49 protein-coding genes and 1 riboswitch (1 of these 50 running past the window's edge) are annotated in these 57,077 nt (G+C 72.0%); of the genes, 27 read left to right on the forward strand and 22 right to left on the reverse strand.

The annotated features are described in order from the left end of the window. Positions 1–260: 260 nt before the first annotated feature. The 4 genes from ACVWWH_RS08605 to ACVWWH_RS08620 form a co-directional block, all read right to left on the reverse strand. A complete protein-coding gene (locus tag ACVWWH_RS08605; protein WP_066496841.1) occupies positions 261–1,091 on the reverse strand; it encodes an ABC transporter permease in 831 nt (276 codons plus the stop codon). Continuing rightward, complete coding sequence (locus ACVWWH_RS08610) at positions 1,088–1,939, reverse strand: ABC transporter permease (protein ID WP_457316281.1); 852 nt, start codon at positions 1,937–1,939, stop codon at positions 1,088–1,090. The genes ACVWWH_RS08605 and ACVWWH_RS08610 overlap by 4 nt, the downstream gene beginning before the upstream one ends. Continuing rightward, complete coding sequence (locus tag ACVWWH_RS08615) at positions 1,932–2,870, reverse strand: ABC transporter ATP-binding protein (RefSeq protein ID WP_457316282.1); 939 nt, start codon at positions 2,868–2,870, stop codon at positions 1,932–1,934. The genes ACVWWH_RS08610 and ACVWWH_RS08615 overlap by 8 nt, the downstream gene beginning before the upstream one ends. A gap of 83 nt (positions 2,871–2,953) precedes the next feature. Further along, positions 2,954–3,958, reverse strand: coding sequence for a LysR substrate-binding domain-containing protein (locus ACVWWH_RS08620; protein WP_457316283.1), 1,005 nt, complete (start codon positions 3,956–3,958; stop codon positions 2,954–2,956). A 196-nt stretch (positions 3,959–4,154) separates the two neighbouring features. Between ACVWWH_RS08620 and ACVWWH_RS08625 the strand changes: the two genes are divergently transcribed. Next, entirely contained in the window at positions 4,155–5,540 is a 1,386-nt protein-coding gene (locus ACVWWH_RS08625; protein ID WP_457316284.1) for an MFS transporter, read from the forward strand. Between the two features lie 217 nt (positions 5,541–5,757). Here the strand turns inward: ACVWWH_RS08625 and ACVWWH_RS08630 are convergent, their stop codons facing one another. From ACVWWH_RS08630 to glyA, 5 genes are all read right to left on the reverse strand, one after another. Beyond that, entirely contained in the window at positions 5,758–6,096 is a 339-nt protein-coding gene (locus ACVWWH_RS08630; RefSeq protein ID WP_447421493.1) for an SHOCT domain-containing protein, read from the reverse strand. A 158-nt stretch (positions 6,097–6,254) separates the two neighbouring features. Continuing rightward, positions 6,255–6,923: a response regulator gene (locus ACVWWH_RS08635; RefSeq protein ID WP_457316285.1), complete on the reverse strand. Its 669-nt coding sequence runs from the start codon at positions 6,921–6,923 to the stop codon at positions 6,255–6,257. Continuing rightward, complete coding sequence (locus tag ACVWWH_RS08640; RefSeq protein ID WP_457316286.1) at positions 6,920–8,062, reverse strand: sensor histidine kinase; 1,143 nt, start codon at positions 8,060–8,062, stop codon at positions 6,920–6,922. Before ACVWWH_RS08640 ends, ACVWWH_RS08635 begins: the two co-directional genes overlap by 4 nt. A 198-nt stretch (positions 8,063–8,260) precedes the next feature. After that, on the reverse strand, positions 8,261–9,166 hold the full coding sequence (locus tag ACVWWH_RS08645; protein WP_457316287.1) for a bifunctional methylenetetrahydrofolate dehydrogenase/methenyltetrahydrofolate cyclohydrolase: 906 nt from the start codon (positions 9,164–9,166) through the stop codon (positions 8,261–8,263). A gap of 8 nt (positions 9,167–9,174) precedes the next feature. Next, positions 9,175–10,467, reverse strand: coding sequence for a serine hydroxymethyltransferase (glyA, locus tag ACVWWH_RS08650; RefSeq protein ID WP_066496828.1), 1,293 nt, complete (start codon positions 10,465–10,467; stop codon positions 9,175–9,177). A 103-nt stretch (positions 10,468–10,570) separates the two neighbouring features. Further along, positions 10,571–10,657: riboswitch (ZMP/ZTP riboswitch) on the reverse strand. A 70-nt stretch (positions 10,658–10,727) separates the two neighbouring features. On the opposite strand from glyA, the gene ACVWWH_RS08655 reads away from it, so the two are divergent. Together ACVWWH_RS08655 and purU are read left to right on the forward strand one after the other, a co-directional pair. Then, a complete protein-coding gene (locus ACVWWH_RS08655; protein ID WP_457316288.1) occupies positions 10,728–11,840 on the forward strand; it encodes an NAD(P)-binding domain-containing protein in 1,113 nt (370 codons plus the stop codon). A gap of 54 nt (positions 11,841–11,894) precedes the next feature. Further along, positions 11,895–12,743: a formyltetrahydrofolate deformylase gene (gene purU, locus ACVWWH_RS08660; protein ID WP_447421488.1), complete on the forward strand. Its 849-nt coding sequence runs from the start codon at positions 11,895–11,897 to the stop codon at positions 12,741–12,743. Between the two features lie 59 nt (positions 12,744–12,802). Here the strand turns inward: purU and ACVWWH_RS08665 are convergent, their stop codons facing one another. Further along, a complete protein-coding gene (locus ACVWWH_RS08665) occupies positions 12,803–13,324 on the reverse strand; it encodes a gamma carbonic anhydrase family protein (RefSeq protein ID WP_457316289.1) in 522 nt (173 codons plus the stop codon). 95 nt (positions 13,325–13,419) lie between these two features. Between ACVWWH_RS08665 and ACVWWH_RS08670 the strand changes: the two genes are divergently transcribed. The 4 genes from ACVWWH_RS08670 to ACVWWH_RS08685 all read left to right on the forward strand — a co-directional run bounded on the left by ACVWWH_RS08670 (position 13,420) and on the right by ACVWWH_RS08685 (position 18,837). Further along, positions 13,420–14,613: an ROK family transcriptional regulator gene (locus ACVWWH_RS08670; RefSeq protein ID WP_066496823.1), complete on the forward strand. Its 1,194-nt coding sequence runs from the start codon at positions 13,420–13,422 to the stop codon at positions 14,611–14,613. Positions 14,614–14,769: 156 nt separating this feature from the next. Further along, on the forward strand, positions 14,770–16,314 hold the full coding sequence (mmsA, locus tag ACVWWH_RS08675) for a multiple monosaccharide ABC transporter ATP-binding protein (protein ID WP_066496819.1): 1,545 nt from the start codon (positions 14,770–14,772) through the stop codon (positions 16,312–16,314). A gap of 17 nt (positions 16,315–16,331) precedes the next feature. After that, positions 16,332–17,624, forward strand: a complete 1,293-nt coding sequence (gene mmsB / locus ACVWWH_RS08680) for a multiple monosaccharide ABC transporter permease (RefSeq protein ID WP_457316290.1) — start codon at positions 16,332–16,334, stop codon at positions 17,622–17,624. Between the two features lie 112 nt (positions 17,625–17,736). Further along, the gene (locus ACVWWH_RS08685; RefSeq protein ID WP_066496817.1) at positions 17,737–18,837 is read left to right on the forward strand and encodes a substrate-binding domain-containing protein; all 1,101 of its coding nucleotides are present in this window, start codon (positions 17,737–17,739) and stop codon (positions 18,835–18,837) included. A gap of 13 nt (positions 18,838–18,850) precedes the next feature. On the opposite strand, the gene ACVWWH_RS08690 is transcribed toward ACVWWH_RS08685, so the two are convergent. Next, the gene (locus ACVWWH_RS08690) at positions 18,851–20,731 is read right to left on the reverse strand and encodes a heavy metal translocating P-type ATPase (RefSeq protein ID WP_457316291.1); all 1,881 of its coding nucleotides are present in this window, start codon (positions 20,729–20,731) and stop codon (positions 18,851–18,853) included. Positions 20,732–20,841: 110 nt separating this feature from the next. Here ACVWWH_RS08690 and ACVWWH_RS08695 point away from each other — a divergent pair, with 110 nt between their 5' ends. The 3 genes from ACVWWH_RS08695 to ACVWWH_RS08705 all read left to right on the forward strand — a co-directional run bounded on the left by ACVWWH_RS08695 (position 20,842) and on the right by ACVWWH_RS08705 (position 24,223). Further along, entirely contained in the window at positions 20,842–21,915 is a 1,074-nt protein-coding gene (locus tag ACVWWH_RS08695) for a Gfo/Idh/MocA family protein (protein ID WP_457316292.1), read from the forward strand. A 100-nt stretch (positions 21,916–22,015) separates the two neighbouring features. Next, complete coding sequence (locus ACVWWH_RS08700) at positions 22,016–22,984, forward strand: hypothetical protein (protein ID WP_457316293.1); 969 nt, start codon at positions 22,016–22,018, stop codon at positions 22,982–22,984. An 81-nt stretch (positions 22,985–23,065) separates the two neighbouring features. Next, entirely contained in the window at positions 23,066–24,223 is a 1,158-nt protein-coding gene (locus ACVWWH_RS08705) for a hypothetical protein (protein WP_457316294.1), read from the forward strand. Between the two features lie 179 nt (positions 24,224–24,402). Here ACVWWH_RS08705 and ACVWWH_RS08710 read toward each other — a convergent pair whose 3' ends face one another. Both ACVWWH_RS08710 and ACVWWH_RS08715 read right to left on the reverse strand, forming a co-directional pair. Beyond that, positions 24,403–24,849 carry a DoxX family protein gene (locus ACVWWH_RS08710; protein WP_066496808.1) on the reverse strand — a complete coding sequence of 149 codons (447 nt, stop codon included), beginning with the start codon at positions 24,847–24,849 and terminating at the stop codon, positions 24,403–24,405. Positions 24,850–25,095: 246 nt separating this feature from the next. Then, positions 25,096–27,318 carry an NADP-dependent isocitrate dehydrogenase gene (locus ACVWWH_RS08715; protein ID WP_457316295.1) on the reverse strand — a complete coding sequence of 741 codons (2,223 nt, stop codon included), beginning with the start codon at positions 27,316–27,318 and terminating at the stop codon, positions 25,096–25,098. Between the two features lie 241 nt (positions 27,319–27,559). On the opposite strand from ACVWWH_RS08715, the gene ACVWWH_RS08720 reads away from it, so the two are divergent. Next, a complete protein-coding gene (locus ACVWWH_RS08720) occupies positions 27,560–27,814 on the forward strand; it encodes a hypothetical protein (RefSeq protein WP_457316296.1) in 255 nt (84 codons plus the stop codon). A 169-nt stretch (positions 27,815–27,983) separates the two neighbouring features. On the opposite strand, the gene purH is transcribed toward ACVWWH_RS08720, so the two are convergent. Then, complete coding sequence (gene purH, locus ACVWWH_RS08725; protein ID WP_457316297.1) at positions 27,984–29,657, reverse strand: bifunctional phosphoribosylaminoimidazolecarboxamide formyltransferase/IMP cyclohydrolase; 1,674 nt, start codon at positions 29,655–29,657, stop codon at positions 27,984–27,986. A 156-nt stretch (positions 29,658–29,813) separates the two neighbouring features. Here purH and ACVWWH_RS08730 point away from each other — a divergent pair, with 156 nt between their 5' ends. The 4 genes from ACVWWH_RS08730 (at position 29,814) to ACVWWH_RS08745 (ending at position 32,619) form a co-directional block, all read left to right on the forward strand. Next, positions 29,814–30,962, forward strand: a complete 1,149-nt coding sequence (locus ACVWWH_RS08730; protein ID WP_457316298.1) for a zinc-dependent alcohol dehydrogenase — start codon at positions 29,814–29,816, stop codon at positions 30,960–30,962. Positions 30,963–30,974: 12 nt separating this feature from the next. Continuing rightward, positions 30,975–31,547 (forward strand): hypothetical protein, encoded by a 573-nt coding sequence (locus tag ACVWWH_RS08735; protein ID WP_457316299.1) that lies wholly within the window; start codon positions 30,975–30,977, stop codon positions 31,545–31,547. Positions 31,548–31,584: 37 nt separating this feature from the next. Then, positions 31,585–32,070, forward strand: a complete 486-nt coding sequence (locus tag ACVWWH_RS08740; protein WP_457316300.1) for a DoxX family membrane protein — start codon at positions 31,585–31,587, stop codon at positions 32,068–32,070. 75 nt (positions 32,071–32,145) lie between these two features. After that, positions 32,146–32,619: an SRPBCC family protein gene (locus tag ACVWWH_RS08745; protein ID WP_066496796.1), complete on the forward strand. Its 474-nt coding sequence runs from the start codon at positions 32,146–32,148 to the stop codon at positions 32,617–32,619. Positions 32,620–32,743: 124 nt separating this feature from the next. On the opposite strand, the gene purN is transcribed toward ACVWWH_RS08745, so the two are convergent. Continuing rightward, positions 32,744–33,325 carry a phosphoribosylglycinamide formyltransferase gene (gene purN, locus ACVWWH_RS08750; protein WP_447421469.1) on the reverse strand — a complete coding sequence of 194 codons (582 nt, stop codon included), beginning with the start codon at positions 33,323–33,325 and terminating at the stop codon, positions 32,744–32,746. A 61-nt stretch (positions 33,326–33,386) separates the two neighbouring features. Here purN and ACVWWH_RS08755 point away from each other — a divergent pair, with 61 nt between their 5' ends. Then, positions 33,387–33,770 (forward strand): hypothetical protein, encoded by a 384-nt coding sequence (locus tag ACVWWH_RS08755; protein WP_447421468.1) that lies wholly within the window; start codon positions 33,387–33,389, stop codon positions 33,768–33,770. A gap of 2 nt (positions 33,771–33,772) precedes the next feature. Here the strand turns inward: ACVWWH_RS08755 and ACVWWH_RS08760 are convergent, their stop codons facing one another. Together ACVWWH_RS08760 and ACVWWH_RS08765 are read right to left on the reverse strand one after the other, a co-directional pair. After that, complete coding sequence (locus tag ACVWWH_RS08760) at positions 33,773–35,083, reverse strand: cell division protein PerM (protein WP_457316301.1); 1,311 nt, start codon at positions 35,081–35,083, stop codon at positions 33,773–33,775. Between the two features lie 69 nt (positions 35,084–35,152). Then, positions 35,153–36,319 (reverse strand): NADH:flavin oxidoreductase, encoded by a 1,167-nt coding sequence (locus ACVWWH_RS08765; protein ID WP_457316302.1) that lies wholly within the window; start codon positions 36,317–36,319, stop codon positions 35,153–35,155. A gap of 154 nt (positions 36,320–36,473) precedes the next feature. Here ACVWWH_RS08765 and ACVWWH_RS08770 point away from each other — a divergent pair, with 154 nt between their 5' ends. The 8 genes from ACVWWH_RS08770 (at position 36,474) to ACVWWH_RS08805 (ending at position 48,086) form a co-directional block, all read left to right on the forward strand. Beyond that, the gene (locus ACVWWH_RS08770; protein ID WP_457316303.1) at positions 36,474–37,631 is read left to right on the forward strand and encodes a glycosyltransferase family 4 protein; all 1,158 of its coding nucleotides are present in this window, start codon (positions 36,474–36,476) and stop codon (positions 37,629–37,631) included. 46 nt (positions 37,632–37,677) lie between these two features. Further along, positions 37,678–39,012, forward strand: a complete 1,335-nt coding sequence (locus tag ACVWWH_RS08775; RefSeq protein ID WP_457316428.1) for a UDP-glucose dehydrogenase family protein — start codon at positions 37,678–37,680, stop codon at positions 39,010–39,012. A 112-nt stretch (positions 39,013–39,124) separates the two neighbouring features. Next, a complete protein-coding gene (locus ACVWWH_RS08780; RefSeq protein WP_457316304.1) occupies positions 39,125–39,766 on the forward strand; it encodes a DUF6318 family protein in 642 nt (213 codons plus the stop codon). A gap of 263 nt (positions 39,767–40,029) precedes the next feature. Then, entirely contained in the window at positions 40,030–40,650 is a 621-nt protein-coding gene (locus ACVWWH_RS08785) for a hypothetical protein (protein ID WP_457316305.1), read from the forward strand. A gap of 61 nt (positions 40,651–40,711) precedes the next feature. After that, a complete protein-coding gene (locus tag ACVWWH_RS08790) occupies positions 40,712–44,095 on the forward strand; it encodes a DEAD/DEAH box helicase (RefSeq protein WP_457316306.1) in 3,384 nt (1,127 codons plus the stop codon). 303 nt (positions 44,096–44,398) lie between these two features. After that, positions 44,399–45,046 (forward strand): transglycosylase family protein, encoded by a 648-nt coding sequence (locus tag ACVWWH_RS08795; protein ID WP_457316307.1) that lies wholly within the window; start codon positions 44,399–44,401, stop codon positions 45,044–45,046. Positions 45,047–45,407: 361 nt separating this feature from the next. Beyond that, complete coding sequence (fdhA, locus tag ACVWWH_RS08800) at positions 45,408–46,622, forward strand: formaldehyde dehydrogenase, glutathione-independent (protein ID WP_457316308.1); 1,215 nt, start codon at positions 45,408–45,410, stop codon at positions 46,620–46,622. A 135-nt stretch (positions 46,623–46,757) separates the two neighbouring features. Continuing rightward, a complete protein-coding gene (locus tag ACVWWH_RS08805) occupies positions 46,758–48,086 on the forward strand; it encodes an FAD-dependent oxidoreductase (RefSeq protein WP_457316309.1) in 1,329 nt (442 codons plus the stop codon). A 6-nt stretch (positions 48,087–48,092) separates the two neighbouring features. Here ACVWWH_RS08805 and ACVWWH_RS08810 read toward each other — a convergent pair whose 3' ends face one another. The 5 genes from ACVWWH_RS08810 to ACVWWH_RS08830 form a co-directional block, all read right to left on the reverse strand. Continuing rightward, the gene (locus ACVWWH_RS08810) at positions 48,093–50,894 is read right to left on the reverse strand and encodes a hypothetical protein (protein WP_457316310.1); all 2,802 of its coding nucleotides are present in this window, start codon (positions 50,892–50,894) and stop codon (positions 48,093–48,095) included. A gap of 1 nt (position 50,895) precedes the next feature. Further along, complete coding sequence (locus tag ACVWWH_RS08815) at positions 50,896–51,675, reverse strand: C1 family peptidase (RefSeq protein ID WP_457316311.1); 780 nt, start codon at positions 51,673–51,675, stop codon at positions 50,896–50,898. 16 nt (positions 51,676–51,691) lie between these two features. Beyond that, on the reverse strand, positions 51,692–52,069 hold the full coding sequence (locus ACVWWH_RS08820) for a hypothetical protein (protein ID WP_066496774.1): 378 nt from the start codon (positions 52,067–52,069) through the stop codon (positions 51,692–51,694). 83 nt (positions 52,070–52,152) lie between these two features. Next, entirely contained in the window at positions 52,153–53,748 is a 1,596-nt protein-coding gene (locus ACVWWH_RS08825; protein WP_457316312.1) for a hypothetical protein, read from the reverse strand. A gap of 301 nt (positions 53,749–54,049) precedes the next feature. Then, complete coding sequence (locus ACVWWH_RS08830; RefSeq protein ID WP_457316313.1) at positions 54,050–54,811, reverse strand: IclR family transcriptional regulator; 762 nt, start codon at positions 54,809–54,811, stop codon at positions 54,050–54,052. Between the two features lie 161 nt (positions 54,812–54,972). Between ACVWWH_RS08830 and ACVWWH_RS08835 the strand changes: the two genes are divergently transcribed. The 3 genes in view from ACVWWH_RS08835 to ACVWWH_RS08845 are tightly spaced (at most 1 nt apart) and all read left to right on the forward strand, a layout consistent with a single transcriptional unit that may run on beyond the window. Beyond that, positions 54,973–56,295, forward strand: coding sequence for an MFS transporter (locus ACVWWH_RS08835; protein ID WP_457316314.1), 1,323 nt, complete (start codon positions 54,973–54,975; stop codon positions 56,293–56,295). A 1-nt stretch (position 56,296) separates the two neighbouring features. After that, entirely contained in the window at positions 56,297–57,061 is a 765-nt protein-coding gene (locus ACVWWH_RS08840; RefSeq protein WP_457316315.1) for a fumarylacetoacetate hydrolase family protein, read from the forward strand. Then, on the forward strand, positions 57,058–57,077 hold the 5' end (the start) of the coding sequence (locus ACVWWH_RS08845) for a sugar kinase (RefSeq protein WP_457316316.1). 943 nt of this gene lie beyond the right edge of the window; 20 of the gene's 963 nt are visible here — the first part of the coding sequence; the start codon lies at positions 57,058–57,060; its stop codon lies off the right edge, out of view. The genes ACVWWH_RS08840 and ACVWWH_RS08845 overlap by 4 nt, the downstream gene beginning before the upstream one ends.

Genomic DNA, 57,077 nt, shown 5'->3' on the forward strand with positions numbered 1-57,077 from the left:
ATCAGAGGCCCGAAGTGTCCACGGACTCGTGAGACACACTGTCCACACTCACCTGAGACAGAAGTGTCCATTCAGTCCCGAGACTTCACAGTCGCGCTTTCCCCGTCTCGGGTACGCAGGCGGCGGGGACGACGGCAGGTGCCCGGCCCGCGCGGGTCGGGCACCCGCCGTCGTGCGTACCCGAAAGCCCGAAAGGGCGACGAGATGCGTACCCGAAACGGGGCTCGAGGGCGGGTCGGGCGGAAGGATGCCCCCGGCCGTCAGCGCAGGAACAGGGACCGGAGCCGGCCGGTCGTGAAGGCGACCCCCACCAGGATCATGACCGCGTAGTAGAGCAGGTGCACACCCGTGGCGGAGCTGAACGCCCCGATGCTGATCTGCCGCATGAGCTCCACGCCGTGCCAGAGCGGAAAGGCCTGCACGATCCACTGCACCGGCACCGGATAGACCGACAGCGGGTAGAACGTCGCGGAGAACAGGAACATGGGCAGCATGACGAACGTGATCATGTCCATCTGCTGGAACGTCTTCATGTAGCTCGTGACGGCCATCCCGAAGGACGCGAACCCGAAGGCGACCATCACCGACGCCGGCACGAGCAGGAGCGCCCACGGGGTGGTGATGAGGCCCATGACGCCCATGACGCCGGTGAAGCCCAGCGCGTAGAGGAAGCCGCGGAACAGGGCCATGAAGATCTCGCCCATCGCGATGTCGAGCGGGCCGAGGGACGTGTAGAGCATGCCCTGGTAGAGCTTGCCGAAGTGCATCTTGAAGAACACGTTCCACGTGGAGTCGTAGATGGCCCCGTTCATGGCGGAGACCGCCAGGAGTGCGGGCGCGATGTACGCCGCATAGGAGATGGGCGCGCCGCCGGGCCCGGTGACGGTTCCCACCAGGCTGCCGAGCCCGATCCCCATCGAGAGCAGGTAGAACACCGGCTCGAAGAATCCGGAGACGAGGATGATCCAGTTCTGGCTCTTGATGACCCGGAACCCGCGCTCGATCACGGCGCGCGCGTTGCCCGCGTACAGGGCCCCGAGGGGACGGCCGCCCTCCGTGATCGCGTAGTCCTCGTCCGTCAGGGCGCTCACTTGCCCATCCTCTTCGCGTAGTTCCTCCGCGCCCACCAGATGCCCACGGCACCGAGCGCGCCCAGGTACAGCACGTGCACCGCCACGAGCCAGCCCGGCTCGCTCAGGCCGTAGGAGGCCATCCGGCCGAGCTCGTTCCCGTGCCACAGCGGCGAGATCCAGCCGATCCACTGCATGCCCACCGGCATGGTCGCGAGCGGGTAGAACGTGCCGGAGAACAGGAACAGGGGCATGACGATGAAGCGCTGGATCATCGAGAACTGGAAGTTCTCCGATTCGATGTGTGCCGAGTAGGCCATGAGCGGCGCGCCGAAGGCCATCCCGGCGAAGACCCCGATCGGCACGAGCAGCCACGCCCACGGACCCGGGGCGGCGCCGAACGCGAGCATGATGAGGAAGAACACGAGGCACTGAAGTGTCAGGCGCACCCCCACGGCCATGATGTGGCCCGCGGCCAGCTGGCCCGGCACGAGCGGCGTGACGTGCGGGCCGTAGTAGAACCGGCGCCACTTGAACCCATCCATGACGGGGAACATCATCTCGTTGGCGCTGGTCATGACGGCGCTCGAGACGAGCAGGGCCGGGGCGGCGAACGGGAGGTACCCCACGCCGCCGAACGCGCCATGCGCCCCGCCGGCGCTCCTGTCCACGATGGAGGCGAGCCCCACCCCCATCGAGAACAGGTACAGCAGCGGATTCCCGACGCTCGTGACGACGATCGTGACGAGGTAGGCCCGCATCGAGCGGAGCACGTGCTCGGCGAAGTAGAACGAGCCCCAGCGGCGCGCCTTGGCCGCCGAGACCTCCGGGGCGTGCGCCGCGAGCCGGGTCCGTGCGGCATCAGTCAATGAGCGACCGTCCCGTCAGGCGCAGGAAGACGTCCTCGAGCGAGGCCCGCCGCACGAGCGAGGTGAGGGGGTGCAGCCCGCGGGCCCGGATGAGCTCGAGCGCCCGCTCGCCGTCCGCGGCGTAGACGAGCACGCGGTCCGGCAGCGCCTCGACGCGGTCGCCGACGCCCTCGAGCTGGCCGACGACGGCGGCATTCCGCTCCGCGCCGAAGCGCACCTCGAGCACCTCCCGGCTCGAGTGCTCACGGATGAGCGCGGCGGGCGAGCCCTCGGCCATGATGCGGCCCTTGTCCACGACGATGAGCCTGTCGCACAGCTGCTCGGCCTCGTCCATGTAGTGCGTGGTCAGCACGAGCGTGACGCCCTGCTCCTTGAGGCGGAACAGGCGGTCCCACAGGACGTGGCGCGCCTGCGGGTCGAGGCCGGTGGTGGGCTCGTCGAGGAGCAGGATCTTGGGCTCGTTGACCAGGGAGCGGGCGATGGTAAGGCGGCGCTTCATGCCGCCGGAGAGCGAATCGACCTTCGCGCCCGCCTTGTCCTCGAGCTGGGCGAAGGCGAGGAGCTCGTCGGCGCGCTGGCGCAGGTAGTCCATCGGGAGCCCGAAGTAGCGTCCGTAGACGATGAGGTTGTCCCGGACCCGCAGCTCCTCGTCGAGGTTGTCCTGCTGCGGCACGACGCCGAGGTGTGCGCGGACCTCCGGCCCCTGGCGCTCGGGGTCGAGGCCCATGATCTCGAGCTTGCCGCCGGTGCGCTGGGTGACGCCGCCGATCATGCGCATGGTGGTCGACTTCCCGGCCCCGTTGGGCCCGAGGAGGCCGAAGGACTCGCCGGCAGGGACCTCGAAGCTGACGCCGTCGACGGCGCGGAACTCGCCGTAGGCCTTCACGAGCTGCTCGGCGCGGATGACGGTCCGCCTGCCTGCCTCACTCACGGCTGACCCCCCGGCAGTTGCAAAGGCGGAATGTGACACAGGTCGCAGCCTAGTACGGTCCCCCACGTTCCGCAACGAATCTTTCACAACAACGGGGGCGCCCCCTCGGGCGGCGGCGCCGGCTCCCCCGCGGCGGGCGGGCCGGCAGCGCGAGCCGGGGACGCGCCGTCGTGCGCCTCGGGGCGCCCGTATGAGCCGAGCTTCTCGACGGCGTAGTCCAGGAGCGCGGTGGCGCGCGGGGTGAGGGCCATGTCCTCGGGCCAGATGGCCACGACGTGGGTGCGGGTCGCGGGCGGGTCCAGGGGCCGGACCGCCACCGGAAGGCCCTCGACGCTTGCGGGCTGGACGTTGGGGCGCGACATAAGCAGCCCGTAGCCCACCCCGCGGCCCACGAGCGCCTCCACGAGGATGATCTGCGGCACCCTCGCAGCGATGGTGGGCGCCAGCCCGCGGGCAGCGAAGGCCTGGACGGTGTTGACGGTGCTGGGGCTCGCCTCGTAGTGGATCAGCGGCTCGTCGGCGAGGTCTGCGAGGTCGACGGCGTCCCGGGAGGCCAGGGGGTGGTCGGGGTGCAGGTGCGCCTGGAGCTCGGTCGCGTAGATCTCGCGCCGGCTGTAGCCCACGGGCAGGAACATGTCGTACATGATGGCGAGGTCGAGGCGGCCGGAGTCGAGCGCCGGGAGCAGGTCGTCGTTGGTGCCGACCGTGATCTCGAGGTCCACCCCCGGATGCCGGCGCGGGAAGCCATCCAGGAGGGCGGGGACGATGCTGGTGGCGAAGCTCGCGAAGCATCCCAGCTTCACCGGCCCGCGCAGCTCGTCGCCCCGCCGCGCATCGAGGACGAGCTCGCGGGTGTCCGCGAGGATGCGGCGGGCCTGCACCGCGAAGTGCTGCCCCGCCGGCGTGAGCGCGAGGCCCCGGGCCTTGCGGCGCACGCACAGCTGCTCCCCCACGGTCTTCTCGAGGCTCGTGATGGCCTGGGAGAGCGCCGATTCCGAGATGTGCAGGGAGACCGCGGCCGCGCTGAGCGTGTCGTGGTCGGGCAGGGCGGCGAAGAGCTCGAGCTGTCGCAGCGTCACATCCGCCATGGGGCTCCTATATAAGTTCACTCGAAGTGTTTTGGCGATTATCTGAAGTTTACATTCGGAAGTGGTGTCGGCCACTATGGTCACACCGCCACCTCCGAGCCCGAGCCCGAACGGGCCAGGGCCATCACCGTTCCCCCGCGGCCCCGGCCGCACCATGAGGCATCAGCGACGATGCCGGCCAGCAAGGACACCAGCCATGACGCACACCGGCACCGGCGCCGTCTCCGCCGCAGCGAACCAGCGACGCGTCGCGTTCGCGACGATCATCGGCACCACCATCGAGTGGTACGACTTCTTCATCTACGCCACCGGCGCGGCCCTCGTCTTCGCCGAGCTGTTCTTCAAGCCCGCCGGCGCGAACATCGCCACGCTGCTCTCGTTCGCGACCGTCGGCATCTCGTTCCTCTTCCGCCCGCTCGGGGCGTTCCTCGCCGGGCACTTCGGCGATGTGATCGGCCGCCGGGCGATGCTCGTGATCACCCTCATCCTCATGGGCGCGTCCACGACCCTCATCGGTGTGCTGCCCACGTTCTCGCAGGCTGGCATGGCTGCCCCGGTCCTGCTGCTGCTCCTGCGCATCCTCCAGGGCGTCTCGGCCGGCGGCGAATGGGGCGGCGCGGTGCTCATGGCTGTCGAGCACGCGCCGGCGAAACGGCGCGGCCTCGCGGGCGCGTTCCCGCAGCTCGGCGTGCCGCTCGGCATGCTGCTCGCCTCCGGCGTCATGGCGATCATGACCGGCCTGGTCTCCCCCGGCAAGGCGTTCCTGGAATGGGGCTGGCGCGTGCCGTTCCTGCTGAGCGTCGTGCTGATCGTCGTCGGGTACTTCGTGCGCCGCTCCGTCGAGGAGAGCCCGGTGTTCGCCGAGATCGCCGAGCGCGGCCGCCAGACCAAGGTGCCGATCCTCGTGCTGTTCCGCAAGCACTGGCACCTCGTGATCCTCGCCGCGCTCGTGTTCGTGGGCAACAACGCCGTCGGCTACATGACCACCGGCGGCTTCATCCAGGGCTACGCGACCAGCAAGCTCAAGATGGACGCGACCGCCGTGCTGCTCGCGGCCACCGTCGCCTCCGCCATGTGGTTCGTATCCACCCTCGTGGCCGGCATCCTCGCCGACAAGATCGGCCGGAAGGCCACCTACCTCATCGGCTTCGCCTTCCAGGCCCTGATCGTGTTCCCGCTGTTCTGGTTCGTCAACCTGGGCAACCTCGGCGGCCTCTACGCCGGCCTGGTGCTGCTCTCGATCGGCCTGGGCCTCACCTACGGCCCCCAGGCCGCGTGGTACGCGGAGATCTTCCCGGCCTCGGTGCGCTTCTCCGGCGTCTCGATCTCCTACGCCATCGGGGCGATCCTCGGCGGCGCCTTCGCCCCGACCATCGCCCAGGCGCTCCTGCAGGCCACCGGCTCCACTGCCGCGGTCTCGGCCTACCTGCTCGTCGCGACGCTCGTCTCGATCGGCGCGGTCCTGTGCCTGCGCGACCGGCGGGGCATCCCGCTCGGGCCCGACCACGAGGCCGAGCAGGCCACCGGCGCCACGGTCTTCGGCCCGAACCGCTCTGCCGAGCCCGTGGCCGCGGAGGCCTGACCGCCCATCCGTTCTGGGAGTCACCTCCTGAGAGTCACCTTCTGGGGGTCAGGTCCTGAGAGTCACCTAGCGTGACCTTCGGTTCCCGGCCCTCGGTCGCGACCCACAGGAGGTGCCTCCCAGGAGCTGCCCTTCAGAAGGTGCCTCCCAGAAGCTGCCCTTCAGAAGGTGACTCCCAGAAGCTGCCCTTCAGAAGGTGCCTCCCAGACGGCAGGGCTCAGGGCTGGTAGTAGGGTCCCGGCTCGGCGCCGCGGAGGACCTCGAGGCGCTGGCGGTACTCGGTCTCATCGATGTCGCCCCGCGCGTAGCGCTCACGCAGGATCTCCTCGGCGGCCGCAGGGCCAGCCGGGAAGGGCCCCGGGTAGTGGCCCGGACCGAAGCGCCCGGCGCCCGCCGCCTGCCCGCGGCGCCCCCACCACATGCGGCGGCCGATGAAGAAGAAGAGGCCCAGAGCGAGGATCCAGAACAGCGGGAAGATCAGGAACCACGGGAACCAGGGGCCGGCCCAGTGGGCGGTCGGGTCGGCGGCGGCTGTGGCATCGAGGACGGCGAACATGGCGGTCTCCTTGGGACTGTGTCGGCTGGACTTCAGCCGCTGATTCCAGTCTTCTCAGCCGGCCCTGCTCCGGCATCGGCCCCGCGGAGTCATCTGGCGGGGGCGGCCTACTCCGCGGGGATCATGCGGACCTACGCCCGGGACGCGCCCGCCGGCGCTCAGCCGAGCCAGCCCGGCCGCACCAGCCCCGACTCGTAGGCAAGGACCACCAGCTGGGCCCGATCACGCAACCCGAGCTTGGTCATGGCGCGCGAGACGTGGGTCTTCGCCGTGAGCGGCGTGATGAACAGGCGCGCGCCGATCTCGGCGTTGTTGAGGCCCTGGCCGACCAGGGAGACGACCTCGCGTTCGCGCTCGGTGAGGCCGCTGATGTCCACCGCGGGCGCCTCGGCCGCGGGCGTCCGCTCGGCCGCAAGGCGCGCGAGCAGCCTGCGGGTGACGGACGGCGAGAGCATGGCGTCGCCGTCGTGCACGGCGCGCACGGCCCGCACGAGGTCCGCCGGCTCCGTGTCCTTGACCAGGAAGCCGCTCGCGCCGGCCCGGATCGCGCCCGTGACGTACTCGTCCAGCTCGAACGTGGTCAGGATGATGACCTTCAGGCCGTCCGGGGGCGCGGCGAGGATCGACCGCGTCGCCTCGAGCCCGTCGCCGCCGGGCATGCGGATGTCCATGAGGACCACGTCGGGCGCGAGCCTCGCCGCCGCGGCCACGGCGTCCGCCCCGGTCCCCGCCTCGCCGACCACCTCCATGTCCGGCTCGGCGTCGAGGAGCGCACGGAAGCCGGCGCGCAGGAGCGCCTGGTCGTCGACCACCAGGATGCGGATCATCGGCCCTCCCCCGTCTTCCCCTCGGGCAGCTCCGCGTGCACCTGGAGGCCGCCGCGGTCGGTGAGCGTGAGGGTGCCGCCGAGCGAGGCGACGCGTTCGCGCATGCCGGTGATCCCCGCGCCGGGGAGGGACCCGCGGAGGCCGGTGCCGTCGTCGTGCACGTCCACGACGACGCGGCCGCCCTCGCGCGCGATCCGCACGTCGGCGCGGTGCGCGCCGGCGTGCCGCACGGTGTTGGTGAGCGCCTCCTGGACCACGCGGTGCACCACCCGCTGGATGGAGGACGACGGCGGCGGGTCCAGCCGCGCGTCGAGCGTCACCTCGAGCCCGGTCCCCCGCGCATCCTCGATGAGCCCCGGAATCCGGCCGAGCGGGTCCTCGGGGGTGACGGGCGCGTCCTGGCGCAGCACACCGAGGAGCTCGCGCACCTCGCCGAGGGCCTCGTGGCTCGTGTGCTTGATGGCCTCGAGGGCGGGCACGAGCTCGCCGGGGTTCTTCTCGGCGAGGTGCAGGGCGACGCTCGCCCTGACGTTGATGAGGGAGAGGGAGTGGGCCACGATGTCGTGGATGTCGCGGGCGAGCTCGAGGCGCTCCTGGTCGCGGACCTCGCGGCGGTGGGACTCCCACTCCCGGCGCCGGGCCGCGGCCCGCTCCCGGCGCACGCGCAGCCCCTCGCCGAGCAGCAGCACGACGACGGTCCAGGCCGCGGCCGCTCCGGCCCCCAGCCAGTTGCCGGCGGGCAGGGTCCAGGCGGCCGCGGCGGCGACGACGGCCAGCCCGGCGGCCCAGGTCCAGCGGCGGGCGCCCGCCGCCGTCGCGAGCGCGAGGGCGAGGGCCGGCGAGGCGAGCACGGGACCCCACGGGTAGCCGAGCCCGAAGTAGACGAGGGTCACCGCAACGACGGCGGCGGCAGCGGGGCCTGGCCTGCGGGCGAGCGCGAGCAGGAGCGCGGGACCGGCCACGAGGAGGACGACCGCGAGGGCATCGAGGGGGCGGGCCCCCGGCTGGCGGAACGCCGCCCCGTGCGTGCCGAACACCTGCACGAGGGCGAGCACCACGACGGCCGCGACCCTGATGGGCCACGGGGCGCGGCCGTGCGCCCACGCCTGGCGCGGCCGCGCCCCACTCCACCCCTGCATGGGGCCGAGCCTACGCGCGGGGGCGGGCCGCCGTCGTCGTACGGGAGGCACAGATGCGCCGCCCGGCTGCTCCCGTGGGAGTACGGGCCGCGGGACGGCGCCCCCACACGAATCTGGGGGTCACCTTCTGGGAGTCACACGAGGTGACTTCCAGAAGGTGACCCCCAGAAGATGATTCCCAGAAGGTGACCTTCAGAATCAGGCGACGCCGGCTGCCCTCTCGGCGGCCTCGACCACGTTGGTCATGAGCAGCGCCACGGTCATGGGGCCCACGCCGCCGGGGTTCGGCGAGACGTAGCCGGCCACCTCGGCGACCTCGGGATGGACGTCGCCGTAGACCTTCGACTTGCCCGTCTCGGGGTCCGTCTCCCGGGTGACGCCGACGTCCAGCACGGCAGCGCCGGGCTTGACGTCCTCCGGCCTGACGATGTGCTTGACGCCGGCGCCGGCCACGATCACGTCCGCGCGGCGCAGGTGCTCCGACAGGTCCGTGGTGCCCGTGTGGGTGATGGTGACGGTCGCGTTGATCTCGCGGCGCGTCAGCAGCAGCGGGATCGGCCGGCCGATCGTGACGCCGCGCCCCACCACGACCACGTGCTTGCCCTTGAGGTCGTAGCCGTTGCGGGCCAGGAGCTCGATCACGCCCCGCGGCGTGCACGGCAGCGGCGTGTCGATCGTGCCGCTGACGTTCAGCACGAGCCGGCCGAGGTTGGTCGGGTGCAGGCCGTCGGCGTCCTTGGCCGGGTCGATCCGCTCGAGGATCGCGTCCGTGTCGAGGTGCTTCGGCAGCGGCAGCTGCACGATGTACCCGTGGCACGCGGGATCCGCGTTGAGCTCGTCGATGAGGGCCTCGACCTGCTCCTGGGTGGCATCGGCCGGCAGCTCGCGCTGGATCGAGTTCATCCCGATCGCCTCGGACTGCTTGTGCTTCATGCCCACGTAGAGCTGCGAGGCCGGGTCCGCGCCCACCAGCACCGTGGCGATGCCGGGGGTGACCCCGCGGGCCTTGAGCGCTGCGACGCGCTCGGCCAGCTCCTCCTTGATGGCGGACGAGGCGGCCCTGCCGTCGAGGACGACGGCACGGCCCGCTGTCTGAGAGGTCATCGTTCCGCTCACCATTCCTCGTGGCCGGGGTAGAGCGGGAAGTCCTCGGCGAGCTTCGCGACGCGGGCGCGGAGGGCGTCGGCATCGGCGCCGCCCTTCAGCGCGGTGGCGATGATGTCGGCGACCTCGGTGAACTCGGCGGCGCCGAACCCGCGGGTCGCGAGCGCCGGGGTGCCGATCCGCAGCCCCGAGGTGACCATCGGCGGGCGCGGGTCGAACGGGACGGCGTTGCGGTTGACGGTGATGCCGACCTCGTGGAGGAGGTCCTCCGCCTGCTGGCCGTCGAGCTGGGAGTGGCGCAGGTCCACGAGGACCAAGTGCACATCCGTGCCGCCGGTGAGGACGGACACACCGGCGTCCGCCACGTCCTGCTGCGAGAGGCGCTCGGCCACGATCTTCGCGCCCTCGAGGGTGCGCTGCTGGCGCTCCTTGAACTCCTCGGAGCCGGCCACCTTGAACGCCACGGCCTTGGCCGCGATGACGTGCATGAGCGGGCCGCCCTGCTGGCCGGGGAAGACGTTGGAGTTGATCTTCTTGCCGAACTCCTCCTTGGCCAGGATCACGCCCGAGCGGGGGCCGGCCAGGGTCTTGTGCACGGTCGAGGTCACGACGTGGGAGTGGGGCACGGGCGAGGGGTGCAGGCCCGCGGCGACGAGGCCGGCGAAGTGCGCCATGTCGGTCCACAGGAGCGCCCCGACCTCGTCCGCGATCGAGCGGAACGCGGCGAAGTCCAGGTGCCGGGGGTAGGCCGACCAGCCGGCGATGATGACCTGGGGACGCTCGGCGAGGGCCTGCTCGCGGAGCCGGTCCATGTCCACGCGGAAGGTGTCCTGCTCGACCTGGTAGGCCGCGACCTGGTACAGCTTGCCGGAGAAGTTGAGCTTCATGCCGTGCGTGAGGTGGCCGCCGTGGGCGAGCGAGAGGCCGAGGATCTTGTCCCCGGGGTTGATCATCGCCGACAGGGCCGCGGCGTTGGCCTGGGCGCCCGAATGCGGCTGCACGTTCGCGTACTCGGCGCCGAAGAGGGCCTTGACGCGGTCGATCGCGAGGTTCTCGGCGACGTCGACGTACTCGCACCCGCCGTAGTACCGCTTGCCGGGGTAGCCCTCGGCGTACTTGTTCGTCAGGACGGAGCCCTGCGCCTCCATGACGGCGCGCGGGGCGAAGTTCTCGCTCGCGATCATCTCGAGGGTGTTGCGCTGGCGGCCGAGCTCCTGGTCGAGGACGGCGGCGATCTCGGGATCGACCTCGCTGAGCGGGAGGTTGCTGACGGCGGACACGAGAGGAGTGGTGGGGCTCACGGGATCTCCTGGATTGTCAGGTGGCGGGAGGCTACTGGTCAGGCTACCGGCCTCCGCGCTCCCGGCGGAACTCTCGCGGCGGAGCATGAAGGCACGGCGTCACGACCCCGGCCCAGGCGTACGATCCGCGGTGTCCCATGTCTGCCGCTCCCCGGTGGTCATCCACCCAACGCCAGTCGCGACGCAGCCAGTCTACCGTGGACCGGCCGGGAACATCGGGGCGCCCGGCGCCGTTCCCTAGGTGATTGATTCGTCAACGAATGGAGTGCGGTGTGGAAGCCCTCGCGGCAGTGGTCATCGGAGCCGGGCAGGCCGGGCTCAGCGCCGCGCACTGGCTGCAGCGGCGTGGCCTCGCGCCCTGGGAGGACTACGTGGTCCTGGACGCCAACGAGGGCCCCGGCGGAGCCTGGCGGCACCGCTGGGACTCCCTGACCTTCGACGCCGCGCACCACCTCCACTCCCTGCCCGGCCTCACCCTCGAGGCGCCGGACCCGCACGAGCCTGCCTCCGCCGTCGTGCGCCGGTACTACGGCGGCTACGAGCGCGCCTTCGGGCTGCCCGTGCTGCGCCCCGCCCGCGTGGCCGCGGTGGAGCACGCGGACGACGGCGCCGCCCTCCTCGTGCGCGCGGCCGACGGGCGCGCGTGGCGCGCCGAGACCGTCATCTCGGCGACCGGGACCTGGGACCAGCCGTACTGGCCCCACTACCCCGGGCGCGAGCAGTTCCGCGGCCGGCAGCTGCACACGCACGACTTCGTCTCGGCCGAGGAGTTCGCCGGCCAGCGCGTCCTCGTCGTGGGGGCGGGGACGAGCGCCCTGCAGTTCCTGCTCCAGCTCGACGCCGCGGGCGCCCGCACCGTCTGGTCGACGCGGCGGCCGCCGCAGTGGACCCACGCGCCGTTCGATGCGGAGTGGGGCGCCGACGTCGAGCGGCGTGTCAGCGAGCGCACCCGCGCCGGACTGCCTCCGCTGAGCGTCTCCGCCGCGACCGGGCTGCCCCTCACGGAGCAGTACCGGGCGGGCATCCGCTCGGGGGTGCTCGTCTCCCGCGGCCCGCTCGCCCGCCTCACCCCCACGGGAGCCGTGCTCGCCGACGGCACCGCGCTCGAGCTCGACGCGGTCCTCTGGGCCACCGGGTTCCGGGCATCCCTCGGGCACCTTGCCCCGCTGCGGGTGCGGGAGCCCGGCGGCGGCGTCCTCATGGGCCCAGACGGCGTGAGTGTGGTCCGGGAACCGCGGCTGTTCCTCGTCGGGTACGGTGCGAGCGCCTCGACCATCGGCGCGACGCGCGCTGGACGCGCCGCCGCACTGGCCGCGACCCGGCTGCTGCGGCAGGCCTCCGAGCGCGCGGAGGCGGGCGCCGTCGTGCGCTGAGCGGGCGGGCGCCCCCGGCCGGAGCGACACGCCGGGCTCGCTACGCTAGAGCGCGTGAAGCGCAACAGGTTCATCGTGACCCTCTCCTGCCCCGACCGCCCGGGGATCGTGCACGCCGTCTCCGGAGCCCTGCTCGAGGCCGGCTGCAACATCGCCGAGTCCCGGCAGTACGAGAGCCCCCACACGGGCACCTTCTTCATGCGGGTCGAGGTCGAGACGGAGTCGGACCGCGGGGCGCTCGAGGCGTCGCTGGCGCCGGTCGCGGAGGCATTCTCGATGCGGCTGGGCCTGTTCACCGGCGGCCAGCCCGTGCGGACCCTCATCATGTGCTCCAAGGACGGCCGGACGCTCAACGACCTCCTCTTCCAGCAGCGTGCCGGGACCCTGCCGATCGAGGTGCCCGTGGTCGTGTCCAACCACACCGAGCTGGCCCCGATGGCGGACTTCTACGGCGTGCCGTTCGTCCACCTGCCGGTGGATGCGGGGACGAAGGCCGACGCCGAGGCCAAGCTGCTGGCCCTCGTCGAGGAGCACCAGATCGAGCTCGTGGTCCTCGCCCGGTACATGCAGATCCTCTCGGACGGCCTCTGCCGCGCCCTCGAGGGCCGCGCCATCAACATCCACCACTCGTTCCTGCCCTCGTTCAAGGGCGCCAAGCCGTACCACCAGGCGCACGCGCGCGGGGTCAAGATCATCGGCGCGACCGCCCACTACGTGACCGCGGACCTCGACGAGGGGCCGATCATCGAGCAGGAGGTCATCCGGGTGGACCACTCGAAGACGGCCGAGCAGCTCGTGCAGATGGGCCGCGACGTGGAGGGCCGCACCCTGTGCCGGGCCGTGCAGTGGCACGCCGAGCACCGGGTCCTGCTCGACGGGCACCGGACGGTGGTCTTCGCCTGACCCGCCCGCCGGGGTGACCTCGGCCCCCTGCCGGGTGGCCTCGGCGGAGAGCCGGCGGGTCAGCGGCTGTTGGCCTGCCGGTGGGCCCGGGCGAGGTCCACGTAGTGCGCGGCATTCCGGTACAGGCCCTGGACCTCCTCGTCGGTGAGCTCGCGGCGCACCTTCGCGGGCACGCCCGCCACGAGCGACCGCGGGGGCACCTGCGTCCCCTCGAGGACCACGGCCCCGGCGGCGACAAGCGACTCAGCCCCGATCACGGCCCCGTTCATGATGGTCGCGCCCATGCCCACGAGCACGTTGTCCTCCACGGTGCAGCCGTGGACCACGGCGTTGTGGCCCACCGAGACGCCCGCGCCGACCGTGCAGGGGAACCCGGCGTCGGCATGCAGGACGACGTTGTCCTGGAGGTTGCTCCCGGCCCCTACCGTGATGGTCGCGGTGTCGGCGCGCACCGAGACCCCGTAGAAGGCACTCGAGTGGTCGGCCAGGTGCGCGTCGCCGATCACGGACGCCGTCGGGGCCACGAAGGCGCTCGGGTGGATGTCCGGAGACTTGCCGCCGAATTCGATCACTGGACTCATGGCCCCAGACTAGTGGCCCGCTCCGAGCCATGACGATGACCCGCCTTGCGTTCATTTCTTGACGACAACAGGGGGCAGAGCGCAAGCTGTGAGGCATGGTCTCCACCCTGCGCTCGACGACGAGCGGCACCGGCAACCCCGGCTCCCAGTCAGCGCTCCGCAAGCTCAACGAGCAGCGCATCGTGGAGGCCCTCATGGCAGGCCCTGCCACACAGGCCGAGCTCTCCCGCCAGACCGGCCTCTCGACCGCCACCGTGTCCAACATCGTCAAGGTGCTCTGCGACGCGAGCGTGGTCGCCACCGAGCCGACCACCAGCTCGGGGCGGCGCGCCCTCAGCGTCCGGCTCAACAGCAACTCGGCGGTCGCGGTGGGCATCGACTTCGGGCGCCGGCACCTGAGGGTGGTGCTCGCGAACCTGGCCTACGAGGTCCTGGCCGAGGAGAGCATGATGCTGCCCCTCGGCCACCAGGCGGACGTGAGCATCACCGCGGCCGTCAACGTGCTCGACCGGCTGCTGGCCGAATCGGGCGTGCGCCGCGAGCACATCGTGGGCGTGGGGGCTGGAATCCCCGGCCCGATCGACCACCGGACCGGGACGGTGGTGCAGGGCGCGATCCTGCCCGAGTGGGTCGGCTTCCAGATCCTCGCCCACCTCGAGGAACGGCTCGGGCTGCCCGTCTTCGTCGACAACGACGCCAATCTCGGGGCCCTCAGCGAGGTCACGTGGGGGCCCCACAACGGGGTCGAGAACCTCATGTTCGTCAAGATCGGCTCCGGCATCGGCGCAGGGCTCATCATCAACGGGGCGCCCTTCTACGGGCACGTGGGGGTCACCGGCGAGATCGGGCATTCGACGATCGTGGAGCACGGCCTCGTGTGCCGCTGCGGCAACCGCGGGTGCCTCGAGACGGTGGCCTCGACCACCATCATGTCGGAGCTCCTCAGCAGGGGTCAGCCCGAGCCGATGACCCCGGACGAGATCGTCCAGCGCGCCCACGCCGGCTCGGCGGCCGTGCTGCGGGTGCTCGACGACGCCGGGCTGGCGGTCGGCCGCGCGCTCGGCGCCGTCGCCAACCTCATCAGCCCCGAGGTGATCGTCATCGGCGGCCCCCTCGCGGGGCTCGGGGAGATCCTCCTCGAGCCGATCAGGCGCGGTCTGCTGCGCCACGCGGTGCCGCTCGTGGGCGAGACGACCGCCCTCGCGATGTCCGCCCTGGGGGCCCGTGCGGAGGCCTTGGGGGCGGCCGCACTCGTGTTCCAGAACGCGGACATCTCCCACCACTCCTGAGGGTCCGGCGGGCCCGGGAATCGGAGCCCCACCCTCAGATTGCGTTCAAGCCTTGACGACAAGACCGCAGAGATTGTTTACTTTTTACTCAGACGGCGCCGATCCTTGGCCGCCGGACAATGAAGTTCGACCTGATGACCAGGAGGCAAGGGGCACATGGCGCCGAACGAACCCGTCATCCTCGAAATGCGGTCCATCACCAAGGAGTTCCCGGGCGTGAAAGCGCTCGCGGACGTGAACCTGAGGGTGAAGGCCGGCGAGATCCACGCGATCTGCGGGGAGAACGGAGCTGGCAAGTCCACGCTCATGAAGGTCCTCTCCGGGGTCTACCCCCACGGGAGCTACGCCGGGGAGATCGTCTTCCAGGGCCAGGTCCAGGAGTTCAAGGACATCCGGGCCAGCGAGGCCGCGGGGATCGTGATCATCCACCAGGAGCTCGCGCTCATCCCCGAGCTGTCCATCATGGAGAACATCTTCCTGGGCAACGAGCCTTCCCGCCGCGGCGTGATCGACTGGAAGGAGGCCCGCCGGCGGTCGCTGGACCTCCTCGCCCGGGTCGGGCTCTCCGACGATCCCGACACCCCGGTCAAGGAGATCGGCGTCGGCAAGCAGCAGCTGGTCGAGATCGCCAAGGCACTGAACAAGTCCGTCAAGCTCCTGATCCTCGACGAGCCGACGGCTGCGCTGAACGAGTCCGACTCCCAGCACCTGCTGGACCTGATCGTGGGCCTGAAGGGCCGCGGGGTCACCTCGATCATGATCTCCCACAAGCTCAACGAGATCGAGCAGATCGCGGACGAGATCACGATCATCCGCGACGGCCGCTCGATCGAGACGCTCAACGTCAAGCGCGACGGCGTCGACGAGGACCGCATCATCAAGGGCATGGTGGGGCGCACCCTCGAGTCCCGCTTCCCCGACCACACCCCCACCGTGGGCGAGGTCCTGTTCGAGGCCAAGGGCTGGACGGTGCAGCACCCCGTGATCGCCGACCGGCTCGTGTGCAAGGGCTCCGACTTCTTCGTCCGCAAGGGCGAGATCGTCGGCTTCGCCGGGCTCATGGGCGCCGGCCGGACCGAGCTGGCCCGGAGCATCTTCGGCCACTCCTACGGCAAGTTCATCTCCGGGCACACCTACCTGAACGGCAAGGAGGTCCGCATGCACACCGTCTCCCAGGCGATCGAGGCGGGCCTCGGCTACGTCACCGAGGACCGCAAGTCCCTCGGCCTGAACCTGCTCGACGACATCAAGACGACCACCGTCTCGGCCGCGCTGAAGAAGATCACCCGGGGCCTCGTCGTCGACCGCAACCGCGAGTACCAGGTCGCCGAGGAGTACCGCCGCTCGCTGCGGACCAAGACCCCCAACGTCGACGAGGGCGTCGCCAAGCTCTCCGGCGGGAACCAGCAGAAGGTCGTCTTGGCCAAGTGGATGTTCACGGATCCCGAGCTGCTGATCCTCGACGAGCCCACCCGCGGCATCGACGTCGGCGCGAAGTACGAGATCTACGGGATCATCCAGCGCCTGGCCAGCCAGGGCAAGGGCGTGATCGTGATCTCCTCCGAGCTGCCCGAGCTGCTGGGACTCTCGGACCGCATCTACACGATCTTCGAGGGCGCCATCACCGGCGTCCTGACCAAGGAAGAGGCCACGCAGGAGAGCCTCATGAAGCTCATGACCCAGGCCCGCAAGGCAGCCTGAGAGACGAAGGACCAACCATGGACGCCCTCAAGAAGCTCTTCGGCGGCAACAGCCGCCAGTTCGGGATGATCTTCGCCCTCGTGGCCCTGATCATCCTGTTCCAGATCCTCACCGGCGGGCTCACGCTCACGCCGGACAACGTGATCAACCTCTTCAACGGCAACTCGTACATCCTGATCCTGGCCATCGGCATGGTCCTCGTGATCATCGCCGGCCACATCGACCTCTCCGTCGGCTCGATCGCCGCCGCCGTCGGCATCATCGTCGCCATCGCGATGCGGGACTGGGGCCTTCCCTCCTGGGTCGGGATCATCCTCGGCCTCGTCATCGGCGCGGTCATCGGCGCCTGGCAGGGCTTCTGGGTCGCCTACATCGGCATCCCCGCCTTCATCGTGACCCTCGCCGGCATGCTCATCTTCCGCGGCGTGAACCAGTGGATCGGCCAGTCCAACACCGTCCCCGTCCCCAAGGACTTCCAGTTCATCGGCGCCGGCTACCTGCCCGAGATCGGCCCGGACACCGGGTACAACAACCTCACGCTCCTGATCGGCATCATCGGCGTCGCCGCGGTGGTCTTCTTCGAGCTGCGCTCCCGCCGCGAGGCCAGGGCGCTCGGCGCCGAGGTCCCCGAACTGTGGGTCACCGTGACCAAGCTCGTGCTCATCAGCGCCGCCATCCTCTACGCGACCTACCTCTTCGCCACCGGCCGCCCCGGCACCTCCTTCCCGGTCCCGGGCATCATCCTCGGCGTCCTCGTGCTCATCTACGGCTTCATCTCCTCCAAGACCGTGATCGGCCGCCACGTCTACGCCGTCGGCGGCAACCGCCACGCGGCCGAGCTCTCCGGCGTCCAGTCCAAGAAGGTCAACTTCCTGGTGATGATGAACATGGCGATCCTCGCCGCCCTCGCCGGCATGGTCTTCGTGGCCCGCTCCACCGCCTCCGGCCCGTTCGACGGCACCGGCTGGGAGCTCGACGCGATCGCGGCCGTGTTCATCGGCGGCGCCGCCGTCACCGGCGGCGTCGGCACCGTGATCGGCTCGATCGTCGGTGGCCTCGTCATGGCCGTGCTCAACAACGGCCTCCAGCTCCTCGGCATCGGCGCGGACCGCACCGCCATCATCAAGGGCCTCGTCCTCCTCGCCGCCGTCGCGTTCGACGTCTACCAGAAGTCCCAGGGACGCCGCTCCATCATCGGTCTGCTCCTCCGCGGCGCCGGCGGCGGCCGGGGCGGCACCGGCACCACCGGGACCCCGCTCCAGCCGGACGAGACCACCAAGACCAGCGAAGTCCTCGCCAAGGACGCCTGACGCACGACGCCGGCCGCGCGCCCGGGCGCGGCCGGCGCCTCCCCTTCCGGGCACCACCAGACCCCCACGATTCCGCAACCGGATCCATAGGAAACCACAGAAAGCAGAAACCATGCGCATGTTCGGTACGGCAGGAAAGGCCGCGGCCGTCGTGGCCATCGCGGCGCTCGCACTGACAGGCTGCGGACGCTCGGAGTCGAGCAGCTCCAGCAGCGCCAGCGGCGGCACCGGCGGGTTCCCCGCGGGCTCGACGATCGGCGTCGCCCTCCCCCAGAAGACGTCGGAGAACTGGGTCCTCGCGGAGGGGCTGTTCAACGATGGGCTCAAGGCTGCGGGCTTCAACCCGGATGTCCAGTTCGCCAACGGTGGCGTCTCGGAGCAGCAGAACCAGATCTCGGCCATGGTCACCAAGGGCGCCAAGGTCATCATCGTGGGCGCCATCGACGGCTCCCAGCTGGGCACCCAGGTGCAGCAGGCCAAGGCCGCCGGCGCCACGGTCATCGCCTACGACCGCCTCCTGAAGAACACGGACGCGGTGGACTACTACGTCGCGTACGACAACTACAAGGTCGGCCAGCTGCAGGGCCAGGCGCTCCTGGACGGCATGAAGGCGAAGAAGCCGAACGGCCCGTACAACGTCGAGCTGTTCGCCGGGTCCCCTGACGACGCCAACGCGAAGGTTTTCTGGGATGGGGCGATGAACATCCTCCAGCCCAAGATCGACGACGGCACGCTCAAGGTGCTCTCGGGCCAGAAGTCCTTCGACCAGGCCGTGACCCAGGGCTGGAAGGCGGAGAACGCGCAGAAGCGCATGGACACCATCCTCGCCGCGAGCTACAACTCCGCGCCGCTGGACGGCGTGCTGTCCCCGAATGACACCCTGGCCCGCGCGATCATCACCTCGGTGAAGAGCGCCGGAAAGCCGGTCCCGGTCGTCACCGGCCAGGATTCCGAGGTCGAGTCGGTCAAGTCCATCATGGCGGGCGAGCAGTACTCGACCATCAACAAGGACACCCGCAACCTCGTGGCCAAGGCCATCGACATGGTCAAGAAGCTCCAGGCGGGCCAGAAGCCGGACATCAACGACGACAAGTCCTACAACAACGGCGTCAAGACGGTCCCGGCCTTCCTGCTGCCGCCCCAGATCGTCACGAAGGCCAACGCCAAGGAGGCCTACGCCAACGACCCGACGCTGAGCAAGCTCACCCAGTAGTCTCCCCGAGCGCTCAGCCTCTGACGGCGGCCGTCCCCACTGCGGGGGCGGCCGCCGTCGCCGTCTGCCGTCCTCCGCGGATCGCGCGCAGGGCGTTGAGGATGGTCGCGAGGTCCACCGCCTCCTGCAGGAGGGCGCCGACGACGGGGGGCAGCAGGCCGGTGAGGGCTACCGCCATCAGGCCCACGCTCAGGGCGATGCCGAGCCAGATGGACTGGAGCGCCACCCGCACGGTGCGCTGCGAGATCTCGACGGCATCCGCCGCCCGGGAGATGTCGTCGACGAGCACCACCGCGTCCGCGGACTCGCTGGCCGCCGTCGAGCCGCGGGCGCCCATGGCGATCCCGACGTCGGCGGCGGCGAGGACCGGCGCGTCGTTGACGCCGTCGCCGACCATGAGAACGGGGCGCGGCTGGGCTGCCCTGACAATCTCGACCTTGTCGAGCGGCAGCAGCTCCGGGCGCACGTCCGTGACGCCGAGGTGGGAGGCGATGCTGTGGGCGGTCGACGCGCCGTCGCCCGTGAGCATGACCGTGTGCCGCGCGCCCAGGTCGCCGAGGCGGGCGAGGGTGGCGCGGGCCTCGGGCCGCGGGAGGTCCCGCAGCACGACGACGCCGGCGAACGCGCCGTCGACCGCCACGTAGACGGCCAGCTCCCCCGGTTCGAGCGGGGGCTCGGGGATCGGGCGCCCCGTCTCGGCCGCCACGAAGGCCCGCTTGCCGACGAGGACGCGCTGGCCGGCGATCTCGGCGAGGACTCCGTTCGTCGCGGCCTCCTCCGCTCCCCCGCCCGGGAGGAGGACGACCCCCTGGGCCACGGCCGCCTCGACCACGGAGGCGGCGAGCGCGTGGGTCGAGTACTGCTCGGCGGAGGCGGTGAGCGTGAGGAGCTGCTCGGCGTCGAACCCGCGCTCGGGCCGGACCGCGACGAGCTCGGGACGCCCGCGCGTGAGCGTGCCGGTCTTGTCGAAGGCGGCGGTCTTCACCCGGGAGAGCAGCTCGAGCACCGCGCCGCCCTTGACGATCACGCCGTGCTTCGCGGCCCGGCTCATGCCGCCCATGAAGGCGACGGGGGCCGCGATGAGCAGCGGGCACGGCGTGGCGACCACGAGCACCTCGGCGAACCGCCGAGGGTCGCCGGAGACCCACCAGCCGACCCCGCCGACGGCGAGGGAGAACAGCGTGAAGGGGACGGCGTACCGGTCCGCGAGGCGCACCACCGGCGCCCGGCTCGCGGCGGCCTCGCGGACGAGCGCCACGATCTGGGAGAACTGGCTGTCCGCCGCGGTGGCCGTGGCACGGAGCACGGCCGCCCCTGTCCCGTTGATGGAGCCGGAGAGGACGGGCTCGCCGGCCAGCCGGTCCACGGGGAGGCTCTCCCCCGTCAGGGAGGACTCGTCGAAGGTCGCGGCCGGGGATTCGAGGGTGCCGTCGACCGGGACCACCTCGGCGGGACGCACCACGAGCAGGTCCCCCGGCATGACCTCCTCGAGCGCCACGTCCTCCACGGTCCCGTCCGCCGCCTGCCGGTGCGCCGCCCTGGGGGCGCGGTCGAGCAGGGCGGTGAGCTCGCGCTTGGCCCTCCCGGCGGCGTAGTCCTCGAGCGCCTCGCCGCCGGAGAGCATGAGCACGATGATCACGGCGGCGATGTACTCGCCCACGAGCAGGGTCGCGACAATGGCTGTGACGGCGAGGATGTCGAGCCCAAAGTGGCCCCGGAGGATCTCCCGGACCATCGTGACGAGCGTCCAGGCACCCACCGCGCCGGCGAACACGCTCGCCGTGATGAGCGCGGCGTCCCCCTGGCCGAGGCCGGCGAGGAGCAGGGCAGCCGCCAGCACGACGAGGGCAGCGATGACGATCGGATACCTGCGGGCGAGACGGAGCGTCCTCATGGTCCGATCCTCCCGCCCGCCGTGGCGCCCGTCCAGCAGGGCACGGGCCGCCGGACGTCGGCGCCGCGTGGCCGCGGCCGCCGCCCCGCGGGCCGTGGAAGGATGGGCGCATGACACGTCACATCCAGCGGCCGTGGCTGTCGCTGCAGCCCACTGACGATCCGCTCGAGCCGACCGGGCGCACGGTCCGGTGGGGCGTGGTGGCGACGGGCGGGATCGCCCGGACCGTCGCGCGGGACCTCGCCCTCCTCCCGGACGCGGCGCTGCACGCGGTCAGCTCGCGGGTCCACGAACGTGCGCTCGCCTTCGCCCGCGAACTCGGGGCCCTGCGCGCGTACTCCGACGAGGGCGCACGGCCCGGCTACGTCCAGCTCGTCGAGGATCCGGACGTCGACGTCGTCTACGTGGCCACGCCGCACGGGCAGCACTACGAGGTGGCCCGCGCCGCCCTCGAGGCCGGAAAGAACGTGCTCGTCGAGAAGGCCTTCACGGTCAACGCCCACGAGGCGCAGGAGCTCGTGGCCCTCGCCGAGGCGAAGGGGCTGTTCCTCATGGAGGCGATGTGGAGCCGGTTCCTGCCCGGCATGCTCAGGGCCTTCGACATCATCGAGTCGGGCGAGATCGGCGAGGTGCAGTGGGTCTCGGCGGACCTCGGCTTCCCCGCCCCCAAAGACCCCGCGAGCCGGCTCTGGGACGTGCCGGCCGGGGGCGGGGCCCTGCTCGACCTGACCGTCTACCCCCTCCTCTGGGCGGTCGGCGCCCTCGGCTTCCCGGACTCGCTCACCGCGGTCGGGAAGCTCAACGACGCCGGGGTGGACGAGCAGAACGTGCTCACCCTCTCCTACTCGGACGGCCAGCTCGCCTCGCTCATCTCCTCACTGGTGGCCCACGGGCCCCGGACCGCGACCGTGGCGGGGACCGAGGGGGTCCTCACGAGCGTCGGCAGCGTCAACAACCCCACCGAGCTCGTGGTGAGGCGCGGGTGGGACCCGGCGCGCACCGAGAAGATCGAGGTCGTGGGCCGCGGCTACGTGTACGAGCTGCGCGAGGTGGTCCGGTGCGTGCAGCAGGGCGTCTTGGAGAGCCCGACGATGCCGTGGAGCCACAGCGTGGACACGATGCGGCTGTTCGACGGCGTCCGCCGCCAGCTCGGCATCAGCTACCCGAACGACGAACGGGGCTGAAAAAAGCCGGGCCCCGCGTCTGGACCTCCGGCGCCGGACGTTCCTAGGATAGCCGGACAGCCCATCCGGGCCGCCGTCTGACTGGGGAGGAGGGCGCGGGATGCGCAACCATGCCGACTGGCGCAGCCGAGCGCTCGTACTCGCCCGCCATGCCGCGGCGGCCGCGGGCCTCGGCCTGGGCTGGTTGCTCCTCTCGGGCGGCGCCGCAAGCGCCGCGGCACCTCCACCCGGCGACCTCCTCGGCTCCGTCGTGGCTCCTTCCGTCCAGGCGCCCCCGGCTGCCGGGACCCGGGCTGTCGGCGACACGGACGGCGACCCCGTCTCGCGCACGACGGCGCCACTCACCTCCGACCCGGCCGGCGCCGTCGCCGGGCTCACCGCAGATGCCGTGCAGCCGCTCACCGACGGCTCTCTCGCGCCGCTCTCCCCCGCCCTCGCCCCTGTCGTGTCCGGGGCCTCGGACACCCTCGACACCGCGGTGGGCACCATGGGCAGCGCGGTGGGCACCGTGGGCAGCACAGTGGACGCCGTGGGCAACGCGGCCCAGACCGTCGTGGACAGCACCACCGCGGTCCTGCCAGCTCCGCGGGCCGAGGCACCGGATCCCGTCCCGTCCCCGGCGCCCGCTCCCGTCGGCACACCGAGCGCCTCGACCACGGACCTGCTGGGAGCTTCCGGCTCCGGGCCGGCGGCCGAGGCCAGTGTCCCCTCGACGGGCTCTGGCACACAGGCGGCCGCCGCCGTCCCCACGGGCGCCACGGCGGACTCCGCGGCGGGGACCCTCGTCAGCGGTCCCATTGTGTCAGCGGCGGTCATGGTCGATGCCGCCGCGGGCGTGCTTCCCGGTGAGCCGTCGCCCACCTTCCCGGCGCTTCCGGTGCTGCCCATCACCGCCGACGCCACGGGTGCGACACTCCTCGGTTCCGCCGGCTCCGGGCCCAGCCCGGCCGCTCTGGCCGCCGCAGCTTTCGCCCTCGCACTCGCCTGGCGGACCGGTCCGCGCGGGCGTCGGCGTGCCACGCCACTTCCGGCGCTGCCGGCCTTCGATCCCGGTTCGACTCCCGATTAGGAGGGGACGAGTCTGCCCCCGTGCAGGCACATGCGTCCCGGGCGCGCAACGCGCCATCGAATCGTTGTCAGGAGAACAACCGTGAATACCTTGATGCGCCGGGCCATGCTCGGCACCGTGGTCGCAGGAGGCCTGCTCGGCCTCGGCCAGGCCGCCGCCAGCGCGGATGCGACCACCGTCACCACAGATCCCAGCGCGGTTGTCACCGCGCCCGCCGCGGTGACAACCTCACCGCTCACCGCCGCCACCGCTCCCGTGCTCACGCTCAATGCCCCGACCGGCGCCACCGGCACCGTCGTCGGCGGCACCGCCAGCGGAACGGGGTCCTCATCGGGCACCCTCGGCGGGGTCGGCGCCGTCACCAACGCGGTGGCGACCGTCACCGCCCCGACCGGCGCCACCACCGGCGCCGTCCTCACCGGAACCGGAGCCGGGACCGCAACTGGCGCGGGCACCGACCCGGACGCCGCCCCTGCACCGGCAGCCGTCGGCGGGGTCAGCGCCGCCAGCAACCCGGTGGCGACCATCACCGCCCCGACCGGCGCCACCACCGGGAGCACCGTACTCGGCAGCACCGGCACCGGCACGGACGGCAACGCTGGACCGGCGCTCACCCTGCTCGGTGGCACCTCGGCCGACGAGGGCCCGCTCGGCGGGACCGAGACCGGAAGCCAGGATGGCAGCGGGACGGGCACCGGTGGATTGGCGCTGCCCGCGAGCGACCTTGTACAAGGTCTTCTCGGGAGCCCCGGCTTGATCTCAGGTCAGGGGGTGACGACGCCTGCCGCTGACGTGCAGGGGGCCACGGGCGGTGAAGACCAGGCCACGGGCACAGGCGCACCCACATCGACCGCTGGCACGAACGTCGCTTTGACCCCAGCGCAAGCGGCCATGGGGCCATTTGGGTCCGGCCTGGCATCCGACGCGGGCACCCTAGCTGGTCCAACCGTTGGGTTGACTGCCGGCTCGGGCCAGGCAATGGGTCCTCTCCCCGCCACCGGTACGGGTGGGTCCCGGCCGAACGCGGTAGCGGGAACGCAGACGAACGCGCCCTCCGGGGCGCCGCAGGCCGCGCAGGCTCCGGGGGTGTGCCTGGCGTCGCTCGCTCAGGACGCGGGTGACGGCCTGAGCCTGACGCTCGCGATGGTCCTCGCGGGCCTCGGCCTGCTGCTCGGTGCCGGCGCCGGCCTCGGAACGGGGCTGGTGCTGCGCCGCCGCCCTGCCACCGCGGTGGCCTGATGCGTCCTCCGGCGCCGGGCCGCGGCTGCCGTCCCGACCGGACGTGGTGAGTTGGGGCATCACGACCGGTGGGACCCGGCGGCCCCGGCCCGGCGTCGGCGGACAGAGCACGACGGCGCCCCGCGCCCGGGGTGACGAGTTCACCTCGGGCGCGGGGCGCCGTCGTCCGGAAGGGGGCGTCAGGCCGCGATGCTCGCCCAGCGGCCGGACGCGCGACCGAAGAGCAGGCCGCTCGCCGAGAAGCGTCCCGGGCCGACGAGGGCCACTGCAGCGGCGCCTGCCGCGAGCACGAGCACGAGCTCCATGCCGCCCTTCTCGACGAACATTCCCGCAGAGATGTGCACGAGGAACAGCGCGCCGAGCATCTCGAGGGCCAGGAGCGCACCAGCGATCCGAGTCAGCACCCCCAGGACGAGCAGAGCACCGCCCGCGAGCTCGAGGGTGGCGGCCACGGGAGCGGCGACTCCGGCCGCGGGGACGCCCATCTGCGCGAAGGCGCCCTGCGCGCCGGGGATGGTGAACTCGAAGAACTTCTGCCAGCCGTGGGCCAGGAAGACGGCGCCGAGCGCGACGCGCAGGATCGTGCGGGCGGTGTCGGCGAGAACGGGGCTGTTGGCTGGTGCCATGGTGGGCTCCTTGCTGTCAGGGGGCATCGGCTCTGTGGCCGCCTGCGAGGCGGACACGTAAATTGAAGCTTCAACCATTATCGGGGACAGCCGTCCCGTGTCAAAAAGCGTGACGACCCGTACGGCTCCCACGACGCCGTCCGCGAGACGACGACGGCGCCCGCGCGCCTGAGGTGGTCGGTCACCTCGGGCGCACGGGCGCCGTCGTCGTGGGCGGGGCTCGGCCCGCTCGGAAGACTGCCGGCGCTACTTGGCCAGGCCGTCCACAATCCCGTTGAGGGTCTTGGACGGGCGCATGACCTCGAACACCTTCTCCTCGTCCGGGCGGTAGTAGCCGCCGAGCTCGACCGGCGAGCCCTGCACCGCGAGCAGCTCCGAGACGATGGCCTCCTCCTGGGAGGCCAGAGCCTCGGCGACCGGCGCGAACGCGGCGGCCAGGCCGGCGTCGTCCGTCTGCTTCGCCAGCTCCTGCGCCCAGTACTGGGCGAGGAAGAAGTGCGAGCCGCGGTTGTCGATCGTGCCGAGCTTGCGGCCCGGGGACTTGTTCTCGAGGAGGAGCGTGCCCGTGGCGCGGTCGAGCGTGTCGGCGAGGACCTTCGCGGCCGGCAGGTTCGCCTGCTCGGCGTAGAGCTCGAAGGACGGCACGAGCGCGAAGAACTCGCCCAGGCTGTCCCAGCGCAGGTAGTTCTCCTTCACGAGCTGCTGGACGTGCTTCGGGGCGGAGCCGCCCGCGCCCGTCTCGAACAGGCCGCCGCCGGCGATGAGCGGGACGACCGAGAGCATCTTGGCGCTCGTGCCCAGCTCGAGGATCGGGAACAGGTCGGTGAGGTAGTCGCGCAGGACGTTGCCCGTGACCGAGATCGTGTCCTCGCCCTTGCGGAGCCGCTCGAGCGTGTAGGCGGTGGCCTTCGCGGGCGCGAGGATCTCGATGGTGAGGCCCTCGGTGTTGTGCTCGCGGAGGTACTCGCGGACCTTCGCGATGAGGTTGCGGTCGTGGGCTCGGTCCTCGTCGAGCCAGAACACGGCGGGGGTGTCCGTGGCGCGGGCGCGGTTGACGGCGAGCTTGACCCAGTCGCGGATCGGCACGTCCTTGGTCTGGCAGGCGCGCCAGATGTCACCGGGCTCGACCGCGTGCTCGATCAGCACGTCCCCGGCCCGGTTCACGAGCTGGACCGTGCCAGCGGCCGGGATCTCGAACGTCTTGTCGTGGCTGCCGTACTCCTCGGCCGCCTGCGCCATGAGGCCCACGTTCGGGACGGTGCCCATCGTGGTGGGATCGAGGGCGCCGTGCTCGCGGCAGTCGTCGACCACGGTCTGGTAGACGCTGGCGTAGGAGGAGTCGGGCAGGACCGCGAGCGTGTCGTGCTCCTGGCCGTCCGGGCCCCACATGTGGCCGCCGATGCGGATCATGGCGGGCATCGAGGCGTCCACGATCACGTCCGAAGGGACGTGGAGGTTGGTGATGCCCTTTTCCGAGTCCACCATCGCCAGGGCGGGGCCCTCCGTGAGCCCCTTCTGGATGAGGTCCTTGACGCCGTCGCGGACGTCCTCGGGCAGCGCGTCCAGGCCGTTGAGGATCGCGGCGAGGCCGTTGTTGGGGCTCAGGCCGGCGGCCGCGAGCTGCTTGCCGTAGGTCTCGAACAGCTCCGAGAAGTACGCGGTGACGACGTGGCCGAAGATGATCGGGTCGGAGACCTTCATCATGGTCGCCTTGAGGTGGGCCGAGAAGAGGACGCCCTCCTCCTTGGCACGGGCCACCTGCGCAGCGAGGAAGTCATCGAGCGCTGCCGCCCGCATGACGGTGCCGTCCACGACTTCCCCGGCGAGGACCTTGATGCCCTTCTTGAGCTCCTTGACCGTGCCGTCGGAGAGCACGAGCTGGATGGTGAGCGAATCGTCCGAAGGCATGACCACGGACTTCTCGTTGGAGCGGAAGTCGTTCTCGCCCATCGTGGCCACGTTCGTCTTGGAATCCGCGCTCCAGGCACCCATCGAGTGCGGGTTCTTGCGCGCGTAGTTCTTGACGGACAGCGGAGCGCGGCGGTCGGAGTTGCCCTCGCGGAGCACCGGGTTCACCGCCGAGCCCTTGATCTTGTCGTAGCGCGAGCGGATGTCCGTCTCCTCGTCCGAGGAGGGGTTGTCCGGGTAGTCCGGCAGCGCGTAGCCCTGGGACTGGAGCTCGGCGATGGCGGCCTTGAGCTGCGGGATCGAGGCGGAGATGTTCGGCAGCTTGACGATGTTGGCCTCGGGCGTCTTGGCGAGGGCGCCCAGCTCGGCGAGTGCATCCGACTGCTGCTGCTCAGCGGTCAGGTAGTCCCCGAAGGCGGCAATGATGCGGCCCGACAGGGAGATGTCCCGCGTCTCGATCTGCACACCCGCCGCCGAGGAGTAGGCCTGGACAATCGGCAGGAAGGAGTGAGTCGCCAGCATCGGCGCCTCGTCCGTGTGCGTATAGATGATGGTGGCCATGGGTGGGCGCCTCCTGCGGAGCTGGAGCAGACCGCGGCGCGGATGCGCGCATTTGCATGGGCCGCAGTGTGCGTGAGTGCTGCTATGTCAACGTCCTTAACTTACCGGAGAGAGCGCGCTGGCCCGATTCGTGACTGTCTTAAGGCCCGGATCGGGCCCTCGGGTCCCTAGACTGGCCCGGGAGGCAGGAGCCGCTGGCCCCATGCCTGCCATCGATCAGCAGCGATCCTCAGGGGAGAGAATGGCACAGCATTCCGCGTCTGTCGGCGACGAGGACGAGGCCCCAGAGCCGGCGATCGAGGAACTGGGGGCCCTGGTCCTGCGGGTGTGGCGGGAGCGCGGCACCGAGCAGGGCCTCAGGGTGCGCATCCTCGCCTCGGAGGGCCAGAACGAACCGGCGAGCATGGCCGTGCTCGCCGACCCCGAGGCCGCACTCGAGGCCGTCAGGAAGTGGCTGGACGCGCGGCAGGAGCCGCCCGGGCCGCCGCGGGGCTGAGCCTCCCCCCGTCCGCTGGAGCGGACCCACGCTGCCCGTGTACCCGGAACGCCGATTCGGCGACGAGATGCGTACCCGAAATGGTGTGGGGGCGACGAGATGCGTACCCGAGACGGCGGGAGGGAGGCCGGGTCCCGTGGCCCCGCCTCCCTCCCCTACGGGTGGTGCGTCAGTGGAAGAAGTGGCGCGCGCCCGTGAAGTACATCGAGATGCCGGCGGCCTTGGCGGCCTCGACGACCTCCTCGTCGCGGACGGAGCCGCCGGGCTGGACCACGGCCTTGACCCCTGCGTCGATGAGGATCTGCAGGCCGTCGGCGAACGGGAAGAACGCGTCCGACGCCGCGACCGCACCGCGCGAGCGCTCCGGCGCCGCCCCCGAGCCGCCGGTGCCGGACGCGCCGCCGGCCGAGTCGACGTCGGACGTCACCTCCACGCCGAGGGTATTGGCGCGCTCGACCGCGAGGCGGCACGAGTCGACCCGGTTGACCTGGCCCATGCCGATGCCCACGGAGGCGCCGTCCTTGGCGAGCAGGATCGCATTCGACTTGGCGGCGCGGGAGGCCCGCCAGGCGAAGGCGAGGTCGGCGAGGGTCGCCTCGTCGGCCGCCTCGCCCGCGGCGAGGGTCCAGCGGGCCGGGTCGTCGCCCTCGGCCGAGAAGGTGTCGCTGACCTGAGCGAGCACGCCCCCGGAGATCTGCTTGATCTCGGTCGGGTAGCGGCCGTAGCCCTCGGGGAGGGCGAGGAGGCGGATGTTCTTCTTCTTCGAGAGGATCTCCACGGCCTCGGGCTCGAAGTCCGGGGCGATGACGACCTCGGTGAAGATGCCCGCCACGGTCTCGGCCATGGCGCGGGTCACAGGGCGGTTCGCCGCGATGACGCCGCCGAACGCGGAGACCGGGTCGCACGCGTGCGCCTTGCGGTGCGCGTCCGCGATGGGGTCCTCGGCGCCGGGGGTGGCGACGGCGATGCCGCACGGGTTCGCGTGCTTGACGACCGCGACGGCCGGCTCGTCGAAGTCGAAGGCGGCGCGCAGGGCGGCGTCCGCGTCGACGAAGTTGTTGTAGCTCATGGCCTTGCCGTGGAGCTGGTCCGCCTGGGCGATGCCCGCCGGGGCGGCCCGGTCCACATACAGCGCGGCCGGCTGGTGCGGGTTCTCGCCGTAGCGGAGCACCTCGGAGCGCTCGAGCGCGAGCCCGGCGTAGGCGGGCCAGTGCACCGCGCCGTTCTCGTCCTCGTCCGGGAACTGGCTCGCGGTCCACGTCGCCACCGCGGTGTCGTAGGCCGCAGTGTGCGCGAACGCCTTGGCCGCGAGGCGGCGGCGCGTGCGCAGGTCGAAGCCGCCGGCCTTCGCGGCCGCCACGACGTCGCCGTAGGCTCCCGGGTCCACCACGATGGCGACGGCGGCGTGGTTCTTCGCCGCGGAGCGCACCATGGCGGGGCCGCCGATGTCGATCTGCTCGACGACGTCGTCCATCGCCGCCCCGGAGGCGACCGTCTCCACGAACGGGTACAGGTTCACCACGACGAGGTCGAACGGCTCGATCTCCATCCGCTCGAGCGTCTCCATGTGGGCCGGGACCCGGCGGTCGGCGAGGATGCCGCCGTGCACGCGCGGGTGGAGGGTCTTCACGCGGCCGTCGAGCATCTCGGGCGAGCCGGTGACCTCCTCGACCTCCTGGACCGGCACGCCGGCGGCGGCGATCCGCTTCGCCGTCGAGCCGGTCGAGACGATCCGCACGCCGGCCTCGGAGAGCCCGACGGCGAGCTCCTCGAGCCCCGTCTTGTCGTACACCGAGATCAGGGCTCGGCGGATGGGAACGCGGTCCAGCTGGGTCACAGGCACTCGTCTTTCTCGAAGCAGCAGCGGGGAGGGGTCGGCGCCATTCTACCGTCGCCGTCCGCGCCCGCCCGGGCCGCGGTTGGTTGACCGAGGCCGCGGCGGGGAAGGGTCTGGCGAGAGGTGCCCGAAGCATCCCGTCACCCAGCGAGGAGGTCCGCTGTGCGCGCAATGGTCTACCGGGGCCCGTACAAGGTCGCGGTCGAGGAGAAGGACGTCCCCTCGGTCGAGCACCCCAACGACGCGATCGTCCGCGTCACGCTCGGGGCGATCTGCGGCTCAGACCTGCACCTGTACCACGGGCTGATCCCGGACACCAGGGTCGGGACCACCTTCGGCCACGAGTTCATCGGAGTCGTCGAGGAGGTCGGCCCGTCGGTGCAGCACCTGAAGGCGGGCGACCGCGTCATGGTCCCCTTCAACGTCTACTGCGGCTCCTGCTACTTCTGCGCGCGCGGGCTGTACTCCAACTGCCACAACGTGAACCCCAATGCCACCGCGATCGGCGGGATCTACGGCTACTCGCACAGCTGCGGTGGGTACGACGGCGGGCAGTCCGAGTTCGTGCGGGTCCCCTTCGCCGACGTCGGCCCCTCCCTCATCCCCGACTGGATGAGCGACGAGGACGCGGTCCTGCTCACCGATGCCCTCCCCACCGGCTACTTCGGGGCGCAGCTCGGGGACATCTCCGAGGGGGACACCGTGATCGTCCTGGGCGCGGGGCCCGTGGGGCTCTTCGCCGCCGCGTCCTCGTGGCTCATGGGGGCCGGGCGCGTGATCGTGGTCGACCATCTCTACTACCGCCTCGCCAAGGCCCGGGAGTTCGCGCACGCCGAGACCTACAACTTCGCCGAGCACCGGGACATCATCCTCGAGCTGAAGAAGGCCACAGACTACCTCGGGGCCGACGTCGTCATCGACGCGGTCGGCGCCGAGGCGGACGGGAGCTTCCTCCAGCACGTGGCCGGGACCAAGCTCAAGCTCCAGGGCGGCTCCCCGATCGCCCTGAACTGGGCCCTCGATGCCGTCCGTAAGGGCGGGACGGTGTCCGTCCTCGGGGCCTACGGGCCCGCGCCCACCGGCATCAAGTTCGGCGACGCCATGAACAAGGGCCTGACGATCCGCGCCAACCAGTGTCCGGTCAAGCGGCAGTGGCCGCGCCTGTTCGAGCACCTCCGCAACGGCTACCTCAGGCCCAGCGAGCTCGTCACCCACCGCATCCCGCTCGAGCACATCGCCGAGGGCTACCACCTCTTCTCGGGCAAGCTCGATGGCATCATCAAGCCCCTCGTGGTACCCGGGGCGTCCTGAAAGGAGCCAGCCATGCCGTACACCGCCGACACGCGCCGCCAGCCGCCGAGCAGGGACGAGCTCCGCAACCGGATCCCCGGCTGGGGCGCGGACCTGGACCCCGCGGACCGGCCCTCCGTGCCGCGGGAGAAGCACGAGCCGACCGGGGCGCATTGGGACTTCCCCGAGCGGCATCCGGAGAACACACCGCGCGAGCGGTCCCTCGAGCACAAGTTCCTCACCCCGGTGTTCGGCACCACCGCTCCCCTGCACGGGTTCTCCGGCGCGATCCGCCGGTTCGCGTACCGGCGGTACAGCGAAGGACAGACGCCGCACTGGCTGCTGCTCCTCGCCGGCGACCGCGTGGACGCCTGGGAATCGCATCTGCGCTCGCTCGCGACCGGGCGCCCCGACAACCCGGTCACGCAGACGGGCATCCTCGCCGAGCCCGGGCACCGGCCGCTCTCATCCCGGTTCGGTCGCAACCGCGCGGACCTCAAGCACGCATGGATGGACCCGGTGATCGTGGGCGGCCCGTGGGCTGCGGCCGCCGTCCTCGCCTGGGCCGGCGCCCGCAAACTCCTGACCTCCCCCTCCCGCCGCTAGCGGTCCCCACCTCCACCACCGAAAGGCACATCACATCATGGGATTCAAGCTCAGCCACGGCGTCCTCCGTCTCGTCTCGGGCGCCTTCATCCTCAACTCGGGGGTCTCCAAGCTCTCGCTCGACGACGAGGGCTCGGCACGCCTGCAGGACATGACGGCCCACGCGATTCCGCAGGCCAAGCAGGTCTCGCCGAAGATGTTCGGCAAGATGGTCGCCGGCGCCGAGATGGCGCTGGGGGCCGCCCTGCTGGCACCCTTCGTCCCCACCCGGCTCGCGGCGCTGGGCCTCACGGCGTTCTCGAGCGGCCTGCTCGCCGTCTACGCGAAGACCCCGGGGCTGACCCAGTCCGACGGGATCAGGCCGACGCCGGCCGGGGTGCCCATGGCCAAGGACGCCTGGCTCGCCGGGATCGGCGTGGCGCTGCTCATCGACCGCAAGCACCACCCCGTCAAGGCCCGGCGCAAGGTGGCCCAGGCCAGGGCCGCCCAGGCGAAGACGGCGATCAAGTCGGCCGTGAAGTAGCCGCCCGGTTTGGGTCCCGCACCGCGGGGTACAAGTAGAGGGTCCCCACAGCGCCAACTTCGCTAGGAGAAACGCATGTCTACCGTCCAGGAAACGATCGATGTTGCCGTCCCCGTCGCGACGGCGTACAACCAGTGGACCCAGTTCGAGTCCTTCCCGCACTTCATGGGGGGCGTCGAGTCCGTGGTCCAGCAGGACGACACCCACCTGCACTGGACCACGAAGGTGGCCGGGCAGACCCGCGAGTTCGACACGGTGATCACCGAGCAGAACCCGGACGAGCGGATCGCCTGGAAGAGCACCGACGGCCCCAACCACGCCGGCGTCGTCACCTTCCACCGGCTCAACGACGCTGAGTCGCGGGTCTCCGTGCAGTTCGACTGGGAGCCCGGTTCCGCGACCGAGAAGATCGGTGCGGCCTTCGGCGCCGACAACGCCCAGGTCAAGAGCGACCTGAAGAAGTTCAAGGACTTCGTCGAGTCCCACGGCGCCACCGGCGGATGGCGCGGTTCCGTGGACGCGCCCCCGCAGGGCGGCGGCACCCTCTGATCCACGCACTTTCCGCGCACGACGGCGCGTGCACCGCTGCGGCGGGCACGCGCCGTCGTGCGTCTGCCCGCCGCGGGACGGCGACGGCCCGGTGGGACAGCGACGCCAGGCGGGGCAGGGCCGCTCAGGCCGGTGCGGGGACCTCGCCCGCGGCAAGCCGGCGCAGGACATCGATGAGCAGCCGCCGCTCGATGACCTTGATGCGCTCGTGGAGCGAGTCCTCGTCCTCGCCGTCGGCGACCGCGAGGGCCTCCTGGGCGATGATCGGCCCGGTGTCCACCCCGGCGTCCGCCCAGTGGACCGTGCAGCCAGTGACCTTCACGCCGTAGTCGAGGGCGTCGCGGACGCCGTGCGCGCCGGGGAAGGCGGGCAGCAGTGCCGGATGCGTGTTGAGGTAGCGGCCGCCGAAGCGCGCGATGAACTCGGCGCTGACGATCCGCATGAAGCCCGAGGAGACGACCACGTCCGGACGGTAGGAGGCCACCTTGTCCGCGAGCGCGGCATCCCACTCGGCCCTAGTGGGGAACGAGTTGAAGTTCACCACGAACGTCTCGATGCCGGCCTCGTCCGAGCGCTCGATGCCGTAGGTGCCCTCGCGGTCGGCGCCGACCGCGGCGATCTCGACATCGAGCTCGCCGGCCCGCACGGCGTCGATCACGGCCTGCAGGTTGGAGCCGGTGCCGGAGACGAGGACCACGATGCGCATGGGGCCACCTTACCGGCGCAGCGCGCGCCCGCAGGTCCGCGCGCCGGTAGGGTGGAGAACCGTGACCGCCCAGGCCTCCCTTGCCCGCACCCAGCTCCTGCTCCGCGCCCTCGCGGTGGCCGTCCTCCTGACCTGGATCGCGGCGGCGCACGGCGTCGGCTGGGCCTGGGCCTCGGCGCTGCTGTCCGCAGCCGTGCTGGGCGGCGGGGTCACGGTGCTCGTGCGCGTGGGGCGCGGCGGCCACCCCCGGTCGCTGGCCGTGGGTGCCGTGGCGGGCATGCTCGTCGGGCTGCTGCTCGGGCTCTACTCCGCGGCCGCGCTCGCATTCGCCGGGCAGGTGGCCCGCTTCGAGGACTGCTCGCACCACGCGATCACCATCACGGCCAAGGACTCCTGCCAGGCCGACCTGCGCGCCGCGCTGGCCGCGGCCGCGGGCCGGGGCTGAGCCTAGACGTCGGCTGAGTCGGCGCTGCGGGAGCGGGAGCGCTCGAGCCAGGGCCCGAGGGCGTAGCCGAGGCAGGCCCCTATCGCGGTCTCGGCCCCGACCCAGACGAGCATCCACAGCGGGCTCACGCCGAGCTCCGTGAGCCTGCCCACGCCGGCGGAACCGCTGGTGAGCCACGCGAGCCCCGCCGCCAGGGCGCCCGCGACGGCGCCGACGAGCGCGCCGAGGAAGAGCGCCGAGACGGGCGCGGAGAACCAGCGCGCGCGGACCTTGATGGAGAGCCACTCGTCGAAGTGGTCCTCCCCCTCGCGCACGAACCACCAGCCGGCGGCGAGGCCGCCGAGCACCGGAACCACGAGGGCCGCCGGGCCGAAGACGAGCGGGCCCGTCGGCACGGCGGCGAGCATCGGGACCGGCGGGAGCGGCCCCACCGCGGTGGCGAGCGCCCCCGCCGTCGAGCCCGTCCCGAGCGCCACGCCCGCGCCGGAGGCCCAGCCCAAGGTCCAGACCACGAGGTGCGGGATGTAGCCGATCTGGGCGACGGTCAGGGCGGCCCCGCCCACGGCGTCGGCGCCGACGCCCTCGAACACGGCCACCGCCTCCGCCCAGTGGCCCAGGAGGTCCACGGCGAGCAGCAGTGCGGCGACGGCGAGCGAGGTCAGCAGGCCCACGGCCCCGGCGCGGAACGCCGCCCAGACGTAGCTGCCGGCCCAGCGCGAGTACTGGCCGGTGCGGGCGATCCAGTCGACCGCGTCCACCCCGATCAGCCGGGTCCAGGCGCCGGCCTCGCGCCGGGCGCCGGCCACGAGGCCGAGGCCGGCCGGGATGAGCGGGATCAGGGTCGCGGCGACCATGCCCACATCCACCTGGGGGGTGCGGCACACGAACGCGGTGGCGAACGCGAACCCGGCGTAGGCGGCCGCGGCGCCCGCGAGTGCCTGCCACAGCGTGTCCGCATACGAGGCGCGGGCGAGCCGCCGGCCCGCCCGCCAGGCCAGGAGCACGGGGATCAGCGTGAGCCCGAGCGGGATCAGGGACAGGGTCCCCGTCACGGGCTCGGCGGCCTCGCCCGTCCCGGCGGCCAGGCTGAGCTTGAGCGGCACCCCGTGGGCGAGGAGCCACGCCTGGCCCGCGAGGCGGGCGGCGTCCTCAGGCGCCCAGGGCCCCAGTCCGCCCGTCGCCCAGACGGCGAACACGGGGACGATCGCCAGGACGGCGGAGATCAGGAGGGCTTGGACGGCTTCCGCGACTCCCTGGAGCCACAGCGGCATGGGGAGCCCGCGGAGTCCAGACTGGTCGGCGCGGAGTTTCATCGCCCTCCACTGTGCCACGGCGCCGCCGGTGCGCCGCTCAGGCGCACCGGCGATCGGCGCTGCCCGGTGTCAGGAGAGGTGGAGCCGGTCCTCGGCGCTGAACGGCCGGATCTCCTCCGTGCGCCCCTCGCGGACCTTCTCGACCCAGCGCGGGTCCGAGAGCAGGACGCGGCCCACCGCGACGAGATCGAACTCACCGCGGCCGAACTGCGCCAGCAGGGCCTCGAGGCCGCGGACCTGGGAGCGGCCGCCCTCCTGCCACGTGACCTCGAACTCGTTGTCCAGGCCCACGGAGCCGACCGTGATGACGGGCAGGCCGGAGAGCTTCTTGGTCCAGCCCGCGAGGCCGAGCGCGGCGTCCTCCGCCGCGCCGCCGGTGCCGGCGGCCTCGGGGAACGCGGCCTCCCAGTGGCGGCGGGTGGAGGGGTGGAACGCCGAGACGCCGGCCTCGGCGAGCGTGCGCAGGACGGTGCCGAGCTCCTCGGGCGTCTGGGCGATCCGCGCGCCGTAGTCGCCGGACTTCCACTGGGAGAAGCGGAAGATCACCGGGTAGTCGGGGCCGACGGCGGCGCGCACCGCCGAGGCGACCTCTGCGGGGAAGCGGAGCCGGGCCTCGAGCGATCCGCCGTACTGGTCCTCGCGGCGGTTCGTGCCCTCCCAGAGGAACTGGTCGAGGAGGTAGCCGTGGGCGCCGTGGAGCTCGACCCCGTCGAACCCGGCCTCCTTGGCCGCGGCGGCGGCACGGGCGAAGTCGTCGCGGATGCGCGCCAGTTCCTCCACGGTCGCGGCGCGGCCGCGCTGGGCGCCGTTCGGGGCGATCCCCGAGGGGCTGAGGGAGGGCAGCTCCGGGTTGAACTCGGCGTGGTCGCCGCGGGCGGCGCCGAGGTGCCAGAGCTGGGGCACGATCGCGCCGCCGGCCGCGTGGACCTCCTCGACCAGGCGGCGCCACGCGGCGAGCTGGGCCTCGCCGAAAAGGCGCGGCACCCGGGTGCTCGGGCCGGAGTCCTCCGAGACGTACACGCCCTCCGTGATGAGGAGCCCGACGCCGGCCGCGGCGCGGCGCGCGTAGTAGCCCACGACGTCGTCCGTCACCGTCCCCTCGGGCGAGAACTCGCGCGTCATGGGAGCCATGACGAAGCGGTTGGGCACGCGGAGGGTGCCGAGGTCGAAGGGGGTGAAGAGGCTCGAGAGCGGAGCCGCCGAGGCGCGGCCGGAAGCGGTGTCCTGGATCGTCATGCTCTGGGCAACGGGACCCCGCGCGGCGCCATTCCCCGTCGGCGGCCAGTGTGCCGCACGTCACAGCGCCGGTGTTCCGGGCGTTCACCCGGCCTTCCCCCGGAGGTCACGCCCCCGCCTCCGCCCGGCCAGACGGGCGGCGGAGCGTGGAGGCGTGAGGATCGCGATTGTTGCCGAGTCGTTCCTGCCGCAGATGAACGGCGTCACCCACTCCGTCTTGCGGGTGCTCGACCACCTGCGCGAGCGCGGGGACGAGGTGCTCGTGCTCGCCCCGTCCGGCGAAGGGGCCGGTGCGGTCTTCCCGCAGCACGAGACCGTCTCCGGCGCGCGGGTCGTGCGGCTGCCGGCCGTGCCGGTGGCCGGGTACCCGAACGTACGGATCGCCTTCGGGGCCGTGCCGAAGGTGCGGCGCATCCTGCGGGCGTTCCGGCCCGACGTGGTGCACCTCGCCTCCCCGTTCGAGCTCGGATGGCGGGCCGTGCGGGCAGCGAGCCAGCTCGGGATCCCCACCGTGGCCGTGTACCAGACGGAGGTGCCCGGCTACGCGGCCCGGTACGGGGTGCCGTTCCTGGAGAACTGGGCCTGGCAGCGGGTGGAGGCCATCCACCTCCTCGCGGACCGGACCCTCGCGCCGTCGACCTTCGCGCTCAACCAGCTGCGCGGGCGCGGGATCCCCGGCGTCGAGCTGTGGCGCCGCGGCGTGGACACGGCCCGGTTCACCCCGGCGAAGCGCGACGCCGCGTGGCGGGCCTCGGTGGCCGGGCGGACGCCCGAGGGCGCGCCGGTGGCCGTGATCGGCTACGTGGGGCGGCTCGCGGCGGAGAAGCAGGTCGAGGACCTGCGCGTGCTCGCGGACCTGCCGGGCACCAGGCTCGTGGTGGTCGGCGACGGGCCGCTGCGGGCCCAGCTCGAGGCGCAGCTGCCCGGGGCGCACTTCACCGGGTTCAAGGGCGGCGAGGACCTTGCGCGGATCGTGGCGAGCTTCGACCTGTTCGTCCACCCGGGGGAGTTCGAGACGTTCTGCCAGACCATCCAGGAGGCCATGGCCTCCGGGGTTCCGGTGGTCGCGACGGGGCGAGGCGGCCCGCTCGACCTCGTGCAGAACTCCAAGACCGGCTGGCTCTACTCCCCCGGCGACCTGGCCCAGCTTCGCTCCTACGCCCAGGACCTCCTCGGCGACGACGCGAAGCGCGCCGCGTTCGCCGAGGCCGCCTGGCGGAGCGTCCAGGGCCGGTCCTGGAGGGCCATCTGCGCCCAGCTCATCGGGCACTACGAGGACGTCATCGCCCGCGCCGCGGTCCCGGCACGGTGAGTGCCGCCGGATCCCGGCGAGGGGCGCAAGGGAAGGAAGGGACATGATGAAGATCTCCGTCATCGGCTGCGGCTACCTGGGGGCGGTCCACGCCGCCACGCTCGCCTCGATGGGCCACACCGTGGTGGGCATCGACACCGACGCGGACAAGGCGGCGCGCCTGGCCCGCGCCACTGCGCCGTTCTTCGAGCCCGGGCTCGAGGAGCTCCTCGCCGAGGGCCGGGCCACGGGCCGGCTCGTGTTCTCCACCGACATGGCCCTCGCGGCGGACTGCGACGTGCACTTCCTGTGCGTCGGGACCCCCCAGGCCAAGACGAGCGGCGTGGCCGACCTGGCGTACCTCGAGGCGGCCGCGCGCTCGGTGGGCCGGCACGCGAAGGCTGGGGCCGCCGTCGTGGGCAAGTCCACGGTCCCGGTGGGGACGGTCCACCGCGTGCGCGAATGGCTCGGCCGGGAGGACCTCGGGCTCGCGTGGAACCCCGAGTTCCTGCGGCAGGGGACCGCCGTGAAGGACTCCCTCGTGCCGGACCGGCTCGTGTACGGGGTGGCGGACGACGACGGCGGCCCGGCCGCCGCGCGGACGCTCGATACCGTCTACGCTCCCCTGCTGCAGGCCGGCGTGCCGCGGATCGTGTGCGGCTTCGCGACCGCCGAGCTCATCAAGTCCGCGGCGAACGCCTACCTCGCCACGAAGCTCTCCTACATCAACGCGATGTCCGAGCTGTGCGACGCCGCCGGCGCCGACGTCACCCAGCTCTCCGCCGCCATGGGCCTGGACCCTCGCATCGGCCAGCGCTACCTCGCGGCGGGGCTCGGATTCGGCGGCGGGTGCCTGCCCAAGGACATCCGCTCGTTCCGGGCCCAGGCGCAGGAACTCGGCGTGGACTCCGTGGACGCGTGGATGGGCCTCGTGGACGCGGTCAACGAGGGCCAGCGCGGGCGCGTGGCGGCCCTCGCCGCGGACCTGTGCGGCGGCGACGTCGCGGGGCGGCGCGTGGCCGTGCTCGGCGCGGCGTTCAAGCCGGACACCGACGACATCCGCGACTCCCCCGCCCTCGATGTCGCCCTACGGCTCGCGGCGGCCGGGGCACACGTGGTGGTGACGGACCCGAAGGCGATCAACAACGCCTGGCTGCGCTTCCCGCAGCTCGAGTTCGAGCCGTCCCTGCCCGCTGCGCTCCAGGGCGCCGAGCTCGTGCTGCTGCTGACCGAGTGGCCGCAGTTCCGGGCGATCGACCCGGCCGAGGCCGCCTTCCGGGTCCGCCGCCCGGTGATCCTCGACGCCCGCAACGTCCTCGACGCAGCGGCTTGGCGCGAGGCCGGCTGGGAGCTCCACGGCCTCGGCACCGGCGACGCCCTCCGCGCCCGGGCCTCTGCGTGAGCAGCGCTCCTGTGGATAACTCCCGACAGGTCTAGTCACAGGCTTGTAGACTGCGGGACAAGCGTCGCCACGCACCGGGCGGCGCCCACACCAACGACCTCGGGGGATGTCAATGGCGATTCGCCGCTGCACGCTTCGCTCTGCCCTGCCCGTCCTTGCGTTCGCCTCGGCCCTGGCACTCTCGGGGTGCTCCGGCGGCGCCGACGCCGAGTCCCAGGGCCCGCCCACCGCCTCGCCCAGTGCCTCCGCGACGGCCACGCCGACACCCAGCGTCGACTCCCGGCCCACGCCGGCCAGTTCCACCGGGCCGGCACGGAACCTGCCCAAGCCCGAGATGCCTGCCGCCGCCAAGGAGAACACCAAGGCCGGGTTCGAGGCGTTCACGCAGTACTGGTTGGATACTGTGACCTACGCCTATGAAACGGGTGATTCAGCGGCCATTACGGCTGTGTCGGACCCGGGGTGCAAAGTTTGCGCCTCTATGAAGAAGACCGTCGATTCCTTGTACGCCGGGAATGGCTGGTCGAAGGGGCCGAAATGGACAGTGTCTGACTTCCACTCCACGATGAAGATCGACCCGGCAGGTCGGGCCGAAGGCTTTTACCTAGTAACTGAAGCCCCTAATCAGCGATTTGATGCCTCTGGACGCGTCACTAAAGACATGAAGGGGACGGCTGAGCCGGCGGCCCAAGTGATTTATGGCATCTTCAAGGCAGGCGAGTGGAAGACCGCCGAAACCGGGAACGTCAAGTGAGTACTGCAAAACGTCGCCTTCTTGCGGGTTCGATGATCACAGCGCTTCTTCTCTCACCAATTGCGGCCTGGGCCGAAGAAGACGAGGTTGGGTCTGAGTTGGTTGGTCAAAACGCTGTTGTTCACGCCAGCACAGGTGGACGCCCAACCTTCACTTTTCCGCCGGTGGAAGGACTCAAAGAGGTCTATGTCTACTCGTATGCGCCGGCATGCACTGCCGACACGGACACGCCGAGCAAAAGCGTCTGCGCGAAACTCGACAACATGTGTGCGGCAGAGCCGGGCGGGAAGATGGTCGTGTGGGAGCGGCAGGACACCCGGAAGCAGGGGGCGCCATGGGAGCGGCTCGAGCAGGCGTGCCTCTATCCGGGCAAACCGCCTGAACGGCCCGGCGACGTCGTCATCGCGGTGACCGAGAAGCAGCTGCGCGAACTGCCGATCAAGGCCTCCACGGTCGGCAGCCAGCCTGGGCGCCACACGCTCAAGGGCGCCGAGACCAACATCTACGCGGAGCCCTCCGACCAGTCCTTCTCCATCACGATCGTCGGCAAGAAGGTGGACATCCGCGTCAAGCCGAGCGAGTACCGCTGGAGCTACGGCGACGGGACGAGCCTTGTCACCGCGGTGCCAGGCGGTCCGGTCCCCGAGGCACGGTGGGGCGAGAAGACCGTCACGAGCCACGTCTACAGGGCCACCGGGGACATGAACGTCGGGCTGACCACCGTCTTCACCGGAGCGTTCTCCGTGGACGGCGGCCCCTTCCAGCCCATCGCGGGCAACGCTCCGGTCCCCAGTGCACCGAAGATGCTGAGCGTGTGGCGGTCCGAAGTCAAGCTCTACGCCGACGACTGCACTGCCAACCCCGCGGGCGAAGGCTGCAGATAGCACCCCGCGGCCTGCACACCCCGGGACCACGGCTGTCGGTGGCGCATGGGACGATGAAGGCATGACACCCCTCTCCCTCGCTGGCCAGCACCCTGGCACCGGCGGCGGAGCCCTGCCCCTCGTGGACGTCGCCGGAATGGTCGCCAGGATCGGAGCGGCGGCCATGTCCCGGGCCCATGCCTACGCCAGGGACGGACGGGTCGAGAACCTGGCCTGGCACCCCGACATCAGCGAGATGACGGCCCAGGTCTTCGGCACGGCAGAGGAGCCATACGAGGTCGGCGTCTACCTCAAGCCCCAGCAGGCCACCTACCGCTACGCCGGCGGATGGTGCACCTGCCCCATCGCGGCGGACTGCAAGCACATCGGCGCGGTGGTGCTCGCGGCCAATACCCAGCGGCTCCGCGCCGAGGCGTCCCAGCAGAGCGCCGCGCGGACGGCCGAACCGGCCTGGAAGGGCGAGCTGCGGCGCATCATCAACCCCGCCGGCGAGCGCCACGTGCACGGGCGTTCGGGCCGGCTCGGGCTCCAGTTCGAGCTCCGCGACGTGGAGGCGCGCCTGGGCGGCCGCTTCGCCCGGTCCGGTGCCCGCCGACGCGGTGAGCACCGGCTCGGCATGCGTCCGGTCGAGTACAACCCGGCCACCGGCCGATGGCTGCGCGGGGACCTCTCCTGGAGCCGGTTCGGCCGGCCCGACCACGTCGGCGACTTCTACACGCCCCATTTCGAGCTCCTCCGCGAGCTGCAGGCGCTGCGCCTCGGGACGGGGTCGGGCTACTGGAACGGCAACGATCCCTGGCTGTACCTGGACGAGTTCACGAGCCCGCTGCTGTGGACGCTGCTCGGCGCCGCGGCCCCGCTCGGGCTCGAGCTGGTTGCAGCCCGGCGCGGGACCGGCGTCACGCTCGCGGACGGGACCGCCGCCGTCGGCCTCGAGGCCCTCCCCGGGGAGGATGACCCGGCCGCGCTCCGGCTCGTGCCGACCCTCGCGGTCGACGGCGTCGCCCTGCCCATGGAGCGCGCCGGGACGATCGCCGACCACGGCGCCTATGCGGTCGTGCGCACCGGCGCGGACGAGGAGCTGATCATCCTCGCGCAGTCCGAGTCGCGGCTCGGCGAGCGCGAGCGCGCGCTCCTGGGAACCCCGGGCGGGGTGGAGATCCCGGCCGCGGACCGGGAGTCGTTCCTCGCGGAGTTCTACCCCGATCTCGCCCGCTCGGTCACCATCACCGCCGACGACGCCGTGGACCTCCCGCCCGTCGAGCCTCCCCTCCTCGTGCTCACCGCCAGCTTCGGACCGCGGGACGAGCTGCGGCTCGCCTGGCACTGGGAGTACCCGACGGGCGACGCCGTCCGGCAGCTGCCGCTCGCGGCGGTCCCCGGGGAGGGCCTCCACCGGGACGAGGCCGCCGAGGAGGGCACGCTCCAGCGCGTGGCGGAGGCCCTCGCCGACAGCCCGCTCGCGGGGGCGCCGGTCGGGCCTGCCCGCCTTGAGGACCTCGACACGGCGGACTTCGCCGAACGCACCCTTCCGGCCCTCGAGCGCCTCGACGGCGTCGCCGTGCGCATCGAGGGGACCAAGCCGGACTACCGGCGCCTCGAGGGCGCCCCGCAGCTCGTGCTCAGCGCTGTCGAGTCCGAGAAGAACGACTGGTTCGACCTCGGCCTCATGGTCAAGATCGAGGACCGGAGCATCCCCTTCCAGGACATCTTCACGGCCCTGGCGCGCGGGCGGGACAAGGTCCTGATGCCTGACAAGACCTGGTTCCGGATCGACACCCCGGAGATCCGCCGGCTCAAGCGGATCATCGACGAGTCGCACGAGCTGCGCGAATGGCGCATCGAGGGGCCGCCGGCGAAGAGGCCCCCGCGGCTGAGCGTCTACCAGGCGGGGCTGTGGGACGAGATCGCCGAGCTCGCGGGCGAGACGGTCGAACCGGCCCGGTGGAAGCAGACGGTCGAGGGGCTGCTCGACCCGCGCGCCCTCGACCCGGTGCCCGTGCCCGGCGGGCTCGCGGCCACCCTGCGCCCGTACCAGGACGAGGGCTTCCAGTGGCTTGCGTTCCTGCACCGGCACGGCCTCGGCGGGGTGCTTGCGGACGACATGGGCCTCGGCAAGACGCTCCAGACCCTCGCCCTGATCCTGCATGCGCGCGACACCGCCCCCGCCCCGCAGCCGGGCGCAGCGGAGCCGGACGCCGCGGCGAAGCCCCCGTTCCTGGTCCTCGCGCCCACCTCCGTGGTGCCGAACTGGGAGGCGGAGGCCAGACGGTTCGCCCCGGGGCTGCGCACGGTGGCCCTGACGGACACCCAGGGGAAGTCCGGGACGCCGGTGGCCGCGTCCGCGGACGGGGCGGACATCGTGGTCACGAGCTACGCCCTCTTCCGCCTCGACTTCGAGGCCTACGCCGCGCTCGACTGGTCCGGGCTCATCATGGACGAGGCGCAGTTCCTCAAAAACCGCGCCACGAAGGTCCACCAGTGCGCCCGTGACCTCGAGACCCCCTTCAAGCTCGCCCTGACGGGCACTCCGCTCGAGAACAATCTCATGGAGCTGTGGTCCCTGTTCGCGATCGTGTCGCCAGGGCTATTCCCGGCCGCCAACCACTTCGCACAGGACTTCGCCAGGCCCATCGAGAAGGGCGGAGACGCCGACCGGCTGGCGAGGCTCCGCCGTCGGGTGCGCCCCCTCATGCTGCGCCGCACCAAGGAGGCGGTCGCCACTGAGCTGCCCGAGAAGTTCGAGCAGCGCCTCGACGTCGAGCTCTCCCCCAAGCACCGTTCCCTCTACCAGCAGTACCTGCAGCGGGAGCGGGAGAAGGTCCTGGGCCTGGTCGAGGACCTGGACCGCCATCGGTTCATCGTGTTCCGCTCCCTGACCCTCCTGCGGCTCATGGCTCTCGACCCCGCGCTCGTGGACGACTCGCACGAGGGCGTGATGCCCGCGAAGCTCGATGCCCTGCTCGAGCAGCTCGACGACGTGGTGGCCGAGGGGCACCGCGCCCTGGTGTTCAGCCAGTTCACCTTGTTCCTGAAGAAGGCCGCCGAACGGCTCGACGCCGCGGGGATCGCCTACGAGTACCTGGACGGCTCGACCCGGCGCCGCGGCGAGGTGGTCTCCCGGTTCAAGGAGGGCGAGGCCCCGGTGTTCCTCATCTCGCTCAAGGCCGGGGGGTTCGGGCTGAACCTCACAGAGGCGGACTACTGCTTCCTCCTCGACCCGTGGTGGAACCCCGCGGCCGAGGCGCAGGCGGTGGACCGGGCGCACCGGATTGGACAGTCCCGGAGGGTCATGACGTATCGTCTGGTGGCCAAGGGCACCATCGAGGAGAAGGTGATGGAGCTCAAGGAGAAGAAGGCCGCGCTGTTCTCCTCCGTGGTGGACGACGACGCGATGTTCTCCTCGAGCCTCACCGCCGAGGACGTCCGCGGTCTCCTCGCCTAGCCTCGCCGGCGCACGCTTCCACCACGCTTCCTCGGATCACGATTTGGCAACAGAGGACTTGTACCCTACCGTAGGTATCAGTTCGGTAACGGACTCCGCCCGCGCGATAGCTCACTGCGAGGCGTCATAAAGCCTGCGGCCAACAGCCGTTGGCCACATATGCCGGGTGCTGCCGTCCACCGTTCGCCGCCGTCTGCGCAGACACCATTGACCTGACCTTCGAGCTGTCAGGGGCCGGCGGCGCACGACGAATTCCGGGGACGGAAGGAGTGCCGGTGGAGCCCCGAGCATCCTGAGACTCTTATGAAGAAGATTACCCTTACCGCTGCACGCCGTTCCCTCGCCCTCGTCGCCGCTTCCGGCGCCGCGCTCAGCGCTGCCGCCCTCGGCGCTCCCGCCGCGAACGCCGCTGACGGGTCCACGTGGGACGCGCTCGCCCAGTGCGAGTCCGGTGGCAACTGGTCCATCAACACGGGCAACGGCTTCTCCGGCGGCCTCCAGTTCACGCCGAGCACCTGGGCCGCGTACGGCGGCACGGGCTCGCCCACCACCGCCACCCGTGCGCAGCAGATCGCGGTCGCCGAGCGCGTGCTCGCCGGCCAGGGCTGGGGCGCGTGGCCCGCCTGCTCGGCCAAGCTGGGCCTCTCCGGCACCGCCGGCGCCAACCCGACCCCGATCCAGGTGCAGTCCGCCCCGGTCGAGAAGGTCGTCCCCGTGAAGCAGGCGCCGGTCCAGCAGGCCGCCCCGGTTCAGCAGGCGCCGGCCCGCCACGCCGCCGAGGTCGCCGTGAGCGGCAAGACCTACACCATCGTCGCCGGCGACACCCTCAGCACGATCGCCGAGAAGCTCGGTGTCCAGGGCGGCTGGCAGGCGCTCGCGGACGCCAACGCCAAGACGATCGCCAACCCGAACCTGATCTTCCCCGGCCAGGTCCTCCAGCTCCCGGCCTGATCCCGGAGCCCTCGCCCGCCTGCGGTGCGCCCGTGGAAAAAGGGCGCACCGTCAGCTGGGTACCGGGCGCGTTCTGGGCCCGCCCCCCCTGGGGCCCAGCCCGCCCGCACGACGCCGCACCGGCGCATCGCCGCTCCCCTGGAGCCGAGCGGGGCGCCGGTGCGGCGTCGTTGTGCCTGCGGGGACCTCCGCCCCTTGACCCCCCGTTGCGCGCGTGCCTACGGTGCAGGAACCGCCCCACAACGACGTCAGCGGTATCTCACGCGGTCCCCCAATCCGCTGCTGGCGCCCGAGACGGTCCACTGAATCATCGTGCGGGGGCGGGGGCCCCTGCTTCACTGGAGCGGAGAGGTACCCAGCAATGGCAGAAAACAAGGCAGTCGCCTACAAGGAGCCCGGCAAGGTCGAGGTCATCGACATCGACTACCCGACGTTCGAGCTCAAGGACGGGCCCGGGGTCAATCCGGCCAACGTGGGCCGCAAGGTCCCCCACGGGGTCATCCTCAAGACCGTCACCACCAACATCTGCGGCTCCGACCAGCACATGGTCCGCGGCCGCACCACGGCCCCGCCGGACCTCGTCCTCGGCCACGAGATCACCGGCGAGGTTGTCGAGACCGGCCCGGACGTCGAATTCCTCAAGGTCGGGGACCTCGTCTCGGTCCCCTTCAACATCGCCTGCGGCCGCTGCAGGAACTGCAAGGAGCGCAAGACCGGCATCTGTCTGAACGTCAACCCGGACCGCCCCGGCTCCGCCTACGGCTACGTGGACATGGGCGGCTGGGTCGGCGGCCAGGCGAACTACGTGCTCGTCCCCTACGCCGACTTCAACTGCCTCAAGTTCCCGGACAAGGACCAGGCGCTCGAGAAGATCATGGACCTGACCATGCTCTCGGACATCTTCCCGACCGGGTTCCACGGCGCGGTCACCGCGGGCGTGGGCGTCGGCTCGACCGTCTACGTGGCCGGCGCCGGGCCGGTGGGCCTCGCGGCGGCGACGGGGGCGCTCCTGCTGGGCGCCGCCGTCGTGATCGTCGGCGACATGAACGCCGACCGGCTCAAGCAGGCCGCCAGCTTCGGCTGCGAGACGGTGGACCTGACCAAGGGGTCACCGGGCGAGCAGATCGAGCAGATCCTCGGGGAGCCCCTCGTGGACTGCGGTATCGACGCGGTCGGCTTCGAGGCGAAGGGCCACGGCGCGGGCGCCAAGGAAGCGCCGGCGACCGTGCTCAACGACCTCATGGACATCACGGCGGCCGGCGGCGCGCTCGGCATTCCCGGGCTTTACGTCACCGGCGACCCGGGTGGCATCGACGAGGCCGCGAAGAAGGGCTCGCTGTCCCTGAGCCTGGGCACCGGCTGGGCCAAGTCGCTGTCCTTCACCACGGGCCAGTGCCCCGTCATGAAGTACAACCGGGGCCTGATGATGGCGATCCTCCACGACCGCGTCTCGATCGGGAAGAACGTCAACGCCAAGGCGATCACCCTCGAGGACGCGCCCCGCGGCTACGCCGAGTTCGACCAGGGCGCCGCGACCAAGTACGTCCTCAACCCGAACGGCTACATCAAGAACTGACCCGACCACCCGCCACGGGCGGACGACGGCGCGACCGGCCTCGCGCCGTCGTCCGCCCGTGGCGTGCACGGAGCGGAGCGGAGCAGCCCAGAACGGGGCGGCCCGGAACGGGCCGGGCGCGCGTACTCTGGGCCCATGGCTGCACCGGAGCGGACGAGCGTGGCGGTGGTGGGCGGCGGACCCGCGGGCATGGTCCTGGGACTGCTGCTCGCGCGCGGCGGGATCGACACCGTGGTGCTCGAGAAGCACCCCGACTTCCTGCGCGACTTCCGCGGCGACACCGTCCATGCCTCGACGCTGACGCTCCTGGACGAGCTGGGGCTCGGGTCCGCATTCGCCGCGCTCCCGCACCGGCTCCTCGAGGAGGCCGAGGTCCAGCTCGACGCCGGCACGGTGCGGCTGGCGGACCTCGGCCGCTCGCTGCCCGGGCTGCACCGGCATGTGGCGCTCGTGCCGCAGTGGGACTTCCTCGAGATGCTCGCCGACGCGGCGGCGGCCGAGCCGCACTTCACGCTGCTGCGCTCGGCTGAGGTGGTGGGACTGGTGCACGACGCCGGCCGCGTCGCCGGCGTGCGCTGGCGCGACTACCGTCCCCCGAAGGCCGAGGACGGCGCCGCGCAGCCCGCGGCCGGCCGCAGCACGGCGGGGCCGGGTCCGTCCGAGCACCTGCTGGCCGCGGACCTCGTGGTGGGCTGCGACGGCCGCTGGTCCGCAGTGCGGGCCGGGGCGGGCCTCGAGCCGCGGGCGTTCGGCGTCCCCGTGGACGTGGAGTGGTTCCGGCTTCCGCGGCATCCCGGCGACCCGGACGGCGGGGTCGGGCGCCTCTCGGGGCGCGAGTTCATGATCATGATCGACCGCGGCGACACGTGGCAGTGCGGCTACCTCATCGCCAAGGGCCAGGACGAGGCCCTGCGGGCAGAGGGCCTCGGGGCGTTCCGCGCCCGGCTCGCCCGGCTCCAGCCGTGGCTCGCCGACCGCCTCGACGCCGCGCCCGAGCGCCTCGACGACGTGAAGCTGCTCGACGTGCGCATCGGGCGGCTCGACACCTGGCACCGGGACGGCCTGCTGCTCATCGGCGACGCAGCCCACCCTATGTCCCCCGTGGGAGGTGTGGGCATCAACCTGGCGATCCAGGACGCGGTCGCCGCCTCCCGGATCGTGGGCCAGCGGATGCGCCACTCCCCCGGGCCGGTCCCCGAGGACGTCCTCGCCGAGGTGCAGCGGCGCCGGCTCCCGCCGACCAGGCTCGTGCAGACGTTCCAGCGCCTCGCGCACCGGGGCGTGGTGAACCGCGCGCTCAAGGGTGCGCTCGCGACCTCGGCGACCACGCTGCCGCTGCCCCTGAAGCTCCTGGCCCGCTTCCCGGTCCTGCAGCGGATCCCGGCCCGGTTCATCGCCATCGGCCCCCGCCCCGAGCACGCCCCGAGCTGGGCCCGGCGGCTCGAGCGCCTGGGGCCGCGCTGACCGGCCCTACCAGTTCAGGAGCAGGTCGCGGCGCGCCTCGAGGTAGGCCACCGTGGGCAGGTAGTTGCCGTGGGTCGCGACCTGGGCCATGTAGGAATCGGGCTCCATCTCCAGGGCCAGCCGGTCCAGGACGTTGGCGTCCTGGGCGTACGAGTAACCCGGGAACCCGAGGTAGTCGGTGCGCCGCCACAGGTTCAGCCACACCGGCTGCGCCCGCCCGGCCTGCGGGGCTCCTCCCCCGTCGGAGCCAGTGCCCGCGGCAGGGCGCGGGGCCGAGCCGAGCAGCGCGGTGAGCGGTCCCGCGGCGGCCGAGCGCGCGCCGTCGTGCGCGTCCGTGCCCCGGACGGCCGCCACGCCCGCCCGGGCCAGGACGCGGGCGCGGCTGCGCGGCGGGGCGCCCAGGGCCGGCAGGTCCTTGCCCTTCCACGGATCCGCGGTCCAGAACGACGGCGCTCCCACGCCCGGGGTGCCGAGGACGTCCGGCCCGAACAGCTCGGGGAAGAACCGCCCGAAGTAGGGGCGCAGCTGCATCCCGAAGCTCAGCAGCCGCACCCGCGGGAGCAGGTCGGCGTGCCCGGTCGCGGCGAGGTGGAACAGCGCGGCGACGCCGAGGACCGTGCCGAGGCTGTGGGTCGCGAGCAGGACCCTGCGATTCGGGTCCGGGGCGCCGTCCGGCTCGAGCCAGCGGATCATCCGGTCCGCGAGCTCCGGGACGGCCCGCTCGCTGTAGCACGCGGGCCCGAAGGGGTGCGCCGCCCGTGGAAGCCACGCCATGAGGTCCCACAGCAGCCCGAGCGGGCGCGCGGCCTCGGGCGCGGCCGCCTTGGCGACGGCGAACGAGAGCACGGCCGTGCCGCCCAGCACCACGGCGGTGAGGACGATCAGCTGGCCCACCTGCCACAGGACGGACACGGAGTCGGCCCCGAATGCGCGCGCGAGCACCCCGCGTACCCAGGCCCAGCGCCCGCTGCGGTCCCGGTACTGCCACAGCACGGCGAGCGCGAGGGAGACCGCCACGGCCACTCCGACAGTCCAGGCGAGGAAGTGCAGGAGCGGCTCGGCGCGCTGGAGGAAGGCGCTGGCGCGGCGCTGCCGGGCGATCTCGGGGCGGTAGCACTCCTCGGTCGGGTCGATGGCGGGGTCGTCGATCGTCGTGGCGCGCAGCTTCAGCAGGCCGACCACGATCAGCACCAGCGTGACCACCGCGGCCATCAGGCCGAGCACCCCGCCGAAGGCCCAGAAGGCGATCGGCACCGCGATGTCGTGCGCGCCGCCCGGGAGGGACACGGCCCGGAAGAGCGGGTCTGACGGCACGGCGCTGGTCTGGAACCGGCCCGAGCGCAGGAAGGCGCCGGCCCCGAGCGCGAGAGCGCTCGCGAGGAACGCGCCGACCAGCAGCCCGAGGAACATGAAGACCCCAGGGCCGGCGCCGTGCCAGGCCTCCTCGCGGGCGCGCGCGTTCCTGCCGCGCAGAGACACGTACGGCACCACCACCGCCACGCCGCTGAGCACGACGACGGCCAGCGCCGCTGCGTTCGCGCCGGGCCCGAACGGGTCCAGCCAGCCGGCGAGGAGGGCCCAGAGGGCGGCGGTCCCGGCGGAGAGGACGGCCGCCGCGATCCACTCGTTGTAGCCGGCGCGGACCACGCAGCCGGCGGTGGCGAGGACCGTGAGGGCCACGAGGATGAGTGTCGGGGTGAGCTGGCCGCCGCCGAACGGGCCGGGGACGTCGGTGCCCGCGCCCCAGATCTCGAGGACGAGGCAGAGCACGTAGATGACGGCGGCGAGGACCAGCAGCACCCCGGCCTGCGCGTCGCGGCTGCCCGCGAGCCGCCGGAGCAGGCCGTCGGCGACCGGGAGCGGATGCGGGGCGCGCACCGACCTCGCCCAGAAGGCGATCATGGCCGCCGAGGCGGCGAGGTGCGCGAGGGCGAGGACGAACAGCGTCGGTGCGGCGGCGCCGTCGTGCGGGGCGGCGTCCCACGCGAGCGTCGCCACCACGAGGTCGAGGCTCGCGGCGAGGTGCGTCAGGCCTGTCGGCGAGTTCACCCGCCGCCGCATCCACATCTCGGGGACGGCGAGCGGGAGCGCGTCCGGGGCGCCGTGCGCCGCGCGGACCCTGGCGGCGTCGTGGATCCGGGTGCGGAACCGCACGTCGCTGATGAGCCCGAGGACGGCCATCGCCGCGACGGCTGCGAGGGGCGCGAGCGAGAACAGGGCCAGCCGCTGGCCGCGCGTCCACTGCCCGAGCCCGTCGAGCTGGCCGGGCAGGGCGCTGCACACGCGCCACGTGCCGGACCGGTCGGCGGGCAGGAAGCACTGGACCGCCACGAGGTCGAACACCACCGTGGAGACGGCGGAGGTGAGCAGGAGCGTGAGCGCGAGGCCGAACAGCCGCGTGATCCCGCCGCCGCTGCCGGTGCGCAGGCCGCCCTCGCGGCTGGGGTCGGTCTCGAACGCGCGTGCCCAGTAGCCGGCGTTCGCGAAGCCGAACGGCGCGACGAGGAACCAGACCACGTTGTACGCCGTGCGCCACACGCCAGTGAGGAAGCCGCGGCCCTTCGCGAAGCGGTCCAGGTGCCCCCAGCTGTAGGCCTCGATGCGGGTGGGGGCGGCCGGGTCGGGGTCCTTGGCGGTGTAGAAGCCGGCGAGCCGGTCGGCGAGCGGGATGGCGCCGTCCCGGGCTACCTCGATCGCCTCGACGGCGACCCCGAGCATCTCCTGGGGCGGCGTGTTGCGGACGCCGTGGACCCGCAGCTCGAGGATGTCACGCGCCTCCGCCCGCGGAGTGCTGGGGTCGCCGCCCATGTCAGGCCACGGTCCGGACGGTCCAGAAGTCGCTGGCCAGCCCGGTGGAGAGCAGGTACTGGTACGGCATGGTGAAGTAGCCGGCCTGGCCCCACCCGGGGCCCCACGAGTTCCGCACGCGGAAGCGCTGGGTGGCGTTGTCGTACCCGACGGCGAGGACGGCGTGGCCGCCGAGGGTCTGCTCGTTGGGCGCCGGCATGGGCACGACGCCGGTCTGGGCGACCTCCGGGCCCTCGAAGGACTCGTACACGGTGAAGCCGTACACGAACGGGTAGCCGGCGGCGAGGCAGCCCTGCATCTGGGCGATGGACCGGGCCACGCGCTGGTAGGCGATCGCACGGTGCTGCTTGGCGTCGATGTAGCACTGCTCGCCGGGCTTCGCCGCGAACTGCGCGATGGTGTACGGCCACTCGGCCTCGGGGCACGCTCCCTGGGCGGCGACGGACTTGATCCCGTCGCGGATCTGGGCCCCGGAGTCGCTCGTCACGGTGTGCTCCATGGCGCGCTCGTTGTAGTAGATGAACAGGCGCGAGGGCGTGGTGTAGCCGGCGATGCCCTCCTTGTCCGCGTCGAACTCGAGCGCGGCGGCGATCGCGTTCGCGGTGCAGGACCCGAGCTGGCCCTGGTCGTAGACGGGCGGGCAGGACGCGGTGAGGTCCACCGAGGGCGGGAGGGCCCCGATCACCTCGCGGGGCGCGGCGAAGAGGTGGTCGCGCTGGTCCGGGACATCCGGCACCCAGCCGTAGGAGTGGGCGCCGCGCGAAGCTGGTGCTGCGGTCATGGCGGTTCTTCCCCTCTCAGAGGTACTTCCAGGAGCGGATCACGCTGAGCGAGCCGCTCGTGTCCCACCACACGTCCACGCGGTTGGCGGCGAAGGCGACCTGGACGACGCCCTGCTCGTCGCCGGGCTCGGAGATCAGCCCGGCGCGCCAGGCCGCGCCGTCGTAGGCCCAGAGCGCGGCGGGGCCGCCGGCAACGTAGTGGTCCAGGACGAGGTAGTGGGTCGTGGCGTTGCCGCCGGTTCCGGCGGGGGCGGCGCCGGGGGTGGGCTGCTTCGCCGCGGCGGCGCCGGGCTGGGGCGGGGCGGAGGGCTGGGTGGACGACGACGGCGCGGCGGCGAGGGCGTCCGAGGCGGCCTCGAGCTGGTCGATGACGGCCTGGGTGGGGGTGTGCATGGCGGGCTCCTAAGGGGGGCGGGTGGGTGCGAGAGGCGCGGGCGGGTGCGAGAGGCGAAGGCGGGCGCGAGGGAGGTGCGCGGTCAGTGCGGCGAGGACCAGGCCCTCGCGGTGACGAGCCCTGCGGCATCCCACCAGACGTCCACCGCATCCGCGGCGAACAGGTCCTGGGCGATGCCCACGAGTTCGGACTGCCCGATGGTGCGGCCGCGCCAGGCGCCGCCGACGTACGCCCACAGCGCGCCGTCCTGGCTCGGGGTCCAGGTGTCCACCACGAGGTACTGGGCGCGCCCGGATCCGAGGCCCACCGTGACCGGGACCGAGGCGGAGGCGATGCCGTTGGCCACCACGCTGAGCTCGTAGGGCCCGAACTCGAGGTCGTTGGGCACGGCGAACTCGGTGGAGACGGCCTCGCTGCCCGTGGCGACGGCCATGGTCGAGTGGTGGGCCGTGCGCAGGTACCGCACCGTGCCGGAGTACGTCCCAACGAGCCGCACGAGGGGGTAGTTGGTGGCCATCTGCGCGTCGTCGCCGTAGCCCACGGCTTGGGAGAGGCCGTTGAACTGGGTCCCGATGAGGGTGTAGGTGCCGTCGATGCCGAGGCTCGTGGGCACCGAGGTGATGGCAGGCGCCCAGGTCGCCTCTCCCCCCGGGTCGGGCTGGTACGCGTAGAGCGCAGCCGTCTGGGCGCCGTAGAGCACCTCGCCCGTCGGAAGCAGGAGCATGCGGCCCTGGTAGATGACCTGGTCGGCGTTCGGCGGGTCGGCGACGCGGGTGAGGGCCGCGCCGTCGAACTCGAAGAACATCGTGGGGGTGGGCCAGTCCCCCGCCGCGTCGCCGGCCGGTCCGGCCGTGCAGAGCACGCGCCCGTTGGGCAGCAGCGCTGCGGGCGCGTCCTTCGCCTTGAGCAGGCGCCCCTGGGCGTCCGCCGGGAAGTCCGGGCCCGCGGCCCACGAGCCCGTCCCGGTGGCGTCTCCCGACGGCGTGTAGAGGGCAGTGTGGCCGGTTGCCCCGGCACAGAACACCCGCCCGTCCGGCATGAGTAGCGCGGGGCCGATCTCGATCGAGGACGCCTGCACGAGCTCGACCGGCGTGGAGCCGGCGCTGATCCACGCTCCGGTGGACGGGATGTACCGCTCGGCATGGGGGTGGTCCGCGCAGCTGACGGTCACCACGGAGCCGTCCGGGAGCAGCGTCCATGACTCCTCGTTGGAGCGCGCGGCCATGGTGCCCGTGGCGGTCCAGGTGTTGGTGCCGGGGTCGTAGACGGCGGTGCGGCCGTCGCTGAGATTGCCCGCGAGCAGGCGCCCGTCGGCGAGCAGGCACGCGGCCGCGTCGCCGAGGTGGCCCCACCCGGGGTTGCCGATGCTCGTCCACGTGTCGGCGACGGGGTCGTAGACCTCGGCGGTGTCCGTGTCCGCGCCGGCGTCGCTGTACTCTCCGCCGGCGACGAGGACGCGCCCGTCGCGGAGCACGGCGGAGGCGTAGTAGAGGCGCGAGCTGTGCATGTCGGCGAGCTGGGTCCACGTCCCGTCGACGTAGCTGCCGGTGTCATCGGGCGTCAGCCGCCACCAGCTCCGTGAGCCTCCCGACTGGCACATGACGGTGCCGTCGGTGAGGAGGAGCATGGTCCCGATCGGGAAGGCCGGCTGGTGCGCGAGAGCTGCCCATGTTCCCATGGATGCCCTTTCGCAGGGGCGGCCGCGGCCGCCCGGCTGAATGGGGAACCGCAATGCGTGCGGCGACGCCGTGGGGCCGGCCTGAAGGCCCTGCCCCGGGCGGAGCGGCTGGCGCCCGCCCGTCCCGGAGTGGGGCGGACGGGCTGCCGGCTGGGTGCGTCGGCCGCGATGCTGGGGGGTTCTCCGGGCCGACCGGTTAATTTGTAACTCGATTTTATTAATAGGGCCCGGGGCCGTCAAGACCTTCGCGACGAAGGCCCTCGCCGCCGGCGCGCGCCTGCTGGGCCCGACTGGCTGGGGGTCAGCGCGGGGGCAGGAGGACGGTCAGCTCCTGGGCGGCCTCGTGCAGGGGCGGGAGGTAGTCGAGGAGCTTCTCCCGGCTCACGCGGTACGCGGGGGCCGCGACGGACAGCGCCGCCACGGTGAGGCCGTCCGGGTTGCGGACGGGGACGCCGATGGCCCGAATGCCGGCCTCGTGCTCCTCGTCGGCGATCGCATAGCCCTGGGCGGCGACGGACTCGATCTCCTTCCGGAACTGCTCCCGGTCCACCATGGTGTGGGGCGTGTAGGCCGTGAGCTCGAGGGTCTCGACGAGCTCGCTGCGGACGGGTTCGGCGGCGAAGGCGATGAGCACCTTGCCCATCGAGGTGCAGTGCAGCGGTCCGCGGCGCCCAGGCTCCCCGCTGACGCTCACCGAGTGGCTGCCCTGCACGTGGTGCACATAGAGCTGGTGGTGGCCGTCGATGACCGACATGAGCGCGCTCTCGGCCGTCTGGTCGGCGAGCCGCCGGAGCACGGGAAGGGCGGACCCTGCGAACCCGTGGCGGTGGGCGACCCGGCTGGCGAGGGAGAAGGTCTGCAGCCCGAGGCTGTAGCGCCGGCTGACCTCGTCGACGCACGCGTAGCCGTCGCGCACGAGGGCGGCAGCGAGGCGGTGGGCCGTGCTCAGGGGGAACCCGGCCCTCCTGGCGACCTCGGAGAGGGATGCCCCGTCGGGATAGTCGCCGAGCAGGCTGAGGAGCAGCAGGGCCTTCCCGACCATGTCCGGAGGAGTCTGGGTCATGGCCCCAGTATGCCAGAACCATTCCACGATATGGGAGCATCTGCCGGTTGGAGGAATTTGTTGCGTCCAACCCCTTGTGCAGGACCCCGGAAGGGAGCAGACTAACTTCCAAGTGGCGATAAGCCCTTCCATCATATGGAACATCACAGTGAGGTGATCTCATGTCCGACCAGTCGGCAACACATCCCGGACTGGCCCGCGCGGCCGCAGCTTCTCCGGGCCGGGCACGCTGGGCCCGGCTGCTCCCCATCGCGTTCGTCACCTACTCCCTGGCGTACCTCGACCGGTCGAACTACTCGATCGGCGTCGCCGGCGGCATGAAGGGCGATCTGCATCTGGACGCGGGGGTCTCGGCCCTGCTGGGCGCCCTCTTCTTCCTCGGCTACTTCCTGTTCCAGGTGCCCGCGGGCATCTACGCGGAGCGGCGCAGCGCCCGCACCCTGATCTTCTGGAGCCTGATCGCCTGGGGCATCCTCGCCTCGCTGCAGGGCGTCGTCTCCTCCGTCCCGTGGCTCATGGTGGTGCGCTTCCTCCTCGGCGTCGTCGAGGCCGCCGTCCTGCCCGCCATGGTGATCTTCCTGAGCCACTGGTTCACGAAGGCCGAGCGCGGGCGGGCCAACACCTATCTGATCCTCGGCAACCCGGTCACCGTCCTGTGGCTGACCGCGGTGTCCGGCTACCTCGTCGAGGCGACCTCGTGGCGGTGGATGTTCATCATCGAGGGCGTTCCGGCCATCATCTGGGCCTTCGTCTTCCGGGCGCTCGTCTCCGACCACCCGCACGAGGCGGGCTGGCTCAGCCCGGCCGAGCGCGGCTACGTCGAGGACGCCCTGGACGCCGAGCAGCGCTCGATGACCCCGGCGGCCTCGCTGTGGAGCGCGCTGCGGTCGCGCAACGTCGTGATCCTGTCCGTGCAGTACTTCCTGTGGAGCCTCGGCGTCTACGGCTTCGTCTTCTGGCTGCCCTCGATCGTCAAGGCGGCGAGCGGAGCGGGCATCGGCATGACCGGCCTCATCTCCGCGATCCCGTACGTGTTCGCGGTGCTGCTCATGGTGGTCAACAGCCGGTTCTCGGACCTGTCCGGCCACCGCAACCGCTACGTCTGGCCGTGGCTCGCGCTCAGCGCCGTGGCCTTCTACGGCTCCTACCTCCTCGGGACGAAGAACTTCTGGGCCGCGTTCGTGCTCCTCGTGATCGCCGGCGCCGCGATGTACGCCCCGTACGGGCCGTTCTTCGCCGCGATCCCCGAGCTGATGCCCCGCGACGTCGCCGGCCCGGCGATCGCGCTCGTGAACTCCCTCGGCGCGCTGGGCGGCTTCGTCGGCTCCTACTTCGTGGGCTGGCTCGACGGCGCCACGGGTTCGAGCAGCGCGTCCTTCCTGCTCATGGCGGTAAGCCTCGCGGGCTCCGCGGTGCTGATCCCGTTCGTCCGGCCCCGCGCCGCCGCCCTGTCCGGCTCCACGCTGCGCACCTCGGAGTCCTGACGTGCGGGTGTGCAGGATTGCCCACGCCGACGGCACGGACTACGCGAGCTGGGAGGGCGAGGAGTTCGCGGTGCTGGACGACCCCTTCGCGCACCGGCCGCGGCACACCGGGGCCCGCGTCCCGGCGGCCGGCGCGCGCCTGCTCGCCCCGGTCGAGCCCCGCACCGTGGTCGGCATGGCGCACAACACGGGCGTGGCGGACAGGGCCCTCCCGCCGGCCGCGTTCCTGAAGGCCGCGCGCACCGTCGTCGGGCCCGGTGCCGCGCTGCGGCTGCCGGACGACGCCGGCCGGACCGTCGCCGAGGGCGAGCTCGCCCTCGTGATCGGCCGGGAGACCTCCGGGGTGCGGGCCTCGGACCTGCGCTCCTGCGTCCTGGGCTTCACGGTGGCCAACGACGTCACCGACCGCCGCGCCCAGGGCGAGGACCCGCTCTGGACCGCGGCGAAGAGCCGGCACACCTTCACCCCCGTCGGGCCGTGGATCGAGACGGACCTCGATCCGGAGGACCTCCCGGTCACCATGACGGTCAACGGCGCCGAGGCCAGCCGGGCCTCCACCGCGGGCCTCGCCCGCAACCCGGACGAGATCCTCGCCTACCTGGCCCGGCTCATGCCCCTCGGCCCGGGCGACCTCGTCCTCACGGGGGCCCCGGGACGCGACGTTCCGCTCACGCCCGGGGACTCGGTGTCCGTGCGCATCGACGGGCTGGGCGAGCTCGGCAACCCGGTCCAGGCGTGGGCGGGTCGGCAGGAGGCGGCGGCATGAGCGGGGCCCTGGACGC

It is taken from the genome of Sinomonas sp. RB5, assembly GCF_054063535.1.

Coding starts and splice junctions, on each gene's coding strand:
- ACVWWH_RS08620 (WP_457316283.1), bottom strand. CDS start 3,958: ATGGCGGATGTGACGCTGCGACAGCTCGAGCTCTTCGCCGCCCTGCCC.
- ACVWWH_RS08625 (WP_457316284.1), top strand. CDS start 4,155: ATGACGCACACCGGCACCGGCGCCGTCTCCGCCGCAGCGAACCAGCGA.
- ACVWWH_RS08630 (WP_447421493.1), bottom strand. CDS start 6,096: ATGTTCGCCGTCCTCGATGCCACAGCCGCCGCCGACCCGACCGCCCAC.
- ACVWWH_RS08635 (WP_457316285.1), bottom strand. CDS start 6,923: ATGATCCGCATCCTGGTGGTCGACGACCAGGCGCTCCTGCGCGCCGGC.
- ACVWWH_RS08640 (WP_457316286.1), bottom strand. CDS start 8,062: ATGCAGGGGTGGAGTGGGGCGCGGCCGCGCCAGGCGTGGGCGCACGGC.
- ACVWWH_RS08645 (WP_457316287.1), bottom strand. CDS start 9,166: ATGACCTCTCAGACAGCGGGCCGTGCCGTCGTCCTCGACGGCAGGGCC.
- ACVWWH_RS08655 (WP_457316288.1), top strand. CDS start 10,728: ATGGAGTGCGGTGTGGAAGCCCTCGCGGCAGTGGTCATCGGAGCCGGG.
- ACVWWH_RS08665 (WP_457316289.1), bottom strand. CDS start 13,324: ATGAGTCCAGTGATCGAATTCGGCGGCAAGTCTCCGGACATCCACCCG.
- ACVWWH_RS08670 (WP_066496823.1), top strand. CDS start 13,420: ATGGTCTCCACCCTGCGCTCGACGACGAGCGGCACCGGCAACCCCGGC.
- mmsA (WP_066496819.1), top strand. CDS start 14,770: ATGGCGCCGAACGAACCCGTCATCCTCGAAATGCGGTCCATCACCAAG.
- mmsB (WP_457316290.1), top strand. CDS start 16,332: ATGGACGCCCTCAAGAAGCTCTTCGGCGGCAACAGCCGCCAGTTCGGG.
- ACVWWH_RS08685 (WP_066496817.1), top strand. CDS start 17,737: ATGCGCATGTTCGGTACGGCAGGAAAGGCCGCGGCCGTCGTGGCCATC.
- ACVWWH_RS08690 (WP_457316291.1), bottom strand. CDS start 20,731: ATGAGGACGCTCCGTCTCGCCCGCAGGTATCCGATCGTCATCGCTGCC.
- ACVWWH_RS08695 (WP_457316292.1), top strand. CDS start 20,842: ATGACACGTCACATCCAGCGGCCGTGGCTGTCGCTGCAGCCCACTGAC.
- ACVWWH_RS08700 (WP_457316293.1), top strand. CDS start 22,016: ATGCGCAACCATGCCGACTGGCGCAGCCGAGCGCTCGTACTCGCCCGC.
- ACVWWH_RS08710 (WP_066496808.1), bottom strand. CDS start 24,849: ATGGCACCAGCCAACAGCCCCGTTCTCGCCGACACCGCCCGCACGATC.
- ACVWWH_RS08715 (WP_457316295.1), bottom strand. CDS start 27,318: ATGGCCACCATCATCTATACGCACACGGACGAGGCGCCGATGCTGGCG.
- ACVWWH_RS08720 (WP_457316296.1), top strand. CDS start 27,560: ATGGCACAGCATTCCGCGTCTGTCGGCGACGAGGACGAGGCCCCAGAG.
- ACVWWH_RS08735 (WP_457316299.1), top strand. CDS start 30,975: ATGCCGTACACCGCCGACACGCGCCGCCAGCCGCCGAGCAGGGACGAG.
- ACVWWH_RS08740 (WP_457316300.1), top strand. CDS start 31,585: ATGGGATTCAAGCTCAGCCACGGCGTCCTCCGTCTCGTCTCGGGCGCC.
- ACVWWH_RS08745 (WP_066496796.1), top strand. CDS start 32,146: ATGTCTACCGTCCAGGAAACGATCGATGTTGCCGTCCCCGTCGCGACG.
- purN (WP_447421469.1), bottom strand. CDS start 33,325: ATGCGCATCGTGGTCCTCGTCTCCGGCACCGGCTCCAACCTGCAGGCC.
- ACVWWH_RS08760 (WP_457316301.1), bottom strand. CDS start 35,083: ATGAAACTCCGCGCCGACCAGTCTGGACTCCGCGGGCTCCCCATGCCG.
- ACVWWH_RS08765 (WP_457316302.1), bottom strand. CDS start 36,319: ATGACGATCCAGGACACCGCTTCCGGCCGCGCCTCGGCGGCTCCGCTC.
- ACVWWH_RS08775 (WP_457316428.1), top strand. CDS start 37,678: ATGAAGATCTCCGTCATCGGCTGCGGCTACCTGGGGGCGGTCCACGCC.
- ACVWWH_RS08780 (WP_457316304.1), top strand. CDS start 39,125: ATGGCGATTCGCCGCTGCACGCTTCGCTCTGCCCTGCCCGTCCTTGCG.
- ACVWWH_RS08785 (WP_457316305.1), top strand. CDS start 40,030: ATGTGTGCGGCAGAGCCGGGCGGGAAGATGGTCGTGTGGGAGCGGCAG.
- ACVWWH_RS08790 (WP_457316306.1), top strand. CDS start 40,712: ATGACACCCCTCTCCCTCGCTGGCCAGCACCCTGGCACCGGCGGCGGA.
- ACVWWH_RS08795 (WP_457316307.1), top strand. CDS start 44,399: ATGAAGAAGATTACCCTTACCGCTGCACGCCGTTCCCTCGCCCTCGTC.
- fdhA (WP_457316308.1), top strand. CDS start 45,408: ATGGCAGAAAACAAGGCAGTCGCCTACAAGGAGCCCGGCAAGGTCGAG.
- ACVWWH_RS08805 (WP_457316309.1), top strand. CDS start 46,758: ATGGCTGCACCGGAGCGGACGAGCGTGGCGGTGGTGGGCGGCGGACCC.
- ACVWWH_RS08810 (WP_457316310.1), bottom strand. CDS start 50,894: ATGGGCGGCGACCCCAGCACTCCGCGGGCGGAGGCGCGTGACATCCTC.
- ACVWWH_RS08815 (WP_457316311.1), bottom strand. CDS start 51,675: ATGACCGCAGCACCAGCTTCGCGCGGCGCCCACTCCTACGGCTGGGTG.
- ACVWWH_RS08820 (WP_066496774.1), bottom strand. CDS start 52,069: ATGCACACCCCCACCCAGGCCGTCATCGACCAGCTCGAGGCCGCCTCG.
- ACVWWH_RS08825 (WP_457316312.1), bottom strand. CDS start 53,748: ATGGGAACATGGGCAGCTCTCGCGCACCAGCCGGCCTTCCCGATCGGG.
- ACVWWH_RS08830 (WP_457316313.1), bottom strand. CDS start 54,811: ATGACCCAGACTCCTCCGGACATGGTCGGGAAGGCCCTGCTGCTCCTC.
- ACVWWH_RS08835 (WP_457316314.1), top strand. CDS start 54,973: ATGTCCGACCAGTCGGCAACACATCCCGGACTGGCCCGCGCGGCCGCA.